This is a genomic window from Variovorax sp. 05N34, assembly GCF_056397405.1.
Genome location: NZ_JBFTNI010000001.1, coordinates 784,581 through 840,605, shown reverse-complemented (window position 1 = coordinate 840,605; position 56,025 = coordinate 784,581). Strand labels below are relative to the sequence as shown.

The 56,025-nt window shown below is 64.4% G+C and carries 51 protein-coding genes (2 of these 51 running past the window's edge); 29 read left to right on the top strand and 22 right to left on the bottom strand.

All coding sequences use genetic code 11. The features are described 5' to 3' along the window. Positions 1 to 9 carry the start of a VF530 family protein gene (locus AC1DMA_RS04030; RefSeq protein ID WP_478126701.1) on the bottom strand. 270 nt of this gene lie to the left of the window's left edge, so the window shows 9 of its 279 coding nt (coding positions 1-9); it begins with the start codon at positions 7 to 9; its stop codon lies off the left edge, out of view. After that, the gene (locus AC1DMA_RS04025) at positions 9 to 155 is read right to left on the bottom strand and encodes a hypothetical protein (protein ID WP_478126700.1); all 147 of its coding nucleotides are present in this window, start codon (positions 153 to 155) and stop codon (positions 9 to 11) included. The genes AC1DMA_RS04030 and AC1DMA_RS04025 overlap by 1 nt, the downstream gene beginning before the upstream one ends. Positions 156 to 241: 86 nt before the next feature. Between AC1DMA_RS04025 and AC1DMA_RS04020 the strand changes: the two genes are divergently transcribed. Both AC1DMA_RS04020 and AC1DMA_RS04015 read left to right on the top strand, forming a co-directional pair. Beyond that, complete coding sequence (locus tag AC1DMA_RS04020) at positions 242 to 757, top strand: N-acetyltransferase family protein (RefSeq protein WP_478143301.1); 516 nt, start codon at positions 242 to 244, stop codon at positions 755 to 757. Positions 758 to 772: 15 nt separating this feature from the next. Then, a complete protein-coding gene (locus AC1DMA_RS04015) occupies positions 773 to 1,678 on the top strand; it encodes a DUF808 domain-containing protein (RefSeq protein WP_478143300.1) in 906 nt (301 codons plus the stop codon). 3 nt (positions 1,679 to 1,681) lie between these two features. On the opposite strand, the gene AC1DMA_RS04010 is transcribed toward AC1DMA_RS04015, so the two are convergent. Then, positions 1,682 to 1,900 carry a hypothetical protein gene (locus AC1DMA_RS04010; protein ID WP_478143299.1) on the bottom strand — a complete coding sequence of 73 codons (219 nt, stop codon included), beginning with the start codon at positions 1,898 to 1,900 and terminating at the stop codon, positions 1,682 to 1,684. A gap of 231 nt (positions 1,901 to 2,131) precedes the next feature. Here AC1DMA_RS04010 and AC1DMA_RS04005 point away from each other — a divergent pair, with 231 nt between their 5' ends. Then, positions 2,132 to 6,622, top strand: a complete 4,491-nt coding sequence (locus AC1DMA_RS04005) for an autotransporter outer membrane beta-barrel domain-containing protein (RefSeq protein ID WP_478143298.1) — start codon at positions 2,132 to 2,134, stop codon at positions 6,620 to 6,622. An 81-nt stretch (positions 6,623 to 6,703) separates the two neighbouring features. Further along, positions 6,704 to 7,120, top strand: coding sequence for a hypothetical protein (locus tag AC1DMA_RS04000; RefSeq protein WP_478143297.1), 417 nt, complete (start codon positions 6,704 to 6,706; stop codon positions 7,118 to 7,120). Positions 7,121 to 7,135: 15 nt separating this feature from the next. Here the strand turns inward: AC1DMA_RS04000 and AC1DMA_RS03995 are convergent, their stop codons facing one another. Both AC1DMA_RS03995 and AC1DMA_RS03990 read right to left on the bottom strand, forming a co-directional pair. Next, a complete protein-coding gene (locus tag AC1DMA_RS03995; protein ID WP_478143296.1) occupies positions 7,136 to 8,242 on the bottom strand; it encodes a M14 family metallopeptidase in 1,107 nt (368 codons plus the stop codon). A 27-nt stretch (positions 8,243 to 8,269) separates the two neighbouring features. Continuing rightward, positions 8,270 to 9,583, bottom strand: coding sequence for an MFS transporter (locus AC1DMA_RS03990; RefSeq protein WP_478143295.1), 1,314 nt, complete (start codon positions 9,581 to 9,583; stop codon positions 8,270 to 8,272). Between the two features lie 103 nt (positions 9,584 to 9,686). Here AC1DMA_RS03990 and AC1DMA_RS03985 point away from each other — a divergent pair, with 103 nt between their 5' ends. From AC1DMA_RS03985 to AC1DMA_RS03965, 5 genes are all read left to right on the top strand, one after another. Next, positions 9,687 to 10,586, top strand: a complete 900-nt coding sequence (locus AC1DMA_RS03985; protein ID WP_478143294.1) for a LysR substrate-binding domain-containing protein — start codon at positions 9,687 to 9,689, stop codon at positions 10,584 to 10,586. 45 nt (positions 10,587 to 10,631) lie between these two features. Beyond that, a complete protein-coding gene (locus AC1DMA_RS03980; protein WP_478126691.1) occupies positions 10,632 to 11,288 on the top strand; it encodes an alpha/beta hydrolase in 657 nt (218 codons plus the stop codon). An 88-nt stretch (positions 11,289 to 11,376) separates the two neighbouring features. Beyond that, positions 11,377 to 12,954: a glutamate--cysteine ligase gene (gene gshA, locus AC1DMA_RS03975; protein ID WP_478143293.1), complete on the top strand. Its 1,578-nt coding sequence runs from the start codon at positions 11,377 to 11,379 to the stop codon at positions 12,952 to 12,954. Positions 12,955 to 13,079: 125 nt separating this feature from the next. After that, on the top strand, positions 13,080 to 13,457 hold the full coding sequence (locus AC1DMA_RS03970; protein WP_478126689.1) for a response regulator: 378 nt from the start codon (positions 13,080 to 13,082) through the stop codon (positions 13,455 to 13,457). 127 nt (positions 13,458 to 13,584) lie between these two features. Next, positions 13,585 to 14,502 (top strand): SDR family NAD(P)-dependent oxidoreductase, encoded by a 918-nt coding sequence (locus tag AC1DMA_RS03965; protein ID WP_478126688.1) that lies wholly within the window; start codon positions 13,585 to 13,587, stop codon positions 14,500 to 14,502. A 13-nt stretch (positions 14,503 to 14,515) separates the two neighbouring features. Here the strand turns inward: AC1DMA_RS03965 and AC1DMA_RS03960 are convergent, their stop codons facing one another. After that, positions 14,516 to 15,640, bottom strand: a complete 1,125-nt coding sequence (locus AC1DMA_RS03960; RefSeq protein WP_478143292.1) for an adenylate/guanylate cyclase domain-containing protein — start codon at positions 15,638 to 15,640, stop codon at positions 14,516 to 14,518. Positions 15,641 to 15,757: 117 nt separating this feature from the next. Between AC1DMA_RS03960 and AC1DMA_RS03955 the strand changes: the two genes are divergently transcribed. From AC1DMA_RS03955 to AC1DMA_RS03945, 3 genes are read left to right on the top strand one after another with little or no spacing between them, the layout of a single operon-like run. Next, positions 15,758 to 17,338: a sensor histidine kinase gene (locus AC1DMA_RS03955; RefSeq protein WP_478143291.1), complete on the top strand. Its 1,581-nt coding sequence runs from the start codon at positions 15,758 to 15,760 to the stop codon at positions 17,336 to 17,338. Beyond that, positions 17,335 to 17,709 (top strand): response regulator, encoded by a 375-nt coding sequence (locus AC1DMA_RS03950; RefSeq protein WP_478143290.1) that lies wholly within the window; start codon positions 17,335 to 17,337, stop codon positions 17,707 to 17,709. Before AC1DMA_RS03955 ends, AC1DMA_RS03950 begins: the two co-directional genes overlap by 4 nt. Before the next feature lie 19 nt (positions 17,710 to 17,728). Further along, a complete protein-coding gene (locus AC1DMA_RS03945) occupies positions 17,729 to 18,178 on the top strand; it encodes a desulfoferrodoxin family protein (protein ID WP_478143289.1) in 450 nt (149 codons plus the stop codon). A gap of 24 nt (positions 18,179 to 18,202) precedes the next feature. Here AC1DMA_RS03945 and AC1DMA_RS03940 read toward each other — a convergent pair whose 3' ends face one another. Both AC1DMA_RS03940 and AC1DMA_RS03935 read right to left on the bottom strand, forming a co-directional pair. Further along, on the bottom strand, positions 18,203 to 18,841 hold the full coding sequence (locus tag AC1DMA_RS03940; protein ID WP_478126683.1) for a carboxypeptidase regulatory-like domain-containing protein: 639 nt from the start codon (positions 18,839 to 18,841) through the stop codon (positions 18,203 to 18,205). 50 nt (positions 18,842 to 18,891) lie between these two features. After that, complete coding sequence (locus tag AC1DMA_RS03935) at positions 18,892 to 19,272, bottom strand: HPF/RaiA family ribosome-associated protein (RefSeq protein WP_478126682.1); 381 nt, start codon at positions 19,270 to 19,272, stop codon at positions 18,892 to 18,894. 111 nt (positions 19,273 to 19,383) lie between these two features. On the opposite strand from AC1DMA_RS03935, the gene AC1DMA_RS03930 reads away from it, so the two are divergent. Then, positions 19,384 to 20,319 carry an aminotransferase class IV gene (locus AC1DMA_RS03930; protein ID WP_478126681.1) on the top strand — a complete coding sequence of 312 codons (936 nt, stop codon included), beginning with the start codon at positions 19,384 to 19,386 and terminating at the stop codon, positions 20,317 to 20,319. A gap of 42 nt (positions 20,320 to 20,361) precedes the next feature. After that, the gene (gene ylqF, locus AC1DMA_RS03925) at positions 20,362 to 21,327 is read left to right on the top strand and encodes a ribosome biogenesis GTPase YlqF (protein ID WP_478126680.1); all 966 of its coding nucleotides are present in this window, start codon (positions 20,362 to 20,364) and stop codon (positions 21,325 to 21,327) included. Between the two features lie 49 nt (positions 21,328 to 21,376). Here the strand turns inward: ylqF and AC1DMA_RS03920 are convergent, their stop codons facing one another. Both AC1DMA_RS03920 and AC1DMA_RS03915 read right to left on the bottom strand, forming a co-directional pair. Further along, positions 21,377 to 22,309, bottom strand: coding sequence for a sigma-70 family RNA polymerase sigma factor (locus tag AC1DMA_RS03920; RefSeq protein ID WP_478143288.1), 933 nt, complete (start codon positions 22,307 to 22,309; stop codon positions 21,377 to 21,379). Further along, positions 22,290 to 22,595 carry a hypothetical protein gene (locus AC1DMA_RS03915; protein WP_478126678.1) on the bottom strand — a complete coding sequence of 102 codons (306 nt, stop codon included), beginning with the start codon at positions 22,593 to 22,595 and terminating at the stop codon, positions 22,290 to 22,292. Before AC1DMA_RS03915 ends, AC1DMA_RS03920 begins: the two co-directional genes overlap by 20 nt. Positions 22,596 to 22,754: 159 nt before the next feature. Between AC1DMA_RS03915 and AC1DMA_RS03910 the strand changes: the two genes are divergently transcribed. From AC1DMA_RS03910 to AC1DMA_RS03880, 7 genes are all read left to right on the top strand, one after another. Further along, a complete protein-coding gene (locus AC1DMA_RS03910) occupies positions 22,755 to 23,798 on the top strand; it encodes an aldo/keto reductase (RefSeq protein WP_478143287.1) in 1,044 nt (347 codons plus the stop codon). A gap of 169 nt (positions 23,799 to 23,967) precedes the next feature. Further along, positions 23,968 to 25,197, top strand: coding sequence for an ABC transporter substrate-binding protein (locus AC1DMA_RS03905; RefSeq protein ID WP_478126676.1), 1,230 nt, complete (start codon positions 23,968 to 23,970; stop codon positions 25,195 to 25,197). A gap of 80 nt (positions 25,198 to 25,277) precedes the next feature. Then, the gene (locus AC1DMA_RS03900) at positions 25,278 to 26,153 is read left to right on the top strand and encodes a branched-chain amino acid ABC transporter permease (RefSeq protein WP_478126675.1); all 876 of its coding nucleotides are present in this window, start codon (positions 25,278 to 25,280) and stop codon (positions 26,151 to 26,153) included. A 24-nt stretch (positions 26,154 to 26,177) separates the two neighbouring features. Next, the gene (locus AC1DMA_RS03895; RefSeq protein WP_478126674.1) at positions 26,178 to 28,130 is read left to right on the top strand and encodes an ABC transporter permease subunit; all 1,953 of its coding nucleotides are present in this window, start codon (positions 26,178 to 26,180) and stop codon (positions 28,128 to 28,130) included. A 10-nt stretch (positions 28,131 to 28,140) separates the two neighbouring features. Further along, on the top strand, positions 28,141 to 28,863 hold the full coding sequence (locus AC1DMA_RS03890) for an ABC transporter ATP-binding protein (protein ID WP_478143286.1): 723 nt from the start codon (positions 28,141 to 28,143) through the stop codon (positions 28,861 to 28,863). A gap of 48 nt (positions 28,864 to 28,911) precedes the next feature. Further along, the gene (locus tag AC1DMA_RS03885) at positions 28,912 to 29,175 is read left to right on the top strand and encodes a ribbon-helix-helix domain-containing protein (RefSeq protein ID WP_478143285.1); all 264 of its coding nucleotides are present in this window, start codon (positions 28,912 to 28,914) and stop codon (positions 29,173 to 29,175) included. Further along, complete coding sequence (locus AC1DMA_RS03880) at positions 29,172 to 29,507, top strand: type II toxin-antitoxin system RelE/ParE family toxin (RefSeq protein ID WP_478143284.1); 336 nt, start codon at positions 29,172 to 29,174, stop codon at positions 29,505 to 29,507. Before AC1DMA_RS03885 ends, AC1DMA_RS03880 begins: the two co-directional genes overlap by 4 nt. Positions 29,508 to 29,529: 22 nt before the next feature. Here AC1DMA_RS03880 and AC1DMA_RS03875 read toward each other — a convergent pair whose 3' ends face one another. After that, the gene (locus AC1DMA_RS03875) at positions 29,530 to 30,708 is read right to left on the bottom strand and encodes a restriction endonuclease subunit S (protein WP_478143283.1); all 1,179 of its coding nucleotides are present in this window, start codon (positions 30,706 to 30,708) and stop codon (positions 29,530 to 29,532) included. Beyond that, entirely contained in the window at positions 30,705 to 32,357 is a 1,653-nt protein-coding gene (locus AC1DMA_RS03870; protein WP_478143282.1) for an HsdM family class I SAM-dependent methyltransferase, read from the bottom strand. The genes AC1DMA_RS03875 and AC1DMA_RS03870 overlap by 4 nt, the downstream gene beginning before the upstream one ends. Before the next feature lie 137 nt (positions 32,358 to 32,494). Here AC1DMA_RS03870 and AC1DMA_RS03865 point away from each other — a divergent pair, with 137 nt between their 5' ends. Continuing rightward, positions 32,495 to 33,427, top strand: coding sequence for a M14 family metallopeptidase (locus AC1DMA_RS03865; protein ID WP_478143281.1), 933 nt, complete (start codon positions 32,495 to 32,497; stop codon positions 33,425 to 33,427). An 18-nt stretch (positions 33,428 to 33,445) separates the two neighbouring features. Here the strand turns inward: AC1DMA_RS03865 and AC1DMA_RS03860 are convergent, their stop codons facing one another. Further along, positions 33,446 to 35,251: a glutamine--tRNA ligase/YqeY domain fusion protein gene (locus AC1DMA_RS03860; protein WP_478126667.1), complete on the bottom strand. Its 1,806-nt coding sequence runs from the start codon at positions 35,249 to 35,251 to the stop codon at positions 33,446 to 33,448. A 134-nt stretch (positions 35,252 to 35,385) separates the two neighbouring features. On the opposite strand from AC1DMA_RS03860, the gene AC1DMA_RS03855 reads away from it, so the two are divergent. Next, positions 35,386 to 35,706, top strand: a complete 321-nt coding sequence (locus AC1DMA_RS03855; protein WP_478126666.1) for a hypothetical protein — start codon at positions 35,386 to 35,388, stop codon at positions 35,704 to 35,706. A 99-nt stretch (positions 35,707 to 35,805) separates the two neighbouring features. On the opposite strand, the gene AC1DMA_RS03850 is transcribed toward AC1DMA_RS03855, so the two are convergent. Genes AC1DMA_RS03850 through AC1DMA_RS03830 form a run of 5 tightly spaced genes read right to left on the bottom strand, consistent with a single transcriptional unit; the run spans position 35,806 to position 39,563 of the window. Further along, a complete protein-coding gene (locus tag AC1DMA_RS03850) occupies positions 35,806 to 36,645 on the bottom strand; it encodes a LytR/AlgR family response regulator transcription factor (protein WP_478126665.1) in 840 nt (279 codons plus the stop codon). Then, on the bottom strand, positions 36,642 to 37,691 hold the full coding sequence (locus AC1DMA_RS03845; RefSeq protein WP_478126664.1) for a sensor histidine kinase: 1,050 nt from the start codon (positions 37,689 to 37,691) through the stop codon (positions 36,642 to 36,644). The genes AC1DMA_RS03850 and AC1DMA_RS03845 overlap by 4 nt, the downstream gene beginning before the upstream one ends. After that, on the bottom strand, positions 37,688 to 38,722 hold the full coding sequence (locus tag AC1DMA_RS03840; protein ID WP_478143280.1) for an alpha/beta hydrolase family protein: 1,035 nt from the start codon (positions 38,720 to 38,722) through the stop codon (positions 37,688 to 37,690). The genes AC1DMA_RS03845 and AC1DMA_RS03840 overlap by 4 nt, the downstream gene beginning before the upstream one ends. Then, positions 38,719 to 39,000, bottom strand: coding sequence for a 2TM domain-containing protein (locus AC1DMA_RS03835; protein WP_478126662.1), 282 nt, complete (start codon positions 38,998 to 39,000; stop codon positions 38,719 to 38,721). Before AC1DMA_RS03835 ends, AC1DMA_RS03840 begins: the two co-directional genes overlap by 4 nt. Positions 39,001 to 39,047: 47 nt before the next feature. Next, entirely contained in the window at positions 39,048 to 39,563 is a 516-nt protein-coding gene (locus AC1DMA_RS03830; protein ID WP_478126661.1) for a DUF6622 family protein, read from the bottom strand. Between the two features lie 257 nt (positions 39,564 to 39,820). On the opposite strand from AC1DMA_RS03830, the gene AC1DMA_RS03825 reads away from it, so the two are divergent. From AC1DMA_RS03825 to AC1DMA_RS03800, 6 genes are all read left to right on the top strand, one after another. Then, entirely contained in the window at positions 39,821 to 41,098 is a 1,278-nt protein-coding gene (locus AC1DMA_RS03825; RefSeq protein WP_478143279.1) for an efflux RND transporter periplasmic adaptor subunit, read from the top strand. Between the two features lie 13 nt (positions 41,099 to 41,111). Beyond that, positions 41,112 to 44,264: an efflux RND transporter permease subunit gene (locus AC1DMA_RS03820; RefSeq protein ID WP_478143278.1), complete on the top strand. Its 3,153-nt coding sequence runs from the start codon at positions 41,112 to 41,114 to the stop codon at positions 44,262 to 44,264. 274 nt (positions 44,265 to 44,538) lie between these two features. Continuing rightward, positions 44,539 to 47,802, top strand: coding sequence for an efflux RND transporter permease subunit (locus AC1DMA_RS03815; RefSeq protein ID WP_478143277.1), 3,264 nt, complete (start codon positions 44,539 to 44,541; stop codon positions 47,800 to 47,802). A gap of 71 nt (positions 47,803 to 47,873) precedes the next feature. Then, positions 47,874 to 49,277, top strand: coding sequence for an efflux transporter outer membrane subunit (locus AC1DMA_RS03810; RefSeq protein WP_478143276.1), 1,404 nt, complete (start codon positions 47,874 to 47,876; stop codon positions 49,275 to 49,277). A 25-nt stretch (positions 49,278 to 49,302) separates the two neighbouring features. Beyond that, on the top strand, positions 49,303 to 49,980 hold the full coding sequence (locus AC1DMA_RS03805) for a GNAT family N-acetyltransferase (protein ID WP_478143275.1): 678 nt from the start codon (positions 49,303 to 49,305) through the stop codon (positions 49,978 to 49,980). Positions 49,981 to 50,039: 59 nt separating this feature from the next. Further along, positions 50,040 to 50,864 (top strand): undecaprenyl-diphosphate phosphatase, encoded by an 825-nt coding sequence (locus AC1DMA_RS03800; RefSeq protein ID WP_478143274.1) that lies wholly within the window; start codon positions 50,040 to 50,042, stop codon positions 50,862 to 50,864. Positions 50,865 to 50,991: 127 nt separating this feature from the next. Here the strand turns inward: AC1DMA_RS03800 and AC1DMA_RS03795 are convergent, their stop codons facing one another. The 4 genes from AC1DMA_RS03795 to AC1DMA_RS03780 all read right to left on the bottom strand — a co-directional run. Continuing rightward, positions 50,992 to 51,804, bottom strand: a complete 813-nt coding sequence (locus AC1DMA_RS03795; protein WP_478143273.1) for an alpha/beta fold hydrolase — start codon at positions 51,802 to 51,804, stop codon at positions 50,992 to 50,994. Between the two features lie 135 nt (positions 51,805 to 51,939). Beyond that, positions 51,940 to 52,779, bottom strand: coding sequence for a proteasome-type protease (locus AC1DMA_RS03790; RefSeq protein ID WP_478126654.1), 840 nt, complete (start codon positions 52,777 to 52,779; stop codon positions 51,940 to 51,942). A gap of 33 nt (positions 52,780 to 52,812) precedes the next feature. Next, positions 52,813 to 55,437 carry a DNA mismatch repair protein MutS gene (gene mutS / locus AC1DMA_RS03785; RefSeq protein WP_478126653.1) on the bottom strand — a complete coding sequence of 875 codons (2,625 nt, stop codon included), beginning with the start codon at positions 55,435 to 55,437 and terminating at the stop codon, positions 52,813 to 52,815. Positions 55,438 to 55,545: 108 nt separating this feature from the next. Further along, positions 55,546 to 56,025, bottom strand: the 3' portion of a protein-coding gene (locus tag AC1DMA_RS03780) for a hypothetical protein (protein ID WP_478126652.1). 33 nt of this gene lie beyond the right edge of the window; the window shows 480 of its 513 coding nt (coding positions 34-513); the start codon falls outside the window, past its right edge — the gene reads right to left on this strand; it ends in the stop codon at positions 55,546 to 55,548.

Below are 56,025 nucleotides of genomic sequence, written 5' to 3'. Positions count from 1 at the left end.
GTCGTTCATTACTTGTTCTTGAGCTTGCCGCGCGGAATGACTGCGGTCGTGACGGTGCGTACCGGCTCGATGCCTGCGCCCGGCGGCTTCGGCGGCGAGGTGTCCTTCTTGGGTTTCTTGGTTTCCTTGTTGGTGCGCTGTTGACCTTTGGCCATGAATATCTCTCCGGATGATGCGAATGTGCGGATGAGTTTATAGCGCAGCGACAATAGGCCTTTCTACCGTTTCGCTTCCTGCATTCATGTCCGATTACGAAGTTCGCCCCGCCACCCTGCGCGACGCCAAGGCCGTCGCTGAAATCCACGCCGCCGCCGCCAGGGCCGCGTACGAGGGCATCCTCCCCGAAGACCAACTGAGCGCACTGGCGCCGGCCACGCGCGAAGCCAAATGGCGCGAGGCCATCGAATTCAGCGAACCGCAGGTGCAAGTGGCCGAACTGGACGGCGGGATCGTCGGTTTCGTCGGTTTCGACCGGTCGCGCGATCCCAAGACCCCATCGACCACCGGCGAGATCTGGGCGATCTACGTCAAGCCCGAGCACTGGGGCAAGGGCGTCGGCGTGGCGCTCTGGGACGCCGCGCGCGACGGCCTGGAGGAAGAAGGCTGCACCGTGGTCACCGTCTGGGTTCCGCTGCGAAACGACCGCGCCATGCGCTTCCATGAACTGGCCGGCTTCAAGCGCGAGATGAAGACCGCCAAGACGACCGCGATCGGCGGCGTCAAGATCGAGGAAATCCGCCTGAAGCGAAACGTCTGACGCGAGCGCGACCGGATGGCCACCAGTCTCTTGCTGCTGCTGGATGACATCGCGACGGTGCTCGATGACGTCTCGGTCCTCACCAAGGTGGCGGCCAAGAAGACCGCCGGCGTGCTGGGCGACGACCTGGCGCTGAACGCGCAGCAGGTGGCGGGCGTTCGGGCCAACCGCGAGTTGCCCGTCGTCTGGGCCGTATGCAAGGGGTCGTTCGTCAACAAGGCGATCCTCGTGCCCGCCGCGCTGCTGATCGGCACCTGGCTGCCCTGGCTGGTGACGCCGCTCCTGATGGTCGGCGGCGCCTTTCTGTGTTTCGAAGGCTTCGAGAAGCTGGCGCACAAATTCCTGCACAAGAAAGACAGCGCTGCCGAAACGGCGCGCCATGAAAGGCTGATCGCCGACGCGACGGTGGACATCGTCGCGGCCGAGAAGGCCAAGGTCAAAGGCGCGATCCGGACCGATTTCATCCTCTCCGCCGAGATCATCGCCATCACCTTGGGCACCGTGCAAGGCCAGCCCTTCGTGACGCAACTGACGGTGCTGGCAGGCATTGCCATCGTCATGACCATCGGCGTCTATGGCCTGGTGGCGGGCATTGTCCGGCTCGATGACGCCGGGTTCTACCTGAGCAAGCGGCAAGATGCGGTCTCGCGCGCCCTGGGTCGTGCGGTTCTCGCCGCCGCGCCGTGGTTGATGAAGCTGCTGTCCGTTGCCGGCACGATCGCGATGTTTCTCGTGGGTGGCGGCATCCTTGTGCATGGTGTCCCGCCCCTGGCGCATGTCTTGGAGGCCTGGGCCGCCAACGCCGGCGCCATGGCGGGCGGCCTCGCGTCGATAGGCGCCAACGCCGGCATCGGCGTCATTGCCGGCGCCATCGTCCTCGCCGCCGTCGAAGGCGCGAAGAAGGCGCTCGGCAAGCACTGAGCCTCAGCGCTTCTTGCCTTTCGCGCGCTGGACGAGGTCCACGACCACCAGCGCAATCCCCAGCACGACGGCAAACCAGCCCACCACGTGGGCGCCGCCGACCATGTCGCGCCACACCTGAGACTGGAGAAAGCTCGGGGCAATCAGCACGGCCGCGCCGATGAGGATGCACATGACGCCGCGCTCGAGCATGCGGGGGGTTCGGGTGGGTCTGGAAGCCATGGGGCGAGTCTAAGGGGCGTGCATGCCCCATTTTTGTGCGCCATCTCATGGATGAGCGGCTACCGCCATGAGAACAGTACGAAAAATTGTCACATTCCTGTTGCTTTTGGACATTCGCGCACCGGTTCTGTGATTTTCTTCCAACGTTTTTGAATACTGAAGGATTACATTCGTAAGTATTCATTTCGCACTTATGCGGATTTCACATTGGAAGAGGAAAGAGTCAGCCACATGAACCGCGTTTTCAGAGTCGTTTGGAACCGTTCGCAACAAGTCTGGGCCGTTGCGTCTGAATTAGCCCACAGCGCCGCCAAATCGACCACCGCCATTGCACCTGCTTCAAGCAATCCGGCCCTCAAGGTCGCCTTCGCATCGACGCTGCTCGCTTTGGCGGGTGCTGCGGCGGCAGACTGCGCCACCAGTGGAACAACGATCACCTGCGCACCGCCCGCGGTTCAGCAGACAACCATCGGAACCGGCCTGAGCACCCCCTCCGGCACGGTGGTGGACGTGCAGGCGAGCGCAGCGGTCAACACCGGCGGACAAACGGCCATCAGCATGGGCGACAACGCTGACATCCATATTCGAAGCGGAGCGACGGTCGTCAACAGTGCGCCTGGCAACACCAACGGGCACTACGGCACGGGCGCCAACACGATCGAGTTCCACGACGGCACGACGCTGACGATCGAGCAGGGAGCGCTCGTGCAGTCGAACGGACCGGCAGGCAATGCGGAAGCCGTCAATCCAATCGGCGTCGGCAACACGATCATCAACAACGGCACGATCAATTCGCAAGCCGGCGGTGCCGCGATCTGGTTCGAGTCATCGGGCGGCAGCAACACGGTCGTGAACGGCAAGACCGGCGTCATGCAGTACATGAACGGCACGACGGGCAACATCATGGGCTTCGGCGGCAACAGCGCCGTCGATTTCACCAACAAGGGCGAGGTGCGCGGCTCGCTGAATTTTGGCAATGGCAACGACACGCTGAACCTGTATGACGGCTCGACGGTCTCGGGCGCGATCAACGGCGGCGGTGGCAACAATCTGCTGACGCTGAACGGCACGGGCGCGGACACGCTGACGCACACGATTTCGGGCTTTCAGTCGCTGGTGAAGAACGACAGCGGCACGTGGACCCTCGGCAATCCGCTCCAGGGCTCGGGCGTCACCAGTACACGCGTCGCTGAAGGCACGCTGGTTTTGGGCGCCGATGCAAGCAACTACACCGGCAGCATGACGGTCGATGCGCCTGGCACGCTGGAGACGAAGGCGGAATTCGCGCCGTCCGCCATCACTGACAACGGACTGGTGCGCTTTGCGCAGCCGACGAATGCGACCTACGCGGGCGTGCTGTCAGGCACCGGCATGGTCGAGAAGACCGGTGGCGGGACTCTGACGCTTGCCTCGACCAGCAACAGCTATTCGGGCGGTACGACCATCTCCGGCGGTACCCTGCAGGTGAGCACCGATGCCAACCTGGGGGCGTCGACCGGCGGGCTGACCTTCAACGGCGGCACGCTCAAGCTGACCGACACCGTCAACTCCGCCCGGCCGATCACCATGGCCGCCGACGGCACTATCGACGTTGCGGGCACCGCCGGCAGCAAGATGAGCGGCAGCATCAGCAGCGCCGGGACTCTGTCGCTGATTAACAGCGCGCCTTTCGACGGCCACGACAGCGTCACGCGCCTGACGCTCAGCAGCAGCGGCAACAGCGCATTCACCGGCTCGGCCCGGCTCGGCTCGCTCACGAGCGCCGATGCGACCGCCGGCCGGATCAACGTGATGGTGACTGGCACCGGCACGCTGGGCACGAGCAACAACGCGGTCGATATCTACAACAACAGCGAACTCGATTTCGACGGCGCCAATGCCAATGCGGGCAACCTGAACATCACGACGCACGTCAGCACGAACAACCTCGGAACAAACTCCGGCGTCACGTTCGCGAATGGCGCCAGCGCGGGTTCCGCCACGTTGACGAACAAGGCCGAAGGCAGTCTGATCCAGTTCCAGACCGGCACGACGGCAGCGAATTCGACAATCAACAACGGCAGCGGCGCGCGCGTGTACTTCGAAGGCAACAGCACGGGCGGCAGTGCCACCATCAACAACGACATCGACGCGGCAGGCGGTCGTATCTACCTGCAAGACAACGCGGACCTGAGCGGCGCCAGGATCGCCAATGGCGCGGGCGGCCACGTCTTCATCAACAACGCCAACGCGCTCACCGGCATTTCCGTCGGCGGACTCTCGGGCGACGGCGACGTGGTGCTCGGCAGCAAGAAGCTGACGGTTGGCGCGCTGGGTACCAGCAGCGCGATCGGGGGTGTGATCTCCGACACCGGCCCTGGATTCCTCGATGTGAAGGGCGCGTCGTACAACAACCCGGTGACGGATACCGGCGGCTCGCTGGTCAAGACCGGCGCGGGCACGCTCACGCTGACAGGCGCCAACACCTACACGGGCGGCACGGCGATTTCGGGCGGCACGCTGCAACTGGGCAACGGCGGTACGACGGGCTCCATTCTTGGGGACGTGGTCAACAACGGCACCCTGGCCTTCAATCGATCGGACGCGGTGAGCTTCGCGGGCCTGATCTCCGGCACGGGCGCGGTATCGCATGTGGGCACCGGCACCACGACCCTGACCAGCGACAACACCTACACGGGCGGCACGACGATTTCGGCGGGCACGCTGCAACTGGGCAACGGCGGCACGACGGGCTCCAGCGTCGGCGACGTCGCCAACAGCGGTACGCTGGCTTTCAATCGATCTGACGCGGTGAGTTTCGCTGGCCTGATCTCCGGCGCCGGCGCGGTTTCGCATGTGGGCACCGGCACCACGACGCTGACCAGCGACAACACCTACACGGGCGGCACGACGATTTCGGCCGGCACGCTGCAATTGGGCAACGGCGGAACAGCCGGCAGCGTGAAGGGCAACATCCTCGACAACGGCACGCTGGTTGTGAATCGCTCGGACACGCTGGATCTCTCGGGTGCCATCTCGGGCACCGGTGCGTTGCGGCAAGCGGGCACCGGCACCACGGTGCTCTCGGGCGCCAACAGCTACAGCGGCGCGACGACGGTGGCATCGGGCACGCTCAAGGCCGGCGCGGCCAATGTGTTCAGCGGCGCGTCGGCACATACCGTGGCCTCCGTCGCCATGCTCGACACCGCAGGCTTCAACCAGAGCGTGGCATCGTTGAACAACAGCGGCACCGTGAGCCTGCTGGGCGCGGCACCCGGAAGCACGTTGACCGTGAACGGCGCCTACGTCGGCAACAACGGCGTGCTCAAACTCGGCACCGTCCTGGGCGGCAGCAGCAGCGTGAGCGATCGCCTGGTCTTGAACGGCCCCACCGCCAGTGCAAGCGGCCATACGACGATTCGCGTCACGAACCTCGGCGGGCTTGGCGCGCAGACGACGGGCAACGGCATCGAGCTGGTGAGTGCGCTCAACGGCGCGAAGACGACGGCGCAGACCACGCGCGACGCCTTCACGCTCGCCAACGGCCACGTCGACGCTGGCGCGTACGAATACCGTCTCTATGCGACCGATGCAAAGGGTGCCGGGGAGAGCTGGTACCTGCGCTCGGAAACCACGCTCAAGCCGACGGACCCCTCCGTGCCGAACGAGCCGCCGGAAATCGGCAAGCCTCCGGCATCCGAGGTTCCGCAAGCGCCCCAAGCGCCGCAGGCACCGCAAGCGCCTCAGGTGCCGCAGTTGCCCCAGCTTCCGCCGGTGACCGTGCCGACCTACCGCGCCGAAGTCCCGCTCTTCGCCGCACTGCCGGCCCAATTGCGCCAGTCCGATCTGGCGATGCTGGGCAACCTGCATCGCCGCGTCGGCGACGAAAACGCGCCCGCGGCGGCTGACGCGAGCGGCGCTCGCCAGGCATGGGCCCGTGCCGTCTACACCGACCTCGACATTCGCCAGAACGGCGTCGCCGCCGCGCAGAGCGAAGGTCATGTGAGCGGGCTCCAGGCCGGAACCGACCTGCTGGCGAGCGGCAACTGGCGCGCCGGCCTCTATGTGGGCCAGCTGGACGGCAGCGCCGATGTGAGCGGCAATGCGCGCGGCACCTTCGGGCGTGTCGGCAGCAACGACCTGCAATCGCGCTATCTCGCCGGCTATGCGACGTGGATGGACGGCAGCGGCTTGTATGCCGACGCCGTGCTCCAGGGCGGCAGCCATCGCTACACCGTGCATCCGGACGGCAACCTGAGCGCTTCGGGCAAGGCCGACAGCACCACGGCGTCGATCGAGACCGGCAAGTCGTTCCCGCTCGCCGAAGGCTGGAGCATCGAGCCGCAAGCGCAGATCGCCTACCAGCACAGCCGATTCGACGACGCGCTGATCAGCGGCGCCGTCGTTCGACAGGACGCCGACAGCGGCTGGATCGGCCGGCTCGGCCTGCGCGTGAAGGGCGACATCGCGACGAGTGCCGGGCGCTTGCAGCCTTATGCGCGAGTGAACGTCTATCACGCAACGTCGGGCACGGACGTCGCCACCTTCATCGGGCCGGCAGCCAGCACGTCCATTGCCAGCGCGACCGGCTATACGTCGACCGAAGTCGCTGCCGGCGCAACGCTCGCGCTGACGCCTTCGACCACGCTCTATGGCGAAGTCGGTCAGCTCAACAGCACGAGCGGCGACGCCAAGGTGAAGTCGTCGATCCAGGGATCGGTGGGCCTGCGCTTGAGCTGGTAGTCGCTGGCATCGGTTCAAATACAGGCCCGGCTGCCGATTTTCGGCAGCCGGGCCTTTCAGCTTCTTGCCCCACCGAAAACCATGGAATCTTTTCGCCCCCGCACTCTCTTGTCTTCCGCGCGCCTCATGGCTCCGCTGTTGTGCCTGTTCACGGCGAATGCCGCGTTCTCGCAGCAGGACGCAAGCCAGTTCCCGAGCGCGGCGATGGGCTTTCTGGGCGAAGAGCTCCCCAAGATGGAAACGGCGGTCACCGAGCGCGACCGCGATTATTTCGAGAACGCCATGGGCCGAATGCTCAACTTCTCCGAGAGCTGGGGCTTCAAGACGCAGGACAACCCTGCGCTCGCACGCTATTCAATGTGTACCGAAGTGGTGTCGGACTTTCTGGCCGTGGGCATGTGCCGCATCATGACCACGGCGGACGCCTGCGAGCCCGGCCTGGCGCAGCGCTTCGATGCCAACCTGAAGAAGTGCCGCGACCTGGCGGCGCGGCACTGATGCGAGATTCGGACTCTAGGCCGCCGATGCCGCCTTGAGCCCTTGCACCGTCTGCAGGAGCACCACGCGGGACTGTCCGAGCACCATGCCCTTCCATTCTTCGTTGTCGCAATAGAAGGCGTCCCGCAGTTCCCGGCGAATGGTGCGCTGCTGTTCTTCCGGTGCTTCGGGATGGCGGCGCAGCCACGTGTCGGCGCGCAGGCGCGTCATGACTTCCTGGTCGGGGAGGGTGCCGAATTCGAGCCCCATCAATGCGGCGCTTGCCTGCGGGCATTCGTCATACACCGCCGACACCACCGGGCCCGAGACGTCGGCGGAGGCCGACTGCCCCTCGAAAGGCGCGAACACGTCGGCTCCCCACCAAGCGCGCGCCTGGGCGAGATCGGCTGCGGCGTTGCGGCCCGCGTAGATCTTCTCGCCGTGCCCATAGGGCCCGAGCCCCGTGTGCACGTCGATCCAGCCGATGTGCGTGGCCGCCGCTCCGTACTTGCGCAGGATGCCACGCATCGTGCGGTTGCTCCATGAGGGCGCGGTGCCTCCGTAGAACACACCCTGTGGCGAGGTGTACTGCCCTGCAGACATCGCCGTGCGCAAGGCCCACATGCCGTGCTTCTCGATGTAGGCCGCCATCGCGACGTTGTCGGCGGGGCCGGGCGGCCACGTGGCGGGCAGCACGAACGGCTCGACGTCGGCATAGGCGGCATTCACCGGCAGCGGGGCATCGAAGTCGATGTGGTTGCGGTTCAGGTCGATGTTGTCTTCGTTGGTGCGGTGCAGGTGCGAAAAGCCGTGCGGATTCACCGCGTGCACCATCAGCAGGCCGACGCCGGCTTGCTCCATGCGCGAGAGCAGCTCGGCATCGTTGAGCGTGGCGACCTGGCAGCCGGAGCCGCAGAAGCCTTCCGGCCCGTGCGTGCCGGAGCTGACGATCAGCAGCTTGGTTGCGCCGGGCTTGCCCAGCCAGGCCACATCCGTGGCGAGCGTTTCACCGAGCGCGCCGCGATGCTGCGGATGCTCGAACGATTCGATGGCGGCGCCGCGCTGCGCCGCTGCATCGAGGAATTTGTGCCGCGCCTCGGCGTAGGTGCCCGAGAAGTAGCGGCTGGCTGCACTGTTGTACATGGTCGTGGTCCTTGAAGAGAGTGTCGATCAGGCGGGTTGGTACGCGTCCGCGGCATCGATGTCCTTGCCGGTGAAATCCTTCATCCACAGCAGTCCGATCAGCGACACCAGCGAGACCGCCAGCAAATACCACGCGGGCGCCAGCTTGTTGCCCGTGGCATTCAGCAGCCAGGCGCTGATGAAAGGCGAGAAGCCGCCGAAAAGCGCAACGCCCACGCTGTAGACGAGCGACATGCCGCTGGCGCGCACGTGTTTGGGAAAGAGTTCCGGCAGCATCGTGATGCCGGGCACGGTCTGGATCGCCAATGCCGCGCTGAGCACGCCCACGACGATGAACAGCACGGCGGGTGTCGGCGAAGCGTTGAGCCACAGAAAACCCGGGTAGATCAGCACCGCCACGGCAATGCGGCTCCAGACGATCAGCGGCTTGCGGCCGACGCGATCGGACCAGCGGCCCACGAACGGCGCGAGCCCGAAAGACAGAAGCCCCGTCAGCGCGGCGCCGAAGAGCGCCACCGGCGGCGGCATCCCCAGTTCGCGAATGGCGTAGGTCGGCATATAAAAAGTAATCACATAAGCCGCCGCCGTGCCGCCGATGATGCTCAGGATCGCAGCGAGCACGGTCTTGCCGTGTTCGCCGCACACTTCCGAAAGGCTGCTGCGGCGCGGAGCGGCATGGGCCGGTTCGTCGGCCACGTCGAGCGACTCTTCGAGGTGGCGGCGGATGTACATGCCCACGGGAGCGATCAACATGCCCATCACGAACGGCACGCGCCAGCCCCAGCTTTCCATCGATTGGGGCGACAGCGTCGCGGACAGCACGCCGACCACCAGCGCGCCCAGCAGGATGCCGAGGCCCTGGCTCGCGAACTGCCAACTGGCCATGTAGCCGCGATTGGCCGGCGTGGCATGTTCCACCAGCAGCGTCGTCGATGCGCCCACCTCGCCGCCGGCCGAGAAGCCCTGGATCAGCCGCGCCAGCACGATCAGCAGCGGCGCCGCCACGCCGATCTGCACGTAAGTCGGTGCGAAGGCGATCATCGCGCAGCCCAGCGCCATCATGAAGATAGTGAGCGTCATGGCCTTCTTGCGGCCGGCCCGGTCGGCATAGGCGCCGATCACGATGCCGCCCAGCGGCCGCATGATGAACCCCACCCCGAAGCTGGCGACCGTCAGCAGCAACTGGCCATATGAGTTGAAGGTCGGAAAAAAGAGCTTGCCGATCACCAGGGCGAGAAAGCCATACACGGTGAAGTCGAAGAACTCCAGGGCGTTGCCGATGGTGGTGGCAACGATGGTCCGGCGTCGGCTCATTGGCGCCGGGCTTGAAGCGGTGGTCATGGGTTTTGATGTGTCATGTGGTTATCGCGCAGGGATGCTAGGGGAATAGCGCTGCTCGTGAAAAGACAATAATTGAGCTTCAAAGATAACTTTTGGTTTTCACATGAAGCCGAACCAGCTCCTGGCCTTCGTCGCCGTGGCCGAGCAGATGAGCATTCGCGGCGCGGCGCGGCTTCTTGGGATATCGCAGCCTGCGGTGACCAAGATCGTGCGGGAACTCGAGCGTGCGGTGGGTGCGCCGCTGGTCGCCCGCAGCGTCAAGGGCGTGGAGCTCACCACCTATGGCGAAACCTTTGCGCCGCGGGCGCGGCTTCTTCTGGCGGACATGCGCCGGGCACGCGATGAAATCGCTCAGATCCGCGACGGCGCGACCGGCAAGATCTCGGTTGCCGTGAGCAATTCGGCCGCGATCACCGTGCTCCCTGCGGCGTTCAGGGAGTTCCACACACGCCTGCCTGCCGTCGACGTGCATTTCAGTGAAGCGGTTCTCCCGTGGATGCTTTCGGGCATGCGAAACGGCAGCCTCGACTTCGCGATCGCGCACGTGATGCCCCACACGCTCGATCCTGAGTTCGAGAGCATCGAGCTGTTTCAGGTGCAACTCGCGGTCGGAATGCGCACCGGCCACCCAATGCGCCACTGCCGCTCGTTGCGCGATCTGCACGGGGAAGAATGGGTGCTGCCCGGTGAAAGCGAACTCGGCCGAGAGTCGGTGGTACCTCTGTTTTCGCCGATGGGGCTGACGCCGCCGGCCCGCGTCATCTTCGGCGAATCGGTCACGGTCGCGCTCGGGCTGGTGGGAGAAATGGACCTGGTGGGTCTCTTTGTCGAGCCCGTGGTCGACCTGTCGTTCGAGCGCTATGGCATCGAGCGCGTCGAAATGAAGGAGCACATTCCGGCTCTCGGCATGTGCGTGATCAAGCGCCGCGAACAGCGCCTGCCGCCGGCGGCGCAGCAGTTCGTCGAGTGCATCCAGCGCGCCGCCGCGCAGCGACGCGCATAGTCCTGCGGCGTGAGGACGAAGGCGTTCTGGGGTAACTTCGGGGCCATGTCACTACCTCCCATCGAAATCGAAACCGGCCCGAATCCGACGGCCTCCATCCTCGTCATGCACGGCCTTGGCGCCGATGGCAACGACTTCGTGCCCATCGCCAATGAGATGGACCTCTCGGCCGTCGGCCCGGTGCGGTTCATGTTTCCCAATGCACCGGTCATGCCCGTGACCATCAACGGCGGCTATCGCATGCCCGCCTGGTACGACATTCTTGGCCCCGGACAGCCGGAGGACGAAGCTGGTTTGCGCAGCTCGCAAGTAGCGATCGAGTCGTTGATTGCAAACGAAAAGAAGCGCGGCATTCCGGCGCACCGGATCGTCGTCGCCGGATTCTCTCAAGGCTGCGCGATGACCTTCATGACCGCGCTGCGCCATTCCGAGCGGCTGGCCGGCATCGTCGGCCTCTCAGGCTATCTGCCCGTGGCCGGCACGGTGGCTGCCGAGCGCCATCCCGCCAACCAGAAAACGCCCATCTTCCAGGCGCATGGCCTGCGCGATGGCGTCATTCCGATTGCCCGCGCCGCCGACAGCCGCGATGCGCTCAAGGCGCTGGGCTACGAGGTGGAATGGCACGAATACCCGATGGAGCACTCCGTCTGCATGGAGGAAATTGCCGACCTGAATCGCTTCTTGCTGCGCGTCCTGGCCTGAAGCCGAAAGGCCACATTTCAGGCTCCGTGCGCGCCTTTCTGGCTTCTGCTACCTTCCAGCCCCACGAAGAACGACGAGCCATATCCATATGAGCAATTTGAAGGAGCGCCTCGATGCGCTCTCGGCTGCACGGCTGAGGGGCGTGCGGCGGGGGATCGAGAAGGAAAGCCTGCGCGCGCAGCCCGACGGCAAGCTCGCGCTGACGCCGCATCCGGCCGCGTTGGGTTCCGCGCTGACGCATCCGCACATCACGACGGATTTCAGCGAATCGCAGCTCGAACTCATCACCGGTGCGCACAAGGATGTCGAAGCGGCGCTCGAAGAACTCGTGCAGGTACACCAGTTCACCTATCACGTACTGAACGAAGCCGGCGACGAGCGCCTCTGGGTTTCCAGCATGCCCTGCGGCCTGCCGACGGACGAGACCATCCCGATCGGGCGCTATGGCTCCTCGAACATCGGCCGTGCGAAGAGCGTCTACCGGATGGGGCTGAGCCACCGCTATGGGCGGCGCATGCAGACCATTTCGGGCATTCACTACAACTGGTCGCTGCCTGATGTGTCGAGCGAACAGTATTTCGCGCTGATTCGCAACTTCCGCCGTCATGCGTTCTTGCTGCTGTATCTGTTCGGAGCCTCGCCGTCGCTGTGTTCGACCTTCGTCGACGGCCGGCCGCACGAGCTGCAGCCGCTGGGCGAGGGCAGCATGTACATGCCCTATGGCACTTCACTGCGAATGGGCCGTCTGGGCTACCAGAGCGAGGCGCAAGCGTCGCTGGCGGTGAGCTACAACAGCCTCGACGGCTACGGCGCGTCGCTGCAGGACGCGCTGACGCGACCCTGGCCTGCCTATGAGGCCATCGGCATTCGCAGCTTGGGCGGCGACTACAACCAGCTCGCGACGAGCCTGCTGCAGATCGAAAACGAGTTCTACGGCACTATCCGTCCCAAGCGCGTGATCTATCCGGGCGAACGTCCGCTGCATGCATTGCGCGAGCGCGGCGTGGAATACGTCGAAGTGCGGCTGATGGATCTCGATCCCTTCGAGCCGGTCGGCATCAATGCCCAAACCATGCGCTTTCTGGACGTGTTCCTGTTGCACTGTCTGCTGACGGACAGTCCGCCCGACACTGGCAAGGAAATTGCCGACTTGGCGCACAACCAGCATCTCACGGCGGCCCGTGGACGCGAGCCCGGCCTGCAACTGCGGCGCGGCGATACGCAGGTGACGCTGACCGAATGGGGCTCGGAACTGCTGCGCGAATTCGAGCCGATCGCGGCTGCGCTCGACGCCGCGCACGGCGGCTCGAAGCACGCCGAGGCCGTGCGCGCGGCCGGCGCTGCCTTGGACGACCCGTCCATCCTGCCTTCGGCGCGCGTGCTGGCAGAGATGAAGTTGCACGACGATTCGTTCGTGAGCTTCGTGCGCGCCCGGTCCGAGGCGACCCGCCAGGGTTTGCTGGATTTGCCGTTTTCGGCCGAGCAACGCGCCGCCTTCGAGCAGATGACGCAAACGTCCATCGATGCGCAGAAGCAGATCGAGGCCGCCGACACCATGCCCTTCGAGATCTACCGGGAGCAATACGTCTCGCCGGCTCGATTGGGCTTCAAGAACCACTGGGCGGAAGCGCCAGCAGGTCCCGTGAGCCAGCGCGCGGCCCTCTGAGGACGGGCAGGGTAGGTTGAAGCCTACCCGGATTGGCCTTCCGCGCTCACGAGGCCGTCAAGATTGTTGGCGAAGATGGGCGGCACGGCGCAAGCCTCCTCTCCAACCTGACTGCCGACTCTTCCATGACTTTCAAGACCTACCTGGTCGAAGACAACCCCGTCATACGCGACAACCTTGCCGGTTTTCTGGAAGACATCACGGACGCCGTCGTAGTGGCCCACGCCAGCGGCGAAGACGAAGCCGTGGCGTGGCTGCGAAGGCACGGTGATGATTGGGACGTCGCCATCGTCGACCTTTTTCTCGAGCAGGGCAACGGCTTCGGCGTCGTCGATGCGTGCCGCAAGCGCGCCGCGCACCAGAAGATCGTCGTGCTGAGCAACTACGCAACGCCGGACATGCGCGCACGCTCCAGGGCCATGGGCGCGGACGCCTTCTTCGACAAATCGGCCGAGATCGATTTGCTGCTGGATTACTGCGAACGTCTGAGCGAGAAGACCTGAGCGGAGGAATCCGGCGAAACGGGCGCTGGGTAAACCGGACGCTCGACTTGGCACGCAGGAGACGTGCTCGCGGCTGCTTTTCGGGTAAAACGCACCGCGTCAACGACTCCTACGAAAGCATTCCGGCATGAGCAATCTCGACTTCAAGGGCCGCGTGGCCATCGTCACTGGCGCGGGCAACGGCCTGGGCCGCCAGCACGCACTGGCTCTTGCGGCGCGCGGCGCGAGGGTTCTGGTGAACGATTTGGGCGGTGCGCGCGACGGGTCTGGCGGATCGGTCAGTGCGGCACAGGCCGTGGTCGACGAGATCAAGGCCGCTGGCGGCGAGGCGATTGCCAATGGCGCTTCGGTGACCGACTTCGAAGCCGTGCAGGCCATGGTCCGGCAGGCTGTAGACGCCTGGGGTCGCGTCGACATCCTAGTGAACAACGCAGGCATCCTGCGCGACAAGAGCTTTGCGAAGATGGAACTGGCCGACTTTCGCCTGGTGGTAGATGTTCATCTGATGGGTGCGGTGCATTGCACCAAGGCCGTGTGGGCGATCATGAACGAGCAGAAATACGGCCGCATCGTGATGACCACGTCGTCTTCCGGCCTCTACGGCAACTTCGGCCAGAGCAACTACGGCGCTGCGAAGCTCGCGCTGGTCGGACTCATGCAGACCTTGAGCATCGAAGGCGCCAAGAACGACATCCGCGTGAACTGCCTCGCGCCCACGGCCGCCACGCGCATGACCGAGGACCTGATGCCCGAGGAAGTGCTGAATGCCCTCAAGCCCGAAGCCGTGGTGCCCGCGATGCTCGTGCTGGCGGCCCAGGACGCGCCGAACCGCACCATCCTTTGCGCCGGTGCCGGCGTGTTCGAGGCTGCGCACATCACCTTGACGCAAGGCACGTGGATCGGGCTCGACGCCGATGCGCCGGAACAGCTTGCTGCGCGTCTGGCCGAAGTGACCGATCGCCACGGCGAGATCGTGCCTCAGAGCGGCGCGGCGCAGGGCACGAACGAAGTGGGCAAGGCGATGGCGAACTCGCGTCGGCATTGAGGCAGTCGACGCCTCAGCTCGCCGGCGCCCCGATGCCCTGCACACTGAAGCAATCGACCGGCCGCTGAAACCCCTTCAGGCTGAGAGCCCGAGGCGGGTCCACCTCAAGCATCGACTCCAGCTGCGCAAACACCTTGCGCGAAATCAGGATCTCGTTGCTTTCCGCCTCGCCGCACAGCCTTGCGGCGAGATTGGTGACAGTGCCGATCGCGCCATAGTCCCAGCGGCCTTCGAACCCGATGGCGCCAATCGTGGCAAAGCCCTGGGCAATGCCGATGCCAAGCCCGAGCGAATAGCCGCGGCGCACCCAGGTCTTGGCGATCGAGCCCACGCATTCACGAATCGCCAGCGACATGCGCACCGCGCGTTCGGCCGCGTCCGGCACGGGCACCGGATCGTTGAAGAAGATCATCATGCCGTCGCCGGTGAAGCGCTCCAGTGTTCCTTCATGCGCGAGGATCAGTTCGCCGGTCGCCGCGTGATATTGGCGCAGCACGCCCATGACGTCCTCAGGCTCTGCGCTTTCGGCGAAGGCAGTGAAGCCGCGCAGATCGAGGAACACCACGGTGATCTCGCGACGATGGCTTTGCAGAGGGTCCTCGGCGTCGCCGCTGACGATGAGCTCCGCCAGTTGCGGCGAGAAGAATCGGCGTAGGCGGCCCACGCGTTCAAGTTCGGCGACCTGGGTGGCGACGCGGTGCTCGAGCGAAGCGTTCCAGTCCTTCACCTGTGCAACCAACGATTCGACCTGGTCGTGCAGCCGCTTGATCCGCAGCATCGAGCGCACGCGCGCGGCAAGGGCGGCGTGGTCCACAGGCTTGGTGAGGTATTCGTCGCCGCCCGCCTCCAGGCCCGCGATGACGTCCTTCAAGTCGGACATTGCCGTCACCATGATGATCGGCGTGAAGGGAAAGTCGGGGTCCGCCCGCAGGCGGCGGCAAACCTCCAGCCCATCCATCCTGGGCATCATCACATCGAGCAGGATCAGGTCGGGCGAGAGTTCGCGCGCCGCCTGCAGGCCTTCGAGGCCATCGGAGGCCGAGACCACTTCGTAGCCCTCGCTGCCAAGGCGGGCCTGCAGAATCTTGACGTTGGTCGCGTTGTCGTCGACGATGAGGATGCGTGGGGGGGTTCTCACCGTCTTTCTCCCGAGACGAAAAATGTAGCGGCTTCATGGTGGTTCCACAAGGCTGCGAGCTACCTTCGGTCCCTTGATGGAGTGGCCATCAAACTCGAACAGCTTGTAACGCGGGTGTTGAAACAGTCGCCTTTTGCCGGGCTGGTGCAAAGGGTCGCCGCTGTTCGCGCTTCGGTGCACACCAAGCTGCTTCTGGCATTCCTGATCATCACGCTCTTGTTCATCGCCATGGCGGTGGCCAGCCTGCTCATCATCGTCAACATCACCAAGCAGAGCCGCATGCTGGACCAAGCCCATGAGCGGGTCAGCTGGGCGCAGCAGAGCCAGCATGCGCTGGACCGGCAGATGCACTTCACTGCACTCGCACTGCTGTCGAAAGACGAGGCCGCTATTGAACGCATCCTCCGCGAGAACAACCGGTTCAACGAAACACTGGCCAAGCTGGACACCTCGGCGGCCGGCGGCCAGAAAGGGCTGATCGACCAGATCCGCGCTTCGCAGGACGATGCCATGGGCGTCGTGGCCGACATCGCCAATGCCATTCGCGACGGCAAGCTGGGGGACATCACGGCCGATTTGCTGCAGCGCGAGGAACTCCTCGACAACCGGATCGCGTCGCGTATGGGCCAACTCGTCGAGGTCGAGCAAAGCCGGATGGCTCGTCTGCGCGACAGCGTCGGCGCGGCCAACCGCCGATCGCTGATCCTCACGTCCGTCTTTGCAGTCAGCGCCGTCTTGCTGGCTTGGCTCTGCGGATTCGTGATCTCTTGGTCCTTCATCTTGCCGGTACGCGCGGCGGCCGTTTTCATGGACGATGTGGCGGCCGGAAACTTCGGGCGCAGAATCTCCGTGCCCAACCGTGACGAATTCGGAGTGCTCGCCGACCGGATGAACCACATGAGTCAGCAACTTCAGCGCTTGGACGAATCCCAGCGGCAGGCGGCCGCGAAGCTCGTGGACCTCAACGAGCAGCTTTCGCGCGCGAGCAAGGCAAAGTCCGAGTTCCTGGCCAACATGAGCCACGAATTGCGCACGCCAATGAATGCGATCCTCGGATTCAGCGAAATGATGATCGACGGGATCTACGGCGAGGTTCCGGCTGAACTGAAAGAGCCGCTGACGGACATACAGGTCAACGGTCGCAATCTGCTGCGTCTGATCAACGAGGTGCTCGATCTGTCGAAGATCGAGGCAGGGCGCATGGAACTCGCGCTCAGCGATTACGCGGTCAGTGACGTCGTGAACACGGTGCGAACATCGCTGCGCTCCATCGCTGCTGAAAAGGGGCTCGCGTTCACCGCGCGCGTGCCGGAGGATTTGCCCGTAGCGTTCGGCGACAGCGGTCGGCTTGCGCAGTGCCTGACCAACCTGGCGGGCAACGCACTGAAGTTCACAAGACAAGGCCGCGTGGAGATCGCAGTGGAATTGGTAGATGACGACCTGATCTACAGCGTCTCGGACACGGGCATCGGCATTGCTCAGTGCGATCTCGACAACATCTTCACGGAATTCCGCCAGGTGGATACGACCATCACGCGTGAATTCGGCGGCACGGGGCTCGGGCTCAGCATCTCGAAGAAGTTCGTTGAGAGGCTCGGCGGGCGCATCTGGGTCGAAAGCGAACTGGGGAAGGGCTCCACCTTTCTTTTCTCCGTGCCATTGCGCGCGGGCGGGCGCAGCAAGGAGGTTGATCCATGACCGAGCGCAAGATCCTCTATGTCGAGGATAACGAGTACAACCGCAAGATCGTCCGGCAGTTGCTCAAGCGTTCTGCCTGCCAACTGATCGAAGCGGGGGACGGCGAAGCCGGCGTGGCGCTCGCGCAGCAGGAGTTGCCCGATCTCATCCTCATGGACGTGCAACTTCCCAAGATGTCCGGGCTCGACGCCGCGCGGCTCCTGACCACCGAGGCGGCTACACGGCATATCCCAATCATCGTCATCACCTCATATGCGCTGAGCGGCGACCGCGAAAAGGCGCTGCAGGCGGGCGCCTCCAGCTACTTGGCCAAGCCCTACAGCCCGAGCGAGCTGCTGGGAATCGTCAAGCAGTATCTGCCGGACATCTGATCAGCTAGCGGAGGGTTTCATGACAACAACGAACATTCCAGGCGCGCAGCGCATCGTCATTGCCACGATTGCGATGGCAACGTGCCTTGCTGCTGCCGGCGTGCGTGCGGAGGAAGAGCAGGTCCAGCAGTTCACACCGGAGTTTCGCGAAGTTCACAAAGGCTCCGACCCGAAACACTCGCCCAAGATCACCGCGCCGGACAGCGTGCGCCGGGGCGCGTGGTTCAACGTCACGATCAGCGTCGGTGCCGATTCGCAGCACCCGTCTCTGTCAGAGCACTTCGTGCGCTACATCGCGCTCTACAAGGACTCGGTGGAGATCGCGCGCGCCTACCTGCACCCCGTGTATTCGTCGCCGACCGTGACTTTCACGATCGCGCTCGACGAGGGCGGATCGCTCCGGGCAGTCGAGGAGCCGACCCACTCTGCCGCGTGGGAAACGACGAAGAAGATCGCCGTTGTGCCTTGAGGGCGTCTGACTGTGCGTTCGGCTCTACCGTGGCTTCAGTTCCACCGAGAGTTGCGCGGGCTCCCGATCGCTCACGGTGACACTCGCCGGGGTCGTTCCCAGGCGTTCATGCCAGATCTGCAGCTTGTACTGGCCCGGCGGAAGATCGTCGAATGCGAACGTCCCGTCGGCGCCGGTGACCGCATAGAAGCGGTGCGCCGCGACGACCACCCATGCGGTCATCCATGAATGCAAGTCACAGTTGATGCGGACGATTTCAGGCTGGGCAAAGGTGATTGGAATCGTCCGCCCCATGGGCTGCGTTCGATTGAAAGAAACGTTCGCCTTCGGCGTGGCGTGAATGTTGTGCAGCAGTCGATCGCTGTTGAGGAAATCGACTGTCCCGCCGGCTCGGACCACGACGACCCTGGGGATGAAGGCGCATCCCTTCTGGTCGACCTCGACCTTCTGATTCACGGACGGCGCAACGTCGGCGGGCGCGTTCTCGATCCAGACGACGGCATTTCGGACTTCGCGATTCGCCGACACCTGCAAGTCGTCGGCGGCCTTTTCGTTGCCGCACAGATACTGATCGATCGTGACGGGCACCTTGACCGGCGCCGGCGCAGGGCCGGCGAACACGATCTTGCCCTTCAGACTCCCCGCGAAGCCGTGATTCGACACGCCGCACGCCAGAAGCAGCGTCCCAAGGAGCCCGAGGGCCCGGACGCCCCTCAAGGCGCATCCCCCTCGGCGTCGATCGCATCGCCTTCAGCGCCATTGCGGATCGAATCGCGTTGGCGATGGTTGTAGAGCCGTCCGAGCACGCTCTCCAGCGAACGCTTCAGCTTTTCCGACGCTCCGCGAAACGCCTCGTCGATGTTGGATGCGTGGTGGGTGACGGCCAGTGGCTGGTGATGCGCCAGGCGCGCCTCCATGGCGCAGCGCTTGGCGCCGCCGCCGCTGGCGTCATGGTTTTCGTCACTGAGATGGACTTCGACGCGGGTGACGTCTTCGACGAAGCGGCTGAGGGTCTGGCGTATCTGGCCATCGGCCCAGCGTTCGAGCGCCTCCTTGTTCTCGATGCCGTTGCTCGTTCTCACTTGAATCTGCATGCTGCTACCTTTCGCGTCTATTGGGCGAGAGGCTCTAGCATGCGGTCAGTTGGGCCTCGGGCTCCAATGTCCACAATGGCCGTGCACTCATTCGAAGGAACTTGCAGAACCATGAATTCTTCCGTCCAACCTGGGCTTGCGCCTGACTACTCGAACGGGGTTGCCTTCATTCGGGGCCAATACGTGCCCATTGCCGAGGCCGCGATTCCCATCACCGACTGGGGTTTCCTGCGTTCGGATGCGACCTATGACGTGGTCACCGTCTGGGATGGAGCGTTCTTCAGGCTGGACGTGCATCTCGAGCGCTTCATGCGAAGCTGCGAGCGTTTTCGCCTCGATCCTGGCCTCACGCCCGACCAGATCGTTGCGGTGCTGACCGAATGCGTGCGCAAGAGCGGCCTGCGAAGTTCGTATGTCGAAATGATCGTGACGCGCGGACAACCGCCGTGGGGTTCGCGCGATCCGCGGCAGGCGGTCAATCAGTTCTATGCCTTCGCGGTGCCTTTCGTGTGGATCGCCAATGAAGCGCAGCGGGAGCGCGGCCTGCACCTGCAGGTGAGCGATGTGCAGCGTATTCCGGCGCGTTCGGTCGACCCGAAAGCCAAGAACTATCACTGGAACGATCTCACCATGGGACTGTTGAGCGCGCTCGATGCGGGTGCCGATACCGTCGTTCTGACCGACGCCGCGGGCAATGTGGTCGAAGGGCCCGGCTTCAACATCTTCTGCGTGCGCAATGGCGTGGTCGTCACGCCGAAGGAGGGGGTGCTCGAAGGCGTATCGCGCCGTACCGTGATCGAGATCGCGCAGAAACTCGGCTTGCCTGTCGAACTGCGCGACTTGCCTGCGGGCGAACTGCGCGAGGCTGATGAAGTGTTCCTGAGCACTTCGGGCGGCGGCGTGCTGCCGGTGACGCGAGTCGATGACCAGATGATCGGCCAGGGCTCCCCGGGGCCGATCACGCAGCGGCTTCTCGAGACCTATTGGGACTGGCACCGCGAGCCAGCCTACAGCCTTCCGATCGACTATCGCGACGATCTGAATTGACGACAATCCCGGGTCGTTCACAGACAGAGAAAGACATTCGCGATGGCCATCCAGTGGTTCCCCGGTCACATGCACCTGACCAAGAAAGCCATCGCCGAGCGCATCAAGGACATCGACGTCGTCATCGAACTGCTCGATGCGCGCTTGCCCGGCTCCAGCGCCAATCCCATGCTGGCCGAACTCACCGGCCACAAACCGGGGCTCAAGGTGCTCAACAAGCAGGACCTGGCGGACCCGGGATGCACGGCGCGCTGGCTCGAACACTACAACGCCCAACCCGAGACGCGCGCGATCGGTCTCGATGCCGGCCAGGCCGCGCCCGCCCGGCAACTGATCGACGCCTGCCACGCGTTGGCCCCGCAACGTGGCGGCATGGCCAAGCCGATGAGAGTGCTGATTTGCGGCATCCCCAACGTGGGCAAGTCGACGTTGATCAACACGCTCACCGGCAGCCGCAAGGCCAAGACAGGCGACGAGGCCGGCATCACCAAGCTGGAGCAGCGCATCACGCTGGCCGACGACTTCTATCTGTGGGACACGCCCGGCATGCTATGGCCCCGAATCATCGTTGCCAAGAGCGGCTACAACCTGGCTGCAAGCGGCGCCATCGGCCGCAATGCTTTCGATGACGAAGAGGTGGCGCTGGAACTGCTGTCGTACCTGAAGCAGCACTACGCAGGCCTTGTCGAAGCACGCTTCAAGCTGGAGCCGATTGCGGGCCTCCGCGACGAGGAGGTGCTCGAAGCCATCGGCCGCAAGCGCGGCGCATTGCTGGGCAAGGGCCGCGTGAATTTGCAGAAGGCCGCCGAGATCGTCATGCACGAGTTCCGCAGCGGCAATCTGGGGCGCATCACGCTCGAAACGCCGGAAGAATTCGCGCAATGGCTTGCGGCCGGGCAACTGCTGGATGCCGAGCGCAAGGCGAAGAAGGAAGCCAGGGCCAACAAGAAGGGCTCTGGGCGCCGCGAGACCGGAGACGATGCCGCCGGAGAGACGCCGACGGCCTGATGCAAGGCACAAGGGCGCTTTGGTCGCTTTGGTCGCTTTGGTCTTGCGCTCAATCCGCCAGTTCGATCGGCGCTTCCAGTGCGATGTAGGGCACGTGCCGGAAGTCCCTTATGAAGCTGACGCGCCCCTCACGCCACTGCAGTTCCATGAAGTAGCCGGGCAGCGTCGCCCCGGGCGCGCGCATGACAGCCAGCACTTCGCGCCCGTCGAGCCACGCAGGCACCAGCCGCCAATCGTCCTGTCGGCTGTAGTTCGTGTAGTAGATCTCGACCTCGCGCCGGCCGGTTGCCTTGCGCCGTGAGACGAGGTCCAGGCGGACGTCGTCCGCCAGCATCGCGCGGACGCCGTCCCAATCGCGCGCGTTGAAGAGATCGGCATAGCGGCGCAGGGCAGGGGAGATTGCAGTGGGCGGGCGCACCGAAGAAATATCGATCGTCGAAGCGGACAACTGGCGCAGCTGCGTTCGTCCCCGATGCAGCGCGGCCTTGACTGCTGGCACGCTCAGATCCAGTTCCCCGGCAATTTCCTCCAGTGAATGGTCCAGCACATCCTTGAGGATCACGCAGCCGCGTTGCGCCGGTGCGAGCTGCAGAAAGCACGAGAGCGCGGCGCGTACCGCCTGCTGGCGAGCAAGCGTCTGGTCCGGCTCGCGCGTTTCGTCGTCGGCAATGTCGAGCACCGATTCGATGGGCTCGGCCATGCGATGCGCATCGCGCCGCCAGTGGTCGATGGCCCTGTTGTGCGCAATCCGAAAGAGCCATGGCCGCAGCGGCGGCATTTCCTTCAGCTCGGGCAGTTGGTAGTAGGCCCGCGCGAGGGTGTCCTGCACGACGTCTTCCCCGTCGGCCACCGAGCCCGTCATGCGCGTGCAGTAGCGATGCAGGTCAGGCCTGATGCCATCGACCAGCGCCAGAAACTGGCGCCGGCCCTCCTCGAGCGTGGCGATGATGTCGTTGCCGGGCTCAGTCGCCGAAGAATCCATAAGAGCCGATCTCCTTCAGTTCCGTCCTGACCGGCGGCTCCTCGCAACGCTCGCGAACGCCCGCGGTGAATTCCTTGAATGCCGGCATGTCGGTCAGCACGCTGGTGCCATCGGCTTGGTCATACGAGACGATGTGCACAAAGCTCACGCCATCGTCGAGCCGGAAAGTGGCATAGCGCAGGCCCTTCGGCTTGAGCTTATGGAGTTCCTCGTAAACCTTGGCCGAGGAACGCTCGTTTTCGGCGACGCGGTCGGCCTTGACCTTGTATCGAATCATGTGCTTCACGTGGGGATCCTTTCACCGGCGGCGCCGGAACCATTCTGTGACAAAGACAAGACGTTCGGGCGCCCCAAAAGGATGCGGTAGCGGCGCCTGCAGGAATTTCGGAGGGCGCCTATGCTGCGAGTCCGATTTGTTTGTCTGCACAACAAGGAGTTGTCTTCCATGCGTCACCATCCTCTCGGCCGCACTGGCCTTTTCGTGTCGGAGCTGTGCCTCGGAACCATGACCTTCGGCGGCGGCGAAGGCATCTGGGCTCAAATTGGCGATCTGCAGCAGAGCGACGCCGAACGCCTGATCGGCTCGGCGCTCGATGCCGGCATCAATTTCATCGACACGGCCGATGTCTACTCGAACGGCGTCTCTGAGCAGATCACCGGGCAGGCGCTCAAGAACCTCAAGGTGCCGCGCGAGAACGTGATCGTCGCGACCAAGGTCTTCGGCGAAACAGGCCCCGGGCCGAATGCACGCGGCGCCTCGCGCAGCCACATCATGGATGGCGTCAAGGCGAGCCTGAAGCGACTGCAACTCGATCACATCGACCTCTATCAGATCCATGGCTTCGATCCGGCGACGCCCATCGAAGAAACCGTGCGTGCGCTCGACCAGCTCGTGCGTCACGGGCATGTGCGCCATGTCGGCGTTTCGAACTGGGCCGCCTGGCAAGTCGTGAAGGCGCTCGGCATCTCCGAGAGATGGGGGCTGTCACGATTCGAATCGCTGCAGGCCTACTACACCATCGCCGGACGCGATCTTGAACGCGAGCTGGTGCCGATGCTTCGCAGCGAAGGCGTGGGGCTGATGGTGTGGAGTCCGCTCGCGGGCGGCCTGCTCAGCGGCAAATACGGCCGCGAACAACAGGGCGAACAGGGCAGCCGCCGAACCAGCTTCGACTTTCCGCCCGTCAACAAGGACCGCGCGTACGACTGCGTCGATGCGATGCGTCCGATCGCCGAGGCGCACGGCGTGTCGGTCGCGCAGATCGCGCTGGCGTGGCTGCTGCATCAACCGCAGGTCACCAGCGTCATCATCGGCGCCAAGCGGCCGGATCAACTCGCCGACAACATGGCCGCCACCAAAGTGGAGCTGAGCGCGGCAGAGCTGGCGCAACTCGATGAAGTCAGCCGGTTGCCTGCGGAATACCCCGGATGGATGTTCGCCCGGCAAGGGGAAAACCGCCGGAAGCAACTTGCCGAATCGCAGCGTTGAAGCGGCGCAGCCATGAGAGCCGGATGGGTGCATCGAATGGGTGCATGTAATTGGTTTGCGCGGACGGCCCAATGCGTCCGATTTGCATCCATTTAGGGTTGTCACTCTCTTCGGTTTTCTCTCTCTCGCCTATGGTTCCGACACATTCAGACACTTGGAGATTTTCGACATGCCCTTGAGTTTCAAGCTTCTCGCCGTGGCAGGCGCTATCGCCTTTTCCGCGGGAGCATTCGCAGCCGATCCCATCAAGATCGGCGTGGACGGTCCGTTTACCGGCGGGTCGTCCTCGATGGGTGTGAGCATGCGCGACGGCGTGCGCCTGGCAACGGAAGAAATCAACAAGGCTGGCGGCGTATTGGGCCGGCCGATTCAGCTCGTCGAACGCGATGACGAAGCCAAGAATGAACGCGGCGTGCAGATCGCCCAGGAGTTCATCAACAAGGAGAAGGTCGTCGCGGTTGTCGGCTACATCAACACGGGCGTGGCGCTGGCCTCGCAACGCTTCTTCCAGGAAGCGAAGATCCCGGTGATGAACAACGTGGCGACCGGCTCGGTCATCACGCATCAGTTCGACAAGGATCCTGAGAACTACGTCTTCCGCAACTCGGCGCATGACAGCATCCAGGCCCCGATGATCGTCGAGGAAGCAGTCACGCGTCGCGGCTACAAGAAGGTCGCGATCCTGGCTGATTCGACCAACTATGGCCAGCTCGGCCGCGAAGATCTGGAGAAGGCGCTCAAGGCCAAGGGCATCACGCCGGTCGCGGTCGAGAAGTTCAACATCAAGGACGTCGACATGACGGCCCAGTTGCTGAAGGCCAAGGAAGCCGGCGCCGAAGCAGTGCTGACCTACGGCATCGGCCCCGAGCTGGCGCAGATCGCCAACGGCATGACGAAGCTGGGCTGGAAAGTCCCGATGATCGGCAGCTGGACCTTGTCGATGGCCAACTTCATCGACAACGCCGGCCCCGGCGGCGACGGTGCGCGCATGCCGCAGACCTTTATCCAGGAGCCGACCACGCCCAAGCGCAAGAGCTTCATCACCAGCTACATCGCGACCTTCAAGCCGAAGAACAACCGCATCGATTCGCCGGTGTCGGCTGCGCAGGGCTACGACTCCATCTACCTGCTGGCCGCCGCGATGAAGCAGGCCAACAGCACCGAAGGCCCGAAGATCATGGCCGCTCTCGAAGACCTGAAGACGCCGGTCGAAGGTGTGGTGACGACCTACAACAAGCCTTTTTCCAAGGGTGACCATGACGCGATCACCGCGAACATCCCGGTGTTCGGTGAAGTCAAGGGCGGCCGCGTGAGCTATGCCAACGCCGACGACATGAAGAATGCGTCGAAGGTGCAGATCAAGAACAACGCTGCCAACGACGCACTGCTGAAGAACTAAGCTGCGCCTCCCACAGGCGCCGCCCCGGGGATTTCCCTGGGGCGGCGCCTTTTCATGTTCAACGCATCGCAAGAGCCGCCATGCAAATCCTCACTCAACTCATCTTCAGCGGTATCGCGCTGGGCATGATCTATGCCGTGATCGCGTTCGGCTATCAGCTGACTTTCGCGACTTCGGACACTCTCAATTTCGGGCAGGGCGATGCGCTGATGCTCGGCGCGCTCGTTGGCTTGACGCTGGTCACGCTGGGCGTGAACTACTGGCTGATGATCCCGATCGTGTGCCTGTTCGGCGCAGTGCAGGGCGCGGTGGTGGAGCGCATTGGCGTGCGGCCCGCGATCAAGATCAAGTCGGAGTTTGGCTGGATCATGTCGACCATTGCGCTGGGCATCATCTTCAAGAACGTCGCGGAAAACGTCTGGGGCCGCGACGACCTGAGATTTCCTTCGCCGCTGCCGGAAGCACCCATCAAGTTCCTCAACGCAAATGTGCTGCCGATGGAAATCCTGGTGGTGGTCGGCGCCATCCTGATGATGCTGGCGGTGGAAGTCTTCAATCGCCGCTCGATCTACGGCAAGGCGGTGGTCGCGACTTTCAACGATCGTGATGCGGCCAAGCTGATGGGCATCAATACCGGACTGGTGATCACCTTTTCATATGCGCTGTCGTCGCTCACGGCCGCATTTGCCGGCGTGCTGATTGCGCCGCTGACGCTGACGGGTGCCACGATGGGCGCGGTGCTGGGGCTCAAGGCCTTTGCCGTGGCGATCATCGGCGGGCTGACCAGTGGCATGGGCATCGTGGTGGGCGGGATCATCCTCGGCATTGCCGAGACCACCACCGGTTTCTATCTGAGCACCGGCTACAAGGACGTACCGGGCCTGGTGCTGCTGCTGATCGTACTGGCCGTTCGGCCCGCGGGTCTGTTCGGCAAGACGGCCATCAAGAAGGTCTGAGCGCGAGGCATCGAAGTCAACACAATGAAAACTGGTCGCTTTCTTCTTGCCATCGCGGGGTTTGCAGCGCTGATGCTGTTCCCGATCGGCATCGACAACCCCTACTACATCCACCTGCTCGAAACGATCATGATCTACGCGATCCTGCTGTTCGGGCTGGACATCGTGGTGGGCTATACGGGACAGGTATCGCTCGGGCATGCGGGGTTGTTCGGTCTCGGCGCCTACACCGCCGGTGTGCTGGTGTACAAGACGGGCGCGCTTCTGCTGGTTTCGCTGGTCGCCGCAATCGGTGTCACGGCGGTCTTCGGCGCCATCCTCGCGCTGCCTGCGCTGCGGGTGACGGGGCCTTACCTCGCCATGGTGACGCTGGCCTTCGGGACCATCATCCAGATTCTCATCAACGAGATGAGCTTCATCACCGAAGGGCCGATGGGCATCAAGCTCAGCAAGCCGCCGCTCTTCGGCCACAAGCTCGATGAACGCGAGTTCTTCTGGCTGGTGGCGGTGATGCTGGTGCTGTCGCTGATCGTGGTGCACCGCATCCTGCGCTCGCATCTCGGGCGCGCTTTCGAGGCGCTGCGCGGCAGCCCCGTCGCATCGGACTGCATGGGCGTTTCGGTGTATCGCTACAAGGTTTACGCCTTCGTGATCAGCGCCGGATTCGCCGGGCTGGCCGGCAGCCTGTATGCGTACTCGGAACAATACATCTCGCCGAACACCTACAACTTCGAACTGACGGTGCTCTTCCTGCTGGCGGTGATCATGGGCGGGCGCAAGAGCCGCATCGGGTCGATGCTCGGCGCGGCCATCATCGTGCTGCTGCCCAAGCTGCTGGACGACGTGGTGCTGTTCCGCTATGTGTCGGTCGGCCTGGCCGTGCTGGTGATGATCACGGCCGTGATCGGCATCCAGCGCCAGCGCGTGACGCCCAAGCAGATGGCGATCCCGGTGGTCGGCAGCATCGCGCTCGCGGGGCTCTCGTTCTGGCTCGAAACGATGACTGACTGGCGGCTATCGATCTTCGGCGTGATCATGCTTTTCGTCGTCTATTACCTGCAGGACGGCATCGTCGGTTTCGTGCGCAACGCGCTCAATCTGCGCCGGCCCAAGGCACAGGCCGATGTGGTCGGCCAGGTCGCGGGGCCGTCGGACGCGGTGAGCGTCGCCGCATCGGGCAGCGGCGGTGCGGAGTTGCTGCAGGCTTCGGGCGTGCTCATGCAGTTCGGCGGCCTCAAGGCACTGAACAACGTCGACCTGAAGGTGAAGCGCGGCGCGATCCATGGGCTGATCGGTCCGAACGGCTCGGGCAAGAGCACGATGATGAACGTGCTGACCGGCATCTACGTGCCCACCGCCGGCAACATCGAATTCGGCGGACGCTCGCTCGTGGGCCGCACGTCGGCGGACATCGCTTTGTCGGGCATCGCGCGCACCTTCCAGAACGTGCAGCTCTTCGGCGAAATGACCGCGCAGCAGAACGTGCAGGTCGGCCTGCACCATACGTTCAGGAGCAATCTTTTCGACGTGGCGGTGCACACGCCGCGCTATCGCCGCGAAAGTCTTGCCGCGGCCAACCGCGCACTCGGGTTGCTGAAGTTCGTCGGCCTGGAGCAGTTCGCCGCGGAAGAGGCTCGCAACCTGCCTTACGGCAAGCAACGCCTGCTGGAGATCGCTCGCGCACTGGCGCTCGACCCGCAACTGCTGCTGCTCGACGAGCCCGCAGCCGGACTCACGGCGCCCGACATCAAGGAGCTGATCGCGATCATCCGCAAGATCCGCGAGCACGGCGTGACCGTCATCCTGATCGAACACCACATGGACGTCGTGATGAGCATGTGCGATACGGTTTCGGTGCTCGACTTCGGCCAGAAGATTGCCGAGGGCGAGCCTGCGCAGGTGCAGTCGGACGAGAAGGTCATCGAGGCCTATCTCGGCGGACAGGAAACGGCGGCACCGGCCGCGCAGGCGGCGTGAGGATCAACAGATGCTGACCATCCAGAATCTTTCCGCCGGCTACGGCAAGGTGCAAGTGCTGCACGGTATTTCGATCGACGTGCCCAAGGGCAAGGTCGTGACCCTCATCGGCTCCAACGGCGCCGGCAAGACCACGACCATGCGCGCGGTGTCGGGCATGATCCGCGCGACCGCCGGTGAAATCACGCTCAACGGCAAGCGCATCGAGGGCTTGGAGTCCTACCACATCGCCAAGCTCGGGCTCGCGCACTCGCCCGAAGGCCGTCGCGTGTTCGCGACCATGAGCGTCACGGACAACCTCACGCTGGGTGCATTCCCGAGGCTGACCGGCAGCCGCCCGCGCGGCGACGTGGCAGCCGATCTCGAGCGGGCGATGGAGCTCTTTCCGCGTTTGAAAGAGCGCCGTACGCAACTGGCAGGAACCTTGTCGGGCGGTGAACAGCAGATGCTCGCCATGGCGCGCGCGGTGATGTTGAACCCTGAGGTTGTGCTGCTCGACGAGCCGTCGATGGGGCTCGCACCCATCCTGGTGGCCGAAGTGTTCCGAATCATCGAGCGGCTCAAGCAAGAGGGCGTGACGATGCTGCTGGTCGAACAGTTCGCGGCTGCCGCGCTTGGCGTGGCCGACTATGGCTACGTGCTGGAGAACGGCCGGATTTCGCTGCACGGGCCGGCCGAGAAGCTGAGGAATGATCCCGGAGTGAAGGCAGCGTATCTTGGAGGCGGGCACTGAGGATCCGGCGGTCTTGCCAATTTTTGCCAAAACTCGTAGGCTCTTCTGATGAGCACTATGAACGTATCGCTCCCGGACGCCATGAAGTCCTTCGTCGATGAGCAAGTGGTGGAGCGCGGCTATGGCACGAGCAGTGAATATGTTCGCGAGCTCATCCGCAAGGATCAACAAAAGCTTCAGTTGCGGACTCTTCTTCTCCAGGGAGGGCTCTCCGCGCCCGCCGCCACTGCGGACAAGGCCTACTTCGACGGTTTGCGCGAGAGAGTGCGCAGCGCCGGAAAAAAGGGCTCTCGGGCCGGCGGTAAGAGGTGAGGGCGAAAGCGGTCGTCCCCCGAGAACAGGCAAACCGCGACATTGACGACGTCATCGCGTACTACATGAAAGAGGGCGCGGAAAGCGCCGCCTTCGGCTTCATCGACGAGCTCGAGAGTGCCTACATCCACATCAGCCGAAACCCCGGAACGGGCTCTACACGCTACGCCATTGAGCTCGACTTGCCCGGCCTGCGTTTCTGGTCTTTGACCCGCTTTTCGTACCTGGTTCTTTACTTTGAGCAGACAGACTGCATCGACGTCTGGCGCGTCCTGCACGGCCGCAGGCATATACCTGCGTGGATGCAGGAGCCGGCTTCCGGCGGACCATGAGCCGCTTTTCAGCAAATACGGCTCAGCGCAGCGTACGCGCCAGCAGCGACTCCAGCGTTTCCTCAGCGCCTTTCAGCAGCAACGCCTCTGTCGCCTGAGCCGCGGCGGTGGCATCCGCATAGCGCGCAAAGGCAAGCTGCTTGTCCAGCGGCGGCAGCATCACCGGCAGCGATTTCAGATCCTGCTGATTCAGGCTCGCTTGGTTGATCGCGCGCTTGGCGCGGGTCTGAAAATGCCGAGAGGTTCGGCGCGTCTGCAGCGCGGCGATCAGGTATTGCGGCAAAGCGCGTTCGGGGTTCGGCACCAGCCGCATCATGTTCGATTCGAACACCGTCGGCTCGGCCACGGTGCGAATCAAGACGCTCTTGCCAAGGTGCTCCGGGCTGTTGACGCGATTGATCAGGATGTCTCCCGAGTCCAGCGCATAGCGCCGCACTTCGTCGTTCTCGATCTGAAGGCGCTTGAGTGAGCCGGGTTCGCGCAGTTCGCCGTCGCGAAAGCTGTCGATGCGAACGATCGGCGTACCGGCGCCGTATGCGGACTTGTGCTTGTAGAGCCCGTTCTGCGGACCGGTCTTCAAAAGGCTTTCGAGAGGCACGACGGGCCACTGCCTGGGATTGCCGATCGAATCGCCGAATACGTCGGCATAGAGCGCCGGCACCATCTGGACGGTCCGCTCGCGGATTTCGCGACGCAGGCGGATGGCGCTCTGCGCGCACGACAGCAGGTCGACGATCCGGCGCTGTTCATTCAAGTCGGGCAGCGGGATCTTCTGGTCGAGGACGTGAGCATCCGACACCGCCGGATACAGCGCGCCGGTCGCGAGCTTGCACACGCCATTGACGAACAGCCTCGACCGCACGAAGAAGTAGATGTATTCGGGCAGCACGCGCGGGGTCGCACGCAATATGCAGAAGGCGGTGCTTGCAATTTCTCCATCGAGTTCCGGCGGCACCAGCGCGACGGCGTTGAGCTTCGGCCGGACGGTTGAAACCAGCACGTCGCCAGTGCGGATCTGCCTGCGCGCGCGGCTGGGCGCTTCGGCGCCCATCATCTTGCGAGCGCCGGTGATGGTTTTCTTCTTGTTGTCGACGGCGGCGACATCGACGTAGGTGAATGGATCGCCCGGCCAGGCCGACGGGTTCATCGTGCCCGTCTTCGCCTCGACCACCTCCCGCAGCGCGATCCGTGGCGCCGTCATTCTTCTTCCCGCTCCGTGAGCAGGATTCGCAGGTTTTCCATTTCCTTGGCGAACTCCAGTTCGAGCGCGATGACCTCGTCGACCAGTTCGCGCGGGTTGCGATGCTCGGCTTGCGCTTCAGTCAGGGGACGGTAGCGCGCCGCCGAGAGATTGAAGTCGTTGGCGCGCAGCGTGGCGGCGTCTGCGAACCACCATTTCTCGCCCCATTCGACCTCGGGTTCGCGCGCTTCCCAGCGGGCCAGCGACGTTTCGCGCTGCGCATAGGCTTGCGCCAGGCGCGGCAGGTCGTCGGCTTCGATGGGCCGGTCGTGATTGGCATCGGGTGCATAGCCGTCATCTTCGACATGCAGGAAGAGCACATGCTCGGTGTTGCCGCACTTGCGAAAGAAGAGCACCGAAGTCTTGACGCCCGAATAGGGCTGGAACACGCCGCCCGGAAGACTCAGCACCGCGTCCACCTGATTGTTCTCGACGAGCTGGCGGCGCAATTCCTTGTGCGCGGTGGTCGACCCGAACAAGACGCCTTCCGGCACCACCACGGCGGCCCGGCCCTCGGCGCGGAGGCTGTCCATCATGTACTTGAGAAAGAGCAGTTCGGTGCTGCTGGTGGTGCCCACTCGCACGTCATCGATGATGCGGTCCTTGTCGACGCGCCCGGAGAAAGGCGGATTCGCCAGGACCACGTGAAAGCCTTCGGGCGGCAGGTCGAGCTCGGCCTTCTTTGAATGGTCGAGCGCCGAGGTCAACACGTTCCGCTGGAGGATGCGCACGTTGGCGAGGCCGCGCAGCGTGAGATTCATCGTCGCGAGGCGGACCATCTTCGGGTCGACGTCGTTGCCGTAGAAGGTCTTGTTCTGGAGGATCGCGAGCTCTTCGTCCGTGAGCTTGTCGCCGAGGCCGCGCCTCAGGAGCTTGCCGTCGGCTTCGGCCTCCACGATGGCACCGGGCGATGAATGAGCGAGGCGGATGTGGTTGTAGGCCGCCACCAGGAACCCCGCAGTGCCGGCCGCCGGGTCGTAGATGGTTTCGCCGATGGTCGGGTCGACCATCTCGACGATGCGGCGGATGATGTGGCGCGGTGTGCGGAACTGGCCCAGTTCGCCCGCCTGCCTGATCTGCCGCAAGACGTGCTCGAAAAGGTCGCCCTTGGTGTCGGAGTCCGCGTCGGCCAGCCCGAGGCCATCCACGAGCCGAACGACCTGCGACAGCACGGTCGGCTCGCTAATGCCCAGGCGCGCACCGCGCATGAAGTCGTGCGCGCCGGCGGCGCCGATTTCGGAGAAGAACGGAAAGACCTCGTCGCGCACGAAGTGCACGAGCGCATCGCCCGTCAAGTCGGTCGCCCAGGCGGACCACCTGAAGCGCGAGCGCGGGATCACGGACGTGCCGGTCTGGAGGACCGTTGCCGTCAGCACGCCCTCGCGCGCGGAGGGCAGAGAAGCGTTGGACGCATTCCTGAGGGCCCAATCGCCGCTGAACATGCTGGAGTAGGGCTCGTTCAGCGTCTTGGCACGCATGGCGTTTTCGTCGTCGATGGTCTCCAGCAGATAGAAGAAGAACAGGAACGACAGTTGTTCGGCGTTGCTGACAGGATCGGGGTAGCCGCCGCCAAAGAGATAGTCGCGAATCTGGTCGATGGACCGTCGCATTTCAGCGGTCAAAGGCATGGGGACAGGGCTTGGGCGATTCGCATGATGAGCCCACGAGTCTAAGAGGCAAATTGGAGCAAACTCCGGGGACCCGGCGAATGCCGCCATGACCAGAGAAACGCAGGAAACGCAGCCTCATGACCCAGGATCTCCCCGCATTCGAAGTGCTCCCCCGCGACATTTCCGCCTATCGCCAGGGCAACACCGGCATTGACTACGTCCACCGCTTCGAATCCGGCCAGCCCGGTCCGCACGTGCTGATCAATGCGCTGACGCACGGCAACGAGATCTGCGGCATGGTGGCGGCCGCGCATCTGCTGGACACCGGCGTCCGCCCCAAGATCGGCACGCTGACCGTGAGCTTCGCGCACGTGGAGGCCTACAACGCCTTCGCGATCGAACGGCCCTTCGACAACCGCCAGATCGTGCACAACCTGAATCGCGTGTGGTCCGATGAGTGGCTGGACGGGCCTGAGGACAGCCCCGAACTGCGCCGCGCCCGCGAATTGCGGCCGGTGGTCGCGGCGGCGGACCACATCCTGGACATCCATTCGACGAGCCAGGACGTGGTGCCTTTCTGGGTCTATCCGGCATTCGAGCGCAATGCCAGCGTGGCGATGGCGATCGGGTTGCCGCCCGTTCACCTCGCGATGCCGAGTGGGCTGGGTTCGGGCACGCCGCTGATCCAGCATGGCCTGCATGCCGGAGCGGATGCGCCCGGCGCGGCGGTGGTCGTCGAATGCGGCCAGCATTTCAAGAAGGCTGCGGCGGACCTCGCGACCGAAGTGTCGCTGCGCTTTCTGGCGCATTTCGGGCTGATCGAGAGAGAACCGGTCGCCGCGCCCGAGCCGCAGCGGCGCTTTGAATTGCTGCAGACGCACGTCATCCAGTCGGAGGACTTCCGTTTCGTGCGCCCGCTGATCGGCTTCGAGACTTTTGCGAAAGGCGAGTTGATAGCGACCAATGGCCCGGACGAAATTCGCGCGCCATGCGACGAATGCACCGTGTTCATGCCGGCGCAACGGGTGATCGTGGGGCGAGAGGCCGTCTACCTGACGAAGCCTCTCTGAAAGCTGGCAGCCGCGCGGCTACTTGCCCCAACTGTCGCGCATGCCGGCTGCGCGATTGAACACACGCCCGCCCGACGCGTTCGCGCGCGAGTCCAGCACGAAATAGCCGTGCCGTTCGAACTGGTAGGGCGCGCCTTGCACCGATACGCCAAGCGAAGGCTCGGCATACGCCTGCGTCGTCTGCAGGCTCGCTTTGTTGAGTTCTTCCAGCAACTCGCCGCTGCCCGGCTGGGACGCGGCGAACAGGCGCTCGTAAAGCCGAACTTCGACCGGCACCGCGTCGGCCACCGCAACCCACGTGATGTTGCCCTTCACCTTGATGGCATCTGCGCCTGGTGTGCCGCTCTTGGTGTCCGGCACCAGCCTGGCCTGCACTTCGACCAGTTTGCCGTCCGCGTCACGGGTGCCGCCGGTGCATTCGACGACATGCCCGTACTTGAGCCGCACCTTGTTGCCCGGGAAGAGCCTGAAGAAGCCCTTTGGCTGCACGTCTTCGTAGTCCGTGCGCTCGATCCACACTTCGCGCCCCAGCTTGAAGTCGCGTCGGCCCATCTCCGGGTGGTGTGGATGCACGGGCGCCGAGCAGTCGTCGAGGACGTCGTCACCGCCCATCAGTTCACCCCAATTGGTAATGACCAGCTTGACCGGGTCGAGCACCGCCATGGCCCGCGGCGCGATCGGATCGAGCGTGTCACGCAGCGCGGCTTCGAGACTGGCGTAGTCGATCCATCCGCCCGACTTGGTGACGCCCGAACGCTCGCAGAACAGCCTGAGCGCCTCGGGTGTGTAGCCGCGGCGGCGCAGCCCGGCAAGGGTCGGCATGCGGGGGTCGTCCCAGCCGTCGACGTGGCCTTCCTCCACCAACTGGCGCAGCTTGCGCTTGCTGGTGATGACGTGGGTCACATTCAGCCGCGCAAATTCATACTGGCGCGGATGCGGCGAGGCGATCAGGCCCCCTTCGGCGAGGCGGTCAAGCAGCCAGTCGTAGAAGGGCCGCTGGTCTTCGAATTCGAGCGTGCAGATGCTGTGGGTGATCTGTTCCAGCGCATCCTCGATCGGGTGCGCGAAGGTGTACATCGGATAGATGCACCACTTGTCGCCGGTGTTGTGGTGCGTGGCGCGGCGAATGCGGTAGAGCGCAGGGTCGCGCATGTTGATGTTGGGGCTCGCCATGTCGATCCTGGCGCGCAGCACGGCGGCGCCGTCTTCGAGCCGGCCGTCGCGCATGGCGCGGAAGCGCAGCAGGTTCTCCTCGGGCGTGCGGTCGCGGAAAGGGCTGTCGGTGCCGGGCGTGTTGAAGTCGCCGCGAGTCGCGCGGATTTCGTCGGCGCTCTGTTCGTCCACATAGGCAAGGCCGGCGCCGATGAGGTATTCGGCCGCGCGATACATGAAATCGAAGTAGTTGCTTGCGAAGTACACGTGATCGTTCGGTGCGCCGGGGTGGGCGGGATCGTCCGTCATCGTGGTGCTGTAGCCCATCCACTTCACGGCGTCCCGGATGGCGTCGACGTATTCCTGTTCTTCTTTTTCGGGATTGGTGTCGTCGAAGCGCAGGTGGCAAATGCCGCCGTATTCCTTGGCAAGCTCGAAGTTCAGCCAGATGCTCTTGGCATGGCCGATGTGCAGGTAGCCGTTGGGTTCGGGCGGAAAGCGCATGCGGACCTTGGCCGGGTCCTGCATGCCCTGGCCGTGGTGTGCGGCATCGCCTGGGGTGCCGCCCCATTTACGGGTCGAATAGGTGCCCTGTTCGAGGTCGTTTTCGATCACGTGGCGCAGGAAATTGCTTGGCTTGGCGGTGTCGTTGTCGGCTGCAGGGGAGGTCATTCGCCCATTCTAGGGGGCGGTCTGCGGGCGTTACTTTTGGCAACTTTCTTCACAGTGCGGCGTACACCACATTGACACTTGCCGCGTTCAATACCTACATGGCGGCCAACACCGCTTCAACAGGAGATCCAGAGATGACCACGACCCGATCCACTCTCTTCAAATGGGCTGCTGCCGGTGCGGTTGCCGCAGGTGCGCTTTTTGGCATGGCTTCGGCCAATGCAGCCAACTGGTCCGTCGGCGTGAACGTCCCCGGCATCGCCGTGGGTGTTGCGTCGCCGCAACCCTATTACGCGCCGCCGCCGGTCTACTACGCACCGGCCCCCGCGTACGTCGCGCCCGCACCTGTGTATTACCGGCCCGCACCGGTGTACATGGCACCCCCGCCGGTCTACTACCGTCCGGCGCCTGGGTACTACCATCGTCACCACCGCGGACCGTACTATCGCTATTGAGCGCGGTTGAAAGTTAATGAGCGTTAGCCGTCAGCAATTTGCCTGCTGTCACATGAAAAGCCGGCCTCTGTCACAGGGGGTCGGTTTTTTCATGGACGGCTACATCGCGCGGAAGAGGTGAGCGTAGAGCCGGCTGACCGGGATCCTTTCCGGGCGGCCCCGCAAGGTGAGGTGCTGCCTGCCGGCGTCGTCGCGGCAAACCGATTCGATCGCGTCGCTGCGCACCACCACGGCCCGGTGTACCTGCCAGAAGACGTTGGAATCGAGTTGAGGCAGCAATTGCTTGAGCGGCGTGCGGATCAGGTATTCATTCCGGACGGTCAGCACCCGCACGTATTTGTCGGCAGCCTCGAAATATTGCACTTCGTCGATGGGCACCATGCGCACGCTGTTGCCCGACGAGCCCGCTTCGCTGGCCGGAATTAGCTTGAGCGGTGCTCCGGCTGTCGCGCCTGAGGGCAGGATGCCTTCGCTGGCTGCGGCCAGAACCTTGTGCCACTGCGCCAACGTGCTGGCGAGCGCATCGGCCGGCGCCGCGGCGGGCGATGGGGTGGATTGCAGGGTCTTCCGCAGTCGTTCCACGGTGCGCCGCAGGCGGTCGGGCTGCACGGGCTTGAGCACGTAGTCGATGGCTTGCGCATCGAATGCGCGCGCAGCGTATTCGTCGTAGGCCGTGACGAAGACCAGCTGCGGAATCGGCGCCTCGTCGCCGGGCCATGTATCGGCCAGTTCGGCGGCGACACCGAGGCCGTCCATTCCCGGCATGCGGATGTCGAGAAAAAGCACTTGCGGCAACTTCGCCAGAGCCTCGCGCACCGCGCTGCGCCCGTCGCCCACGACAGCGATGATTTCGAGCTCGGGCCATGCGGCGGCCAGCTCGGCCCGCAGGGCCTGTGCCAGCAACGGTTCATCTTCGGCAATCAGGGCAGTCGTCTTCATGTCGGCGAGGGAAAGCTGATGACGGCGCGCGTGCCGCCGGTGTCGAGAGGGGTCAGGATCATCGTGCTTTTAGGGCCATACACCGTATGGAGCCGCTCGCGCACCTGGGCCAGCCCGAAGCCGCCGGTTCCATCAGAAGCGCTATCGCCGTCGATGCCGACACCAGAATCGGTCACCTCGATGACGAGCTGCGCGCCTTCGCGCTTGGCCCGCACGGTGATTTCGCCGCCTTCCACCTGGGGCTCCAGGCCGTGGCGGATGCTGTTTTCAATCAGGGGCTGAAGCATCAGCGGCGGCACGGGCACATCGCGGAGGTCGGCGGGCAGATCGAGCCTGTAGCGCAGGCGCTCGCCCATGCGCACGGACATCAGTTCGAGGTAGTCGCCGAGCCGGTCGAATTCGGCGGACAGCGGATGCGAGAGCGCCCGTGAGCCGGTGAGCGTGACGCGCAGGTAGCTGTTGAGATGGTCGAGCATGGCCACGGCGCGTGGCGGATCGGTGGTGATGAGCGCGCGCAGATTGGCGAGCGTGTTGAAGAGCATGTGCGGCTCAAGCTGCGTTTCGAGCAGCTTCAGCTTGGCCTCCGTCGCATCGCGTTCCGCTGCGCTGATCTGGGCGGCCAGCGCCGCGGTTTGTCCGCGGGCATGAAAGAAGAAGCTGGCAATGGCGCCTGCGAAGATGGTGATGGCGAGGCTGATCGAGCTGTCGCGCGGCGTGCCGACGCCGCCGTCACCGAGGAAGAAATCCGCCAACCGGTCGCCAAACAGGAATCCGCAGGCGATGCCGACAGCGGTCAACACCACGCCGCGCCAGCCTTTGGGCCACCCATGTCCGCCGCTGCTGCTGTGGTGGCAGTTGCGCTCGTCGACGAAATAGCGGCCGAACTCGATCACGATCCACGACACGAAGCCGATCGTCAGCGAATATCCCAGCTGCACCAGATAGGTCTTGCGCGGCCAGATCAGCGTTGTCAATACAGCGACTGCGCAGCAAAACGCCGCCACTTGAAGGCCGTGGCGGGCGGCGTCGCTCCATCGGATGTTCATCGCTGCAGATTCTGGACGAAGAATTGCGTGATCGCCGCGTAGACGCCCGGCAGCGTTGCTCGGTCGAAGCCCGGCGGGTCATCCAGCAAGGCAGCCAGGCGCGGGGGCAGATCGGGCACCTGGGGCGACAGTGTCGAGCCGTGGCCGCCGCCCGGCATGTCCGCGACCAGCACGCACCGCTTGCACGCGGCACGCACCGCGTCGATGTGCCATTGGGGCGCCAGCCACGCATCCTTGCCGCCTCGCACCAGACCGAGCGGAATTCCCGGCGTCGCGAGAGAAGCCATGTCGATGGTCGCGGCCATGGGCACCGCGGCCACGGCGGCGGTGATGCGCGGATCGGTCCAGCCTTCGAGGGTGGTCTGGCTGCCCAGCTTGAAATCGATCACGCGGCGGGAAACCGCGAGGCGCAACGGGTCGAGCACGCCGCCGGTGAGGGACGTCGCCAAGCCCACGCAGGATGGAAAGTCTTCCGCCAGATGCGCCTGGCAATGCGCGTTCAGCAAGGCCGGCGACCAGCGCGCACCTGCCAGGGTCAGCGCGGTGAGGCCGCCTGCCGACATGCCGTAGATGCCGACATGCTGAAAGTCGAGCAGCGGCGCGAATCGGGCATCCCCGGCCATCGCGTCGATGGTTTGCGACACCTCTTTGGGACGGCGGCGCCAGGTCCTGGGGCCGACGTCGCTCATGTCGTGAAAATTGTCGCCAGCATGTTCCGGCATGGCGACGGTGAAGCCTGCGTTCACCAGCGTGATCGCCAGATCGGCCTGCGGCCAGGCGGAGCCGCCCGAGCCGTGCGACACCACGATCAAATGGCCGTTGCCCGCAACAGGAGCGGCGTCGACGGCGGCGCTCAGCGTGAAGGGGCCGCGATGCACCGTCTTAGGAGGCGCATCGGTCGGATAGAACACCGTGATCGGCCCCGAACCTGCGGGCGCCGCGAGCACTGCCAGTCCCGTGGCTGCTTGCGCAGCCGAAGCGAGCGCGCAGGCCGCGACGAGCGCCAGGGCGCGGAGGTACCGGGCGCTCACCACCGGTCTCCCTTGGCACCGGACAGCCTGGCGCGTTCGCGTTCGACCATGCGCTCGAGCATGTTGCTTCCCGGCGCAAAGAGCCACACCGCTGCGCCGTGCAAGGCCAGACCCACGCCCCAGCCCAGGAGCGGAAAGATCGCCCAGCGATGGCCGCTTGCGAACGAGAGCACGACGAGCATCAAGTTGACCGCCAGATAAGCGGCGAGATGGATGAACCAGCCGATCTTGGCCTTGGCGCGCCGGCGGGCCAGTCGTTCGATGTCATTTGAGTCCATGGCGAATATCTCCGGATGTATGGGTGGATTTATGGGTAAATGGAATGTCAGATGGCGATGGTTGCAGTGCGGTCGGCATGGATTGCCAGGCGCCAGAGGCGGATCGCCCGGCCGGCAAATATGCCCGTGAAAGCTCCATAGAGCGCGCTGATGCCGATCTCGAAAGTGGCTTGGTGTCCGAGTTCCGGATGCATGGCCAGCAGTACACCCACGACGTATTTGGTGAAGAAGATGCCCATCATGAGCATCAGCGGCACGGCCGTGCCTGCGAGATGAAAGCGGCGCGCCGCGGCGTCATAGCGCGTGCTCGCCGGCACGGGCCGCTGCACCACAAGGGCTAGCACGGCAAGCGCCGCTGCGGCCCAGGCCGGCAGAGCCATCAAGGATTCACCGAAAGCCGAAGCGACGCCGAAGAGCGACAGGCAGATCATCACGGCGGGCACGATGGTGACGCGGGTCAGGCTCACGCTGCTTGCGAGCAACTGCTTGGCGCCGAACCAAAGCAGGAGAGCAAAGGAGACGAACACCCACTTGGGCGTGTGGATCAGGATCTGGGTCAGCATCGTGTTTTCTCCGTAAGGATCGGGGATGAGGGGTCAGGGATGAATGTCGATGGGCGGACTGTGCCGATCGATTCACGGACTCGCCATCGCTGTGCGACGAAACGCAAGCCGGCGGCGCCAATTGCCATCGGGCGGCGCCAGACGCAGACGTCAACCTGTGCTTTACCGTCCCTTTACGGTTTGTCGCGGTGGAGCGCTACGATTCGGCGATCAACTACAGGCAACCTGCATTTCTGCATACCTGCCCAAAAGCACCGATGTCGTCACCCTCCCCCGCCGAGCCCGTTCCCGCCCCCCAGCCCAATCATCGCGCTCCCTCCCACAAGCGGCGCTGGCTTGGCAGCCTGTTGGCCGTTCTGGTGACGCTCGCGCTGATCGGCGGCGCCGTCTATCTCATCAAGCGCCCGGCCGCACCCACGGGCGGTCCCGGTGCTTTCGGTGCTGCTTCGACCGTCGGCCACGCGGTGGCACGGCGCGCTGACCTGCCGATCCTCATTGATGCGCTTGGTACGGTGACGCCATTGGCGACGATCACGCTCCGGCCGCAGGTCGGCGGTGTGCTGACCGAGGTTCACTACACCGAAGGACAGATGGTCGCCAAGGACCAACTGCTGGCCCGCATCGATCCGCGCCCTTATGAACAGGCGCTGGCGCAGGCCCAGGGCACGCGGGTTCGCGACGAGGCACAACTGGAAGCGGCGCGGGTCACGCTGTCGCGCTACCGCACGCTGCTCACGCAGGATTCGATCGCGCGGCAGGACGTCGACACGCAGGCCGCGCTGGTCAAGCAACTCGAAGGGGCCGTGATTACCGACCGCGCGGCCGAGGCCGCTGCCAAGCTCAACCTCGAATACACGCGAATCGTCGCGCCGGTTGCCGGACGCATCGGACTGCGCACTGTGGATCCCGGCAATACCGTGACCGCCAACGCGACCACGGGCATCGCGATGATCACGCAGATGAACCCGATCGATGTGCAGTTCGCCGTGCCGCAGGACCGCATTCCCGACATTCAGGCGCAACTCTCCAAGGGAGAGAAGCTGCCCGTGAAGGCGCTGGACCGCGTTCGCAGTTCGACACTCGACACCGGCTTTTTCTCGACGCTCGACAACGTGGTCGACACCAGCACAGGCACGGTCAGGGCCAAGGCGCGTTTTGCGAATGCCGGAACACCGCTCTTTCCCAACCAGTTCGTCAATGTGCAGATGACGCTGCGCACCGTGAGCGCCATCGTCGTGCCCGTGACTGCCGTGCGCACCGGCCCCAACGGCACCTTCGTCTATATCGTGAACGACGACCGCACGGTGTCGATGCGCGCTGTGAAGCGGGGCGACGCGACCGTCGACCTGGTGTCGATCGTCGATGGCGTCAAGGAAGGCGACATCGTCGTGACCGAAGGTGGCGATCGCCTGAAGGACGGCGCGCGCGTGCAATTGCAGGGCGACAAGCCCGCCGCGGCAAAGCCTCCGGGTCAGAAGGGCCCGCGCGGCGAAGGCCAGGGCCAGGGCCGTCGGCAGCGTCCGCCGCCGCAGTGAGGGGACCGAGATGATGAGTCCGTCGCGCGCTTTCATCGAGCGGCCGGTCGCGACCGCGCTGCTCATGGTGGCGATCGTCCTCGCGGGGCTGGTGGGTTTTCGCTTCCTGCCGCTTGCCGCGTTGCCCCAAGTCGACTACCCGACGATCCAGGTCCAGACGCTCTATCCGGGCGCCAGTCCGGAGGTCATGAGCCGCACGGTGACGGCGCCGCTCGAGCGCCAGTTCGGGCAGATGGCCGGACTCGACCGCATGAGTTCGACCAGCGCGACGGGCGTGTCGATCATCACGCTGCAATTCGCGCTCGACCAGACGCTCGATGTCGCCGAACAGCAGGTGCAGGCCGCGATCAACGCTGGTGGCTCGCTGCTGCCGGCAGACCTCCCGGCGCCACCGGTGTATGCCAAGGTGAATCCGGCGGACGCGCCCATTCTCACGCTGGCGGTGAGTTCGGAGACGATGCCGCTGACCGAGGTGCAGAACCTCGTGAACACGCGCCTTGCGCAGAAGATCAGCCAGGTCAGCGGGGTGGGGCTGGTGTCGCTCTCGGGCGGCCAGCGGCCAGCCGTGCGTATCCAGGCGAACACCGATGCCTTGGCATCGGTAGGCATCGGTCTCGATACGTTGCGCACGGCCATCGCGGCGGCCAATTCGAACAGCGCCAAAGGCAGCTTCGACGGGCCGAAGCGCGCCTACACCATCAACGCAAACGACCAGCTTGCAACCGCCGCCGACTACAAAAACCTGATCATCGCGTGGAAGAACGGCGCGCCTGTGCGCATGAGCGATGTCGCGCGCGTGGTCGACGGCGCCGAGAACACGCAGCTCGGCGCCTGGGCGGCGCTGCGTTCGGATGCGAAGCCGACTGGTACGACGCCAGGGGCGCAAGAGACCCAGGAGGCCCAGGAGGCGCAACCCAAGCTCTATCCGGCGATCATCCTGAACGTCCAGCGGCAGCCGGGTGCCAATGTGATCGGCACGGTCGACGCGATCAAGCGGCAGTTGCCTGAGCTCGAGGCATCGCTGCCCGGCTCGATCAAGGTGGAGGTACTGAGCGATCGCACGACGGGCATTCGCGCGTCGGTGAGCCACGTGCAGCTCGAACTCGCGCTCGCGGTGGTGCTGGTCGTGCTGGTGATCTTCTTCTTCCTGCACAGCCTGCGCGCGACGGTGATCGCGAGCATCGCGGTACCGATCTCGTTGATCGGCACTTTCGGGCTGATGTATCTGCTGGGCTACAGCCTCAACAACCTGAGCCTGATGGCGCTGACCATTGCGACAGGCTTCGTGGTGGACGACGCGATCGTCATGATCGAGAACATCGCCCGCTATCTGGAGAAGGGCGAACCGCCGTTCCAGGCAGCACTCAAAGGCGCGACGCAGATCGGGTTCACGATCATTTCGCTGACGGTTTCGCTCATCGCGGTGCTGATTCCGCTGCTCTTCATGGGCGATGTGGTGGGGCGGCTTTTCCGCGAGTTCGCGGTGACGCTGGCAATCACGATCCTGATTTCGGCGGTGGTCTCGTTGACGCTGGTGCCAATGATGTCCGCGCGCTGGTTGAAGCCCGAATCGGAAGAGGGCGGCCGTTTCGGCGTGAGCGTGCAGCGATTCTTAGACCGGGTGATCGCACGCTACGACCAATGGCTGCAGTGGGTGTTCCGGCATCAGCCGCTGACGCTCCTGGTCGCGGCGCTGACGCTGGCGCTGACGGTGCTGCTTTACGTCGTCATTCCGAAGGGGCTCTTTCCGACGCAGGATACGGGTCAGCTCCAGGCGCGCATCCGGGCGGCGCAGGAGGTGTCGTATGTGCGAATGGCCGAGCTGCAGCAATCGGCGGCGAATGCGATCCTGGCGGACCCTGACGTCCAAAGCCTGAGTTCGGTGGTGGGTGTGGATGCGGCCAACAACACGGCGCTCAATGCCGGAAGCATGCTGGTCAACTTGCGCAAGGGCCACGATTCGCAGAGCACGGTGATGCAGCGTCTGCGAGATCGCGTCAATGAAAGCGTGGCGGGCGTGAGTCTGTATCTGCAGCCGACGCAAGACTTGACGATCGATGCGGAGACGGGGCCGACGGAGTTCCGCCTGTCGCTCGAAGGCGTGGACACGGCGACGGTGAACGACTGGGCGCGCAAGCTCGCCGAGCGTCTGCGCACGGTACCGGAGGTGCGCAATCCGACGACGGATGCGGGGGCGCAGGGGCTGGCCGCTTATGTGGACATCGACCGCAATACCGCATCGCGGCTGTCGGTGACGGCAAGCTCGGTGGACGACGCGCTCTACAGTGCCTTCGGGCAGCGGATCGTATCGACGATTTTCACGGAGACGAATCAATACCGGGTGATCCTCGAAGCGCAGCGCGATGCCTTGTCTTCGCCGGAGCTGCTGGGGAACCTGCAATTGCGCACGGGCACGGGCGCGCCGACGCCGCTGTCTTCATTGGCGACGGTGCGCGAGCAGTACGCGCCACTGCAGGTGACGCGGGTGGCGCAGTATCCGGGCGCGACGGTGGGCTTCGATACGGCGCCAAACCTGGCGCTCGGAAAATCGGTGGCGGCGATCCGCACGGCGGCCAAGGAGATCGGCCTGCCGCCGAGCGTGACGATGACTTTCCTCGGCGCGGCTGGAGCCTATGAGAAGTCGCTCACCAATCAGTTGTGGCTGATTCTTGCGGCGGTGGTGTGCGTGTACATCGTGCTGGGGGTGCTGTATGAGAGCTACATCCATCCACTGACGATTTTGTCGACGCTGCCTTCGGCGGGTGTGGGTGCGTTGCTGGCGCTGATGGTGACGGGCAACGACCTGGGGGTGATCGGGATCATCGGGATCATCCTGCTGATCGGGATCGTGAAGAAGAACGCGATCATGATGATCGACTTCGCGATCGATGCGGAGCGCCATCAGGGCAAGTCGCCTGAGGAGGCGATTCACCAGGCCGCGCTGCTGCGCTTTCGGCCTATCTTGATGACTACGTTGGCTGCGCTGTTTGCGGCTGTGCCTCTGATGTTCGGATGGGGCGAGGGGGCTGAGCTGCGGCGGCCCTTGGGGCTGGCGATATTTGGTGGGCTGGTGGTGAGCCAGGTGTTGACGCTGTTCACTACGCCTGTGATTTATCTTGGGTTTGATCGGTTGGGGCGGCGGTTTGGGCGGGGGGCTGAGGTGTGACTGTCTTGGTTTGCGGTCCGCTGGTTTGGTGGGTCCGCCCGGTATGCGGTGCGGGCTGCACAACCCCGCTGCGCCGGCCCTTCGGGCTTCCCTGCAGTGCTCACGTCAGGCGGGGTCCGCGTGAAACTCGCTGCGCTCAAACACACGCGGCCCTGATCCGCCTGACGCTCCGCGCTTCGGCGGTGCAGAGGGGTTGTGCAGCCCGCACCGCATACCGGGCTGCGTTGTTTTGCGAAGGCGGCTGGTGCTTCGACGGGCTTTCGGGGGGCGTGCTTTGAATCTCTCCAAGCCATTCGTCGAGCGGCCGATCGCTACGGTGCTGCTGACCATTGGGGTGGCACTGGCGGGGATCGTCGCGTTTCTGGTGCTGCCTGTTTCACCGCTTCCGCAAGTCGACTTTCCGACGATTTCGGTGCAGGCTCAGCTGGCCGGGGCCAGTCCCAGCACGATGGCTTCAAGTGTGGCGACGCCGCTGGAGCGCAGGTTGGGGATTATTCCGGGGGTCAACGAGCTGACTTCGACGAGTTCCAACGGGTCGGCTCGGGTGACGTTGCAGTTCGATCTGAGCCGCAATATCGACAGTGCGGCGCGCGAGGTGCAGGCGGCCATCAATGCGGCCCGTGTCGATTTGCCGGCGACGCTGCGGAGCAATCCGACTTATCGAAAACGCAATCCGACGGCAGCGCCGGTGATGATTCTTGCGCTGACGTCGAAGACGCGTACGCCGGGGCAGATCTACGAAGAGGTTTCGAACATCGTCAGTCAGCGCCTGTCGCAGGTCGAAGGCGTGGGCGAGGTGGAGATCGGTGGCGGCTCGCTGCCGGCGGTGCGGGTGGAACTGGAGCCTTTCTCGCTGAACAGGCTGGGCATCAGTACGGAGGACGTGCGCGCGGCGATCCAGGCCAACAACGCGAATCGGCCGAAGGGCGCGATCGAAAGCGGCGATCGCAAGCTGCAGATTTACACGCCTTCGCCCGGAAGGCGCGCGGCGGACTACAAGGATCTGGTGATCGCCTGGCGCAACAACGCGGCGGTGCGCCTGGGCGATGTGGCGCGTGTGATCGATGGGGTCGAGAACACGCGCACGCTGGGTCTGTTCAATGGCGCGCCGGCGGTGATCGTGCTGGTGACGCAGGCGCCGGGTGCGAACATCATCGAGACGGTGGACGGCGTGCGAAAGCTGCTGCCGGAGTTGCGCGCGCAGTTGCCGCAGGACATCGACATCCAGGTCGCCTCTGATCGCACGAACTCGATCCGCGCGTCGCTGCGCGAGATCGAGGGCACGTTGATGATTTCGATCGTGCTTGTGGTGCTGGTGGTCGGGCTGTTCTTGCGAAAGGCACGCGCCACGATCATTCCGGCGGTGGCGACGGTGGTTTCGCTGCTCGGCACCTTTGGGGTGATGCATCTGCTGGGCTATAGCCTGAACAATCTGAGCCTGATGGCGCTCACGGTTGCGACGGGCTTCGTGGTGGACGACGCGATCGTGGTGCTCGAAAACACGATGCGGCATGTCGAGAAGGGCATGAATCGTGTCGAAGCGGCACTGCGCGGGGCGCGCGAGGTGGGCTTCACGGTCTTGTCGATCAGCATTTCTCTCGTGGCGGTGTTCATTCCGCTGCTCTTCATGGGCGGGCAGGTCGGGCGGCTGTTCCGCGAGTTCGCGGTGACGCTGTCGGTGTCGGTGCTGATTTCGCTGGTCATTTCGCTGACCACCACGCCGATGCTGTGCGCGTTGTTGCTGCGCAGCGAATCCGAAGAAGCCGGCAAGCCGCCGGGCAAGGTGCGCGCGTGGTTCATCCGGGTCTCGGAGCGCATGTGGGACAGCACGCTGCGCACCTATGCGCACAGCCTTGACTGGGCGCTCGCGAGCAAGGGGATCGTGATCCTGGTGCTGTTGGCGGTGATCGGGCTGAATGTCTATCTCTTCGGCGCAATTCCGAAGGGCTACTTTCCGCAGCAGGACAACGGGCAGCTCAATGCGGGCTTGCGGGCCGACCAGAGCATCTCGTCGGAGGCCATCAACGAGAAGCTGCGGCAGGCGGTGGACATCATCAACAAGGACCCGGCGGTCGACAGCGTCGTCGGCTTTGCGGGCGGCAGCCGCGCGGGTGGCGGGTTCATGTTCGTCAACCTGAAGCCAGTGTCCGAACGCACGGAGCGCACCCAGGCAGTCATCGATCGCCTGCGGCCGCAGCTCAACCAGCTGACGGGACTGCGGGTGTTCCTCAGTCCGGTTCAGGATCTGCGCATGGGCGGCCGGTCGAGCAATTCCACCTACCAATACACGCTCAAGAGCGACAACCTTGCCGATCTGCGGGCGTGGTCGACCAAGCTGGCCGACCGCTTGCGGCAGGAGACCTTGCTGACGGACGTCGACAGCGACGATGCGGACAATGGCGTCGAAACCTTCGTCGACGTGGATCGCGAAGCCGCCGCTCGGCTGGGCGTGACGTCGAGCGCGGTGGACAACGCGCTCTACAACGCCTACGGCCAGCGCTCGGTGGCAACCATCTACGACGAGCTCAATCAGTACTCGGTGATCATGGAGTGGGCACCGCGATTCCAGCGCTCGCCGATCGTGCTGAAGGACCTCTACGTGCCATCGACGCTGGCGACCACCACGGCGGCGAACGGGGCGTCGATTGTCAGTTCGCTCGATGAAAACAGGGACGCGACCACGGGCACGTCGACCCTCACGTCGGCCAACCCTTCGTCGCGCACGTCCTCGACCGGCCAGCAGGTGGCGACCGACACGACGCTGATGGTGCCGCTGTCCGCCTTCGCGAAATTCAGCGAGCGCGCCGTGCCGACGTCGATCGATCACCAGGACACCGAGCTTGCCAGCACGGTGTCGTTCAACCTGGCCGATGGCGCCAGCCTGAGCGATGCGAAGCGCATCGTTGCGCAGGCCGAGGCGGACATCGCGATGCCGGTCAACGTGCGCGGGAGCTTTCAAGGCACTGCGCTGGCGGCGCAGCAATCGCAGGCGCAGCAATGGTTTCTCATCGTCGCCGCGCTGGTGGTGATCTACATCGTGCTCGGCGTGCTGTATGAAAGCCTGATACACCCCATCACCGTGCTGACCACCCTTCCGTCCGCAGGGGTGGGGGCGGTGCTGGCGCTGCTGCTGTTCCGCATGGAGTTCTCGATCATTGCGCTGATCGGGGTCTTCTTGCTGATCGGCATCGTCAAGAAAAACGCCATCCTGATCATCGATTTCGCACTAGAGGCCGAGCGCTCACGCGGCCTCACCGCAGTCGAGGCCGTGCGCGAGGCCTGCCTGCTGCGTTTCCGACCCATTCTGATGACGACGCTGGCTGCGGCGCTCGGTGCGTTGCCGCTCGCCATCGGCTTCGGGCTGGGTGCGGAGTTGCGGCAGCCGCTGGGCGTCGCGATCATTGGCGGACTGATCGCGAGCCAATTGCTGACTTTGCTGACCACGCCGGTGGTCTACGTGCTGCTGGACAAGCTGCGCCGCCGTCCGGCCAACGAAAAATTCCTGAGCCGCGCCGCCGACGCGTCCCCGACATCATGACCGTATCGAACCGACTTTTCTTTCGTCGTTCTCAGCACCGCGCCGTTGTGCGCACCTGCCTGGCAGTGGCGATGGCTGCGGCCCTGGCCGGCTGCGCGGTAGGCCCTGCGTATGTGCAACCAACGACAGCGGCGCCGGCTGCCTGGAAGTCCGCGCCTGCCGCCGAGGGCTGGCTTCCCGCAGCACCCGCCGATGCGCTGGATCGTGGCGAATGGTGGAAGCTTTTTCAGGACCCTGTTCTCGACGACCTCGCCGCACGCGTGCAAGTGTCCAACCAGAACATCGCGACGTCGGTTGCCAACTACGCGCAAGCGCAGGCGTTGGTTCGGGGAGAGCGCGCGGCGCTGTTCCCCAGCATTTCGGCAGGCGCGGGCGCGGATCGCAGTGGCGCTCGCAACAAGTCGCCGGTGACGAGCACCACCGCATCGTTGAACGCGGATTGGGCGCCCGACGTCTGGGGCCGCCTGCGCGAGGCGGTCAACAGCGCGCAGGCGAATGCGCAGGCGAGCGAAGCCGATCTCGCGCTGGCGAGGCTGTCGGCTGTCGGCGCAGTGGCGACCAACTACTTCTCGTTGCGCGAAGCCGACGCCGGAATCCATATCCTCGACGTCACGATCGAAAGCTACAAGCGCAGCCTCGAGATCACGCGCAACCGCTATGCGGCCAGCATCGCCGCGCAGAGCGACGTCTTGCAGGCGGAGACGCTCTACGCGTCCACTCAGGCGGAGCGCCAGCAACTGCAGAGCACCCGCGACACGCTGGAGCATGCCATCGCCGTGCTGGTGGGCGTAGCGCCGGCGGACTTCTCGCTGCCCGTGGCCGAATGGAAGCCGGTCATCCCAGGCGTTCCAGCGGGCGTGCCGACGACGCTGCTGCAGCGTCGGCCGGACATCGCTGCGTCCGAGCGCGCAGTGGCTGCCGCCAATGCGCAGATCGGCATTGCGAGGGCCGCCTACTACCCGAACTTCACCCTCAACGGCGGAGTCAACAGCGCGGCGAGCAAGGTCGGCGATCTGTTCAACGCTTCGAATACGCTGTGGTCGCTGGGCCTGTCAGTGGCGCAGGTGGTGTTCGATGCGGGTGCGATCGGCGCGAGCGTCGATGCAGCCAAGGCGGGTCACGAAGCGGCAGTGGCACGCTATCGGCAGACGGTGCTGGCCGCGTTCCAGGACGTCGAAGACCAGCTCACGTCGGGCAGCAGCCTCGCGCAGCAGGAAGTGAATCGCCGGGTATCGTCCGTCGCCGCCGATCGCACCGAACAGCAGTTCCTCAACCGCTACCGCGCAGGGACGATCGACTACACCAGTGTCGTGGTCGCCCAGGTTTCCGCGCTCAATGCGCGGCGAACGTTGCTCCAAGTGGAGTCGAACCGTCAGATCGCCGCAGTGGCGTTGATCCAGTCGCTGGGCGGCGGTTGGCAGGCCGAATGGATGGCGCAGGGCACCGCGCAGCCGGTCGCCAAGTCGGGCTCCTGAGTTGGCTGCAAGGGTTGGCAAAACGATGAAGACGCTGCTCGACAACCTCGCATGGCACACCCTGGCCGGGCCTCACGCAAAGTACGCCACCGGCACCGACCGAGCTCGCCGCTACGCGCAGGGCTTTTCGCCGATCGTCGGCTTTGCGGACACTCGCCATCCTGATTTCGACGCGCTGACGCCGTACTGCGATCCCGGCGAACACTTCTATTGCATGGACTGGTCAGGCGCGGCACCCGCCAACTGGCGGATCGAAGTGGATTCGACCATGTTCAGGATGGTGTGGGACGGCGCAATTCCCGATGAAGACGAATCGCTCGCTGCCGTTCCGCTGAGGCCGGAGCACGCCGCGCAAGCAGTCGAACTGGCGACGCTGACGCGCCCCGGCCCTTTCGGTCCGAGAACGCTCGAACTCGGTGACTACTTCGGTTGCTTTCAAGGAGATCGCCTGATCGCGATGGCAGGCGAGCGCATGTGCGCCGGGACCTTGCACGAGGTCAGCGGCATCTGCACGCATCCTGATTTCCAAGGACGGGGCCTTGCGCGCCGCTTGGCCGCAAAACTGATCCGCGGCCAGTTGCTTCGTGGCGAAACACCGTTTTTGCACGTCATGCACGACAACGAGAGCGCGCATCGGCTCTACCTTCGCATGGGCTTTCGGGACCATTGCGAAACGGTGGTCCGGGTCATTTCGCCGTGCTGAAACTGACGAGGTCCTGAACGCGGGCATCGCGATAATCGACGCTCTTTCAAGGAGCGCGCGTGGATATCGTTTTGCTGGTCAAGGCCGCCATCATGGGCATCGTGGAGGGGCTGACCGAATTTCTTCCCATCTCATCGACCGGCCATCTGATCCTCGCGGGCTCGCTGCTCGGTTTCGACGACGACAAGGCCAAGGTATTCGACATCGCCATCCAGACCGGCGCCATCTTCGCGGTCGTCCTCGTCTACTGGCACAAGATCCACTCGACCATCGTGGCGCTGCCGCGGCAACCCAAGGCGAGGCGCTTTGCACTCAACGTACTGATCGCCTTCCTGCCCGCGGTGGTCCTCGGTTTGTTGTTCGGCAAGGCGATCAAGGCGCATCTGTTCATTCCGATCGTCGTCGCCAGCACTTTCATCATCGGCGGCTTCATCATCCTATGGGCCGAGAAGCGGCCGCCCGGATCGGTGCGCATCGAGAACGTCGACGACATGACGCCATGGGATGCGCTGAAAGTCGGGCTCGTTCAGTGCCTGGCGATGATTCCGGGGACCAGCCGAAGCGGAGCGACCATCATCGGCGGCATGCTGCTGGGGCTCTCGCGCAAGGCGGCGACGGATTTTTCGTTCTTTCTCGCGATTCCGACGCTCATCGGGGCGGCGGTCTACAGCCTCTACAAGGAACGTGCGCTGCTGTCGGCGGCGGACATTCCGTTGTTTGCGGTGGGCCTGGTGTTTTCGTTCATCAGCGCGTGGCTTTGCGTGCGGTGGTTGTTGAGGTACATCAGTACGCACGATTTCGTGCCGTTTGCGTGGTACCGGATCGCTTTCGGGATCGTTGTCCTGGCCACCGCGTGGAGCGGAATGGTGGTCTGGGCGGACTAGAGCTCGCCCCCAGGCTCGCGCACTTCGTGTCGCTCTCCACCCCCTGACCGGGGGCAACACCGGCGGCCTGGCAAAGCCAATTCCGCGGTGTTTCTGGAAGGGGCGGGGCGTGCGGGGCGGGCGAAGGTCAGGGGAGCAGGTTTCGCAGGGTTGCTTCTACTGCTGCGGCGGTGGCTATGGGCTTTTCCATGGGGAAGAGGTGGGTGCCGTCGAGCATCATGATGCGGCCCTTGGTGACCTGGTGGGTCATGGTCATGCCTACGCGGCGCATTTCTACGGACTGGCGGCCGCCGATGAAGGCTGCCGGGCACTTCAGGGGATGGGCGCGCAGGAGTGCGCTCAGGTTGTGCGGGATGGTGTCGTAGATGGCGGTTTCGACGTCGCGATCGAAGCTCAAGGCGCGGGCGTCCTCGATGTCGAAGGTGCCGTGCTCGATGTAGTCGCGCAGCACTCGCTCATCCCATTTCGCGAAGGCCTTCTTGCTGCGAAAGTGCTCGAAGACGGCCTCGCGATGCTCCCAGATGTTCTTGCGCTTGCGGCTGATCATGCCGGGCGACACGCTCTTCATGAGCGGCGTGCGCTTCATGAGGTTGATGGTGCCGGCGCGCCATCCGCCGATGATGGGGGAGTCGATGAGCACCACGCCGCGGGCGAGTTCGGGATGCCGCGCGGCGCACATGAGGCTCAGGAAGCCGCCGAGGGAATGGCCGACGAGAAATAACGGTTGCCCGGCCTGCTTCATGCGTTCGCGCGCGAAGTCGGCAAGCTGCTCCACCAGGTGCGGCCAGTTGTCGGTGACGGGGTACTTCGGATCGTGGCCGAATTTCTCGATCGCATCGATGTCGAAGCCCCGATTTCGCAGGCTGTCGAGCATCACGCGATAGGTGCTCGCCGGAAAGCTGTTGCCGTGGGAAAAGATGACGGGAGGGAGCATGGGCATCACTGCCGCCGCATCGAGCGCGCGCGGCCAAGACCGGGAACCCCGCGGAACCGGCTTTGCCGGGCCGCAGGGGTTGCCCCCGGAAGGGGGGTGGCGGCCACACGAAGTGGGCAAGCCTGGGGGAGAGCTCTCACCTCAGATCAACTTTTCGTCGGGCGTGGAAATCTTGCGCAGCGCACCGTGCCGCGTGGCCGGCATCTTCAGCGGATGCTCGGTGTAGGCGTCATCCCAGACCGGGTCCTCGATGCTGTCGAAAACTTCGCGCAGCTTCTGTCCCCAGCTGTTGTGCATCATCCGGTAGTAGGGGTTGTCCGCGTCGATGCAGATCACCTTGTCGGTCTGCAACTGGTTGGCCTCGTACACGACGAGGTCGAGCGGCAGTCCCACCGACAGGTTCGACTTCATCGTTGAATCCATCGACACCAGCGCGCACTTGGCGGCTTCGTCGAGCGGGGTGTCGGGTGTGAGCACGCGGTCCAGCACTGGCTTGCCGTATTTCGATTCGCCGACCTGGAAGTAGGGCGTCTCGGTCGTCGCCTCGATGAAATTGCCGGCGGCGTAGACGAGGAATAGGCGCATGCCTTCGCCCTTGATCTGCCCGCCGAAGATAAAGGAGACGTTGAAGTCCAGCCCCGCATGCTTGAGCGCCTCGGCGTCGCGGTCGTACACGTGGCGCACGGCGGAGCCGAGAACGCGGGCCGCATCGAACATGCTCTTGGCGTTCCAGATGGTGATGGGCGTGCCGTCCTCGCCGTCTTCATGGGCTTCGCGCAACTCTTCGATCTGGAGGATTTCGCGTACCGATTGCGAGATGCTCAGGTTGCCGGCCGACAGCAGCACCATGACACGGTCGCCTGGCTTTTCGTAGACGATCATCTTGCGGAAGGTGCTGATGTGATCGACGCCCGCATTGGTGCGCGAATCCGAGAGGAACACCAGTCCGGCGTTGAGTTTGATGCCTACGCAGTAAGTCATGAGATGTTCTTGCACGAAACGGACCACGACGGCCTAGCCGTTTTCGCGCATCTGGAGTTTCTTCAAAGAGTAGAGCGCTTCGAGCGCCTCTCGCGGGCTCATCGCATCGGGATCGATCGCGGTCAGCGCGGATTCTACGGCGCTGATCGTCGGCGCCTCCTCCACCGGAGGGGGGGCAAAAAGGTCGACCTGAGCGCGCGCGTGGGTCTGCTGCGCCTCCAGCGCTTCAAGCGCCTGGCGTGCGTGATTGACCACCGCAGCGGGCATGCCGGCCAAGCGCGCCACCTGGATGCCGTAGCTCTTGCTGGCCGGCCCGGGCTGCATCTCGTGCAGAAAGACGATGTCCCGGCCGGCTTCAGTCGCGCTCACGTGCATGTTGACCGCGCCATGATGGGTCGCCGGGAACTCGGTCAGCTCGAAGTAGTGCGTGGCAAACAGCGTGAATGCGCGCGTGCGGTCATGCAGTTGCGCCGCAATGCCGGCCGCCAGCGCGAGGCCGTCGAAAGTGCTCGTGCCGCGGCCGATCTCGTCCATCAACACGAGCGAATGGGCACTCGCGCCATGCAATATCTGCGCGGCTTCGGTCATCTCGAGCATGAAGGTCGATTGCGCGTTCGCCAGGTCGTCGGCCGCCCCGATGCGCGTGTGAATCGCATCGATGGGGCCGAGTCGGCACGCCTGTGCCGGCACGTGCGAGCCGATCGAAGCCAGCAGCACGATGATCGCCACCTGCCGCATGTAGGTCGATTTGCCGCCCATGTTGGGGCCGGTGATGACCTGCATGCGCTGCTGCGGGCCCAGCCGCGTGTCGTTGGCGATGAATGCGCCTGACGACTTTTCGGCCAACCTCGCTTCGACCACTGGATGTCGTCCCTTCTCGATCTCGATGCACGGGTGCGCGACAAAGCTTGGCGCGCGCCAGTGGAGCGTGTGCGACCGTTCGGCAAGCGTACAGATGGCATCGAGTGTGGCCACGGCAGTGGCGAGCCCCGTCAGATCGGAAACAAAGGGCTGCAGGGCATCCAGCAGTTGCTCGTAGAGCCACTTTTCGCGGGCCAGCGCGCGGTCTTGCGCCGAGAGCGCCTTGTCCTCGAAAGCCTTGAGCTCGGGCGTGATGAAGCGCTCGGCATTCTTCAGCGTCTGGCGGCGACGGTAGTTGTCCGGCACGCGGTCGAGCGCACTCTGAGTGACTTCGATATAGAAGCCGTGCACCCGATTGAACTGCACGCGCAGATTCGTGATGCCCGTGCGTTCGCGTTCGCTGACTTCGAGCTTCAGGAGGAAATCGTCACAGTTCTCGCTGATGGCGCGCAGTTCGTCCAATTCGGCGTCGTGCCCCGTGGCGATCACTCCACCGTCGCGCACCAGCGCGGCCGGCTCGGGGTGGATGGCGGCGACGAGCAATTCGACGCAGCCCGTGGGCGGCGCAAGGCGCGATGCGATTTCGCCGAGCAGCGCTGCCGAAGCGGGCAAGGCGGGAGCAAGCTGCTCGGCCTTGGCGAGCGCCATGCGCAGCGCGACGAGCTCGCGCGGCCGCACCTGGCGCAGCGCGATGCGAGCGGCGATGCGTTCGACATCGCTCGTGTTCTTCAACTGCTCGCGCAAGGTGCGCCAGGGCGCCGCAGTGCTGCCGAAGGGTGCCTCTTGGAGCGCCGCGATGGCGTCCAGGCGCGCCTGCGCATCCGCACGTTCGCGGCGCGGTGCGAGCAGCCATCGCTTCAGCAAGCGGCTGCCCATGCCCGTCATGCAGGTGTCGAGCAGAGAAAACAGCGTGGGCGAGTCTTCGCCGCGCAAGGTCTGCACGAGTTCGAGATTGCGGCGCGTGGTCGGCGGAAGTTCGATCAGATCTCCGTCACGCTCCACCGAAAGCCGCTGCACGTGCGACAGCGCACGTCCCTGCGTGTGTTCGGCAAAGCCCAACAATGCGGCCGCGGCGGCGTGCGCGTTGGTCAGCGACTCGGCGTTCCAGGCGGCCAGATTGGTGCTGCCCATCTGCTCGCACAGCTTGCGCTCGCCAAGGCCGCCGTCGAATTGCCACGCCGGCCGGACAGAAAGCGTGAAGGGCGTGGTGCTGCGCGCGGCCTTCAGCCGGAGTTCGAAGGCGGGCGTGACTTCGGCGCTATAGAGCAGTTCGCTGGGCGCAATGCGGGCGATCCAGGCCTCGAGCGCATCGGCGGGACATTCGGCGAGGCGAAGCTCGGCGCCCGTGACGCTGAGCCACGCCAGACCGCAGAAGTTGCGAGATCCGGCGTGTACCGCGAGCAGCAGCGATTCGCTCTTGTCGTTCAGCAGTTCGGCGTCTGTCAGCGTGCCAGGCGTGACGACGCGGACGACCTTGCGCTCGACAGGGCCCTTGGCCGCGCCGACCTCACCGACTTGTTCGCAGATGGCGACCGATTCGCCAAGCTTGATCAACCGTGCGAGGTAGGCGTCGACCGAATGGAACGGCACGCCGCACATCGTGACGGGTTGCCCGGCAGATTGGCCGCGTTGCGTGAGGGTGATGTCGAGAAGGCGCGACGCCTTTTCCGCGTCGGCATAGAAGAGTTCGTAGAAATCGCCCATCCGGTAGAAGAGGAGGGTCTCGGGATGGTCTGCCTTGAGGCCCAAGTATTGGGTCATCATCGGCGTGTGGGGTGCGGTCGCGGGGAAGTTCATCGAAAGGAAAGCTGCGCGCGGCGATGCGCCGGCAAGTACGCATCATAAGGAACGCCCACCCGGCGCAGCCGTGCGGGACGTCCAATCGAAGCGGGGGTATCCGACCGCTCAATGCTCGCCGCGCCGGCGGCGCGCGACACGCACGGCTTCCACCCACGTGTCGACGTTGAAGCGCTGGCCCGAGTCCGCGATGCGCGCGGACGTGATCCGGTGCAGAGGCAGGCGCCTGATTTCGCCAGGCAGTTCGCAGTGGCCGAGGATGATTTTTTTCTGCAGATCGAGATGGTCGACCTGCATCACGGATTCAACCTTCTTGTCATGCGAATCCATGTAGCGGACGCGAATGCGCGGATGTTCGTCCACCACCGCGTGTTCGCCCTTGCCCTGGATGAACCATTCGGGGAGGGTGTCGGGCACCGAATCGCCCGACGTACTCACGCCGCCACGAACCGTGGGGATCTCGAGGGGAACATGCCCGGAGCGCACCCTGGCTGCTTCGATGCGGCGTTCCGCTTCGCGCCGTCCGGCCAAATGGCGCCAAGCCCACATCACACCGAAGAGCAGCAGTACGCCAGTCAACAATGAAAT

What these genes read in the sequence shown, in the direction of transcription:
- AC1DMA_RS04025 (WP_478126700.1), bottom strand. Translation starts at nt 155, where the DNA reads ATGGCCAAAGGTCAACAGCGCACCAACAAGGAAACCAAGAAACCCAAG.
- AC1DMA_RS04020 (WP_478143301.1), top strand. Translation starts at nt 242, where the DNA reads ATGTCCGATTACGAAGTTCGCCCCGCCACCCTGCGCGACGCCAAGGCC.
- AC1DMA_RS04015 (WP_478143300.1), top strand. Translation starts at nt 773, where the DNA reads ATGGCCACCAGTCTCTTGCTGCTGCTGGATGACATCGCGACGGTGCTC.
- AC1DMA_RS04010 (WP_478143299.1), bottom strand. Translation starts at nt 1,900, where the DNA reads ATGGCTTCCAGACCCACCCGAACCCCCCGCATGCTCGAGCGCGGCGTC.
- AC1DMA_RS04005 (WP_478143298.1), top strand. Translation starts at nt 2,132, where the DNA reads ATGAACCGCGTTTTCAGAGTCGTTTGGAACCGTTCGCAACAAGTCTGG.
- AC1DMA_RS04000 (WP_478143297.1), top strand. Translation starts at nt 6,704, where the DNA reads ATGGAATCTTTTCGCCCCCGCACTCTCTTGTCTTCCGCGCGCCTCATG.
- AC1DMA_RS03995 (WP_478143296.1), bottom strand. Translation starts at nt 8,242, where the DNA reads ATGTACAACAGTGCAGCCAGCCGCTACTTCTCGGGCACCTACGCCGAG.
- AC1DMA_RS03990 (WP_478143295.1), bottom strand. Translation starts at nt 9,583, where the DNA reads ATGACCACCGCTTCAAGCCCGGCGCCAATGAGCCGACGCCGGACCATC.
- AC1DMA_RS03985 (WP_478143294.1), top strand. Translation starts at nt 9,687, where the DNA reads ATGAAGCCGAACCAGCTCCTGGCCTTCGTCGCCGTGGCCGAGCAGATG.
- AC1DMA_RS03980 (WP_478126691.1), top strand. Translation starts at nt 10,632, where the DNA reads ATGTCACTACCTCCCATCGAAATCGAAACCGGCCCGAATCCGACGGCC.
- gshA (WP_478143293.1), top strand. Translation starts at nt 11,377, where the DNA reads ATGAGCAATTTGAAGGAGCGCCTCGATGCGCTCTCGGCTGCACGGCTG.
- AC1DMA_RS03970 (WP_478126689.1), top strand. Translation starts at nt 13,080, where the DNA reads ATGACTTTCAAGACCTACCTGGTCGAAGACAACCCCGTCATACGCGAC.
- AC1DMA_RS03965 (WP_478126688.1), top strand. Translation starts at nt 13,585, where the DNA reads ATGAGCAATCTCGACTTCAAGGGCCGCGTGGCCATCGTCACTGGCGCG.
- AC1DMA_RS03950 (WP_478143290.1), top strand. Translation starts at nt 17,335, where the DNA reads ATGACCGAGCGCAAGATCCTCTATGTCGAGGATAACGAGTACAACCGC.
- AC1DMA_RS03945 (WP_478143289.1), top strand. Translation starts at nt 17,729, where the DNA reads ATGACAACAACGAACATTCCAGGCGCGCAGCGCATCGTCATTGCCACG.
- AC1DMA_RS03935 (WP_478126682.1), bottom strand. Translation starts at nt 19,272, where the DNA reads ATGCAGATTCAAGTGAGAACGAGCAACGGCATCGAGAACAAGGAGGCG.
- AC1DMA_RS03930 (WP_478126681.1), top strand. Translation starts at nt 19,384, where the DNA reads ATGAATTCTTCCGTCCAACCTGGGCTTGCGCCTGACTACTCGAACGGG.
- ylqF (WP_478126680.1), top strand. Translation starts at nt 20,362, where the DNA reads ATGGCCATCCAGTGGTTCCCCGGTCACATGCACCTGACCAAGAAAGCC.
- AC1DMA_RS03920 (WP_478143288.1), bottom strand. Translation starts at nt 22,309, where the DNA reads ATGGATTCTTCGGCGACTGAGCCCGGCAACGACATCATCGCCACGCTC.
- AC1DMA_RS03910 (WP_478143287.1), top strand. Translation starts at nt 22,755, where the DNA reads ATGCGTCACCATCCTCTCGGCCGCACTGGCCTTTTCGTGTCGGAGCTG.
- AC1DMA_RS03905 (WP_478126676.1), top strand. Translation starts at nt 23,968, where the DNA reads ATGCCCTTGAGTTTCAAGCTTCTCGCCGTGGCAGGCGCTATCGCCTTT.
- AC1DMA_RS03900 (WP_478126675.1), top strand. Translation starts at nt 25,278, where the DNA reads ATGCAAATCCTCACTCAACTCATCTTCAGCGGTATCGCGCTGGGCATG.
- AC1DMA_RS03895 (WP_478126674.1), top strand. Translation starts at nt 26,178, where the DNA reads ATGAAAACTGGTCGCTTTCTTCTTGCCATCGCGGGGTTTGCAGCGCTG.
- AC1DMA_RS03890 (WP_478143286.1), top strand. Translation starts at nt 28,141, where the DNA reads ATGCTGACCATCCAGAATCTTTCCGCCGGCTACGGCAAGGTGCAAGTG.
- AC1DMA_RS03885 (WP_478143285.1), top strand. Translation starts at nt 28,912, where the DNA reads ATGAGCACTATGAACGTATCGCTCCCGGACGCCATGAAGTCCTTCGTC.
- AC1DMA_RS03875 (WP_478143283.1), bottom strand. Translation starts at nt 30,708, where the DNA reads ATGACGGCGCCACGGATCGCGCTGCGGGAGGTGGTCGAGGCGAAGACG.
- AC1DMA_RS03870 (WP_478143282.1), bottom strand. Translation starts at nt 32,357, where the DNA reads ATGCGACGGTCCATCGACCAGATTCGCGACTATCTCTTTGGCGGCGGC.
- AC1DMA_RS03865 (WP_478143281.1), top strand. Translation starts at nt 32,495, where the DNA reads ATGACCCAGGATCTCCCCGCATTCGAAGTGCTCCCCCGCGACATTTCC.
- AC1DMA_RS03860 (WP_478126667.1), bottom strand. Translation starts at nt 35,251, where the DNA reads ATGACCTCCCCTGCAGCCGACAACGACACCGCCAAGCCAAGCAATTTC.
- AC1DMA_RS03855 (WP_478126666.1), top strand. Translation starts at nt 35,386, where the DNA reads ATGACCACGACCCGATCCACTCTCTTCAAATGGGCTGCTGCCGGTGCG.
- AC1DMA_RS03850 (WP_478126665.1), bottom strand. Translation starts at nt 36,645, where the DNA reads ATGAAGACGACTGCCCTGATTGCCGAAGATGAACCGTTGCTGGCACAG.
- AC1DMA_RS03845 (WP_478126664.1), bottom strand. Translation starts at nt 37,691, where the DNA reads ATGAACATCCGATGGAGCGACGCCGCCCGCCACGGCCTTCAAGTGGCG.
- AC1DMA_RS03835 (WP_478126662.1), bottom strand. Translation starts at nt 39,000, where the DNA reads ATGGACTCAAATGACATCGAACGACTGGCCCGCCGGCGCGCCAAGGCC.
- AC1DMA_RS03830 (WP_478126661.1), bottom strand. Translation starts at nt 39,563, where the DNA reads ATGCTGACCCAGATCCTGATCCACACGCCCAAGTGGGTGTTCGTCTCC.
- AC1DMA_RS03825 (WP_478143279.1), top strand. Translation starts at nt 39,821, where the DNA reads ATGTCGTCACCCTCCCCCGCCGAGCCCGTTCCCGCCCCCCAGCCCAAT.
- AC1DMA_RS03820 (WP_478143278.1), top strand. Translation starts at nt 41,112, where the DNA reads ATGAGTCCGTCGCGCGCTTTCATCGAGCGGCCGGTCGCGACCGCGCTG.
- AC1DMA_RS03810 (WP_478143276.1), top strand. Translation starts at nt 47,874, where the DNA reads ATGGCTGCGGCCCTGGCCGGCTGCGCGGTAGGCCCTGCGTATGTGCAA.
- AC1DMA_RS03805 (WP_478143275.1), top strand. Translation starts at nt 49,303, where the DNA reads ATGAAGACGCTGCTCGACAACCTCGCATGGCACACCCTGGCCGGGCCT.
- AC1DMA_RS03795 (WP_478143273.1), bottom strand. Translation starts at nt 51,804, where the DNA reads ATGCCCATGCTCCCTCCCGTCATCTTTTCCCACGGCAACAGCTTTCCG.
- AC1DMA_RS03790 (WP_478126654.1), bottom strand. Translation starts at nt 52,779, where the DNA reads ATGACTTACTGCGTAGGCATCAAACTCAACGCCGGACTGGTGTTCCTC.
- mutS (WP_478126653.1), bottom strand. Translation starts at nt 55,437, where the DNA reads ATGAACTTCCCCGCGACCGCACCCCACACGCCGATGATGACCCAATAC.